The organism is Natrinema gelatinilyticum (genome assembly GCF_024266705.1).
GTDB lineage: Archaea > Halobacteriota > Halobacteria > Halobacteriales > Natrialbaceae > Natrinema > Natrinema gelatinilyticum.
The window spans coordinates 1,025,918-1,081,264 of sequence record NZ_CP100756.1; the positions used below are offsets into that span (position 1 = coordinate 1,025,918).

Below are 55,347 nucleotides of genomic sequence, written 5' to 3' on the forward strand. Positions count from 1 at the left end.
ACTGTGAGGATGTCCGCCCGCATATCGTAGTCGGGCTTGGGGAAGTTGATGATCTCGTCGAACCGCCGCCAGGCCGCGTCGTCGAGTTGGTCGGGATGGTTGGTCGCGCCGATGAGCAACACGTCGTCCTCGATGAGCGAGACGTTGTCGATGCTCTTGAGCAGGGTGTTGACCGCCCGCTTGAGCGCGGCGTGTTCGTCGCTGCGGCGAGTCTTGGCGACGAAGTCGAATTCGTCGATAAAGAGGATACACGGCGAGAGCCGTTTCGCGACCTCGAACGTCTTGTCGACGTTCTTCGCCGTCTCACCCAAGTACTGCGAGGTGATCATCGAGAGTTTGACCTCGACGAACGGGAGATCCATGTCCTGGGCCAGTGCCTGTGCGGTCGAGGTCTTGCCCGTCCCCGGTGGCCCGACGAACAGCAGCTTTCCAATCTCGCGCAGGCCGATGTCGGAGAGGTACTCGCGGTGTTCGATCGCTTTCGAAATCTTGTCCAGTTCGTTCTCCTGATCGAGCGTGAGGACGAGATCCTCGAGCGTGATCTCGACTTCCTCGGGCGCGCGCACTTCCACGAGGTCGAGCATTTCCTCGTCGTCTTCCTCGTCGAAGTACTCGTCGAGGAGGCTGTCGATCCAGACGCGGTCGGCCTGGATCGGGCGGTTCCGCTCGCGGGCCGTCTCGTGGGTGACGTCGACGTCGTATTCGTCGTGGCGCTCGAAGTGTTTCGCCAGCGTCGGATTCTCGAGCAATCGGTCGTCGTCGGCGCGTTCGGCGAACCACTCCTCGGCCATCTCCTGTTGGGCGAGCGTGATCGTGCCGGAGAACTCATCGCGTTCGGTGAACATCAGATCGGAGACGGCCTCCCACGGGCGGTCGACGCCGGTGGCCTCGCGTGCGGCACTGGTCGTGACCGACAGCGGGCGACTGATACCGGCGAGTTTCCGACCAGACCTGTCGCTTCCTCCGCCTCCGCCGTCGCTCTCGTCGTCGACGCCGCCGGTCCAGTAGACCCGGCGGTACGATGGCGGAAGATCGTTTTCGTCAAGCGTCCTGTCGTCTGAATACACGCTCGTCGTGAGCAGAAACTCCACGACATCGAGCGCCGCATCACTCATTCGATCAATGTACTCACTACACGCTCTTAACAGCGTCGTCCTGCACAACGTCTGCGACCCGGCACCGGTATAGCGACTGACGCGGTCTACGATACCTCGTGACACCGAATCGGCACAACCGTTTTCGTCCATCGGCTCACAATCAGAGGTATGAACGTGTTGCTGGGTCTCGGCGGCAGCGACGAGTCGGTGAAGACGCTCCGGCAGACCATCGAGCGCACTCGCGATGTCGGTGACGACCTCACCGTCGTCGTCGTCGACAAGCCCGAGGCGAAACGCTCGCAAGACGAAATGTATCGACAGACGGTCGACCAGCTCGAGTCGGTTGGCTTGGACGACGTCACCGTCGAGACGCTCGATGGTGATCCCGGGAGCGCGCTCGTCGATTACGCGGAACAGGGTGAATACGATCAGCTGGTCATTGGCGGCGGCACGCTGAGTCCAATGGGAAAGATTCAGCTCGGGCCGATAACCGAGTTCGTCCTGCTGAATGCCCCGACGACGGTCAAACTGGTGCGATAACGATGGCTGGTTCGCGTCAGTATCCCGAGAGACCGTCCGGTCCCTTCCCCTCGCCGCCGACGACGGTCGAGGACCGAAACGGCCGCTCGATCGAGATCCGGTCACCGACGGCGCTCGCCGATGAGGTACTCGAGGACGTTATCGAAATGTACGCCGAGTTCGATCCGACGGACCGGGCACAGGGGATTCCGCCGACCGGCGAAGCGCGCATTCGCAACTGGCTCGAGACGATTGGCGAGTACAGCATCAACGTCGTTGCCCGCCACGATGGCGACGTGATCGCACACGCCATGCTCGTCCCCGACACCGACGATCCGTCGGCGATCGAACACCGCGGAGACGTCGAGTGGGAACTCGCCATCTTCGTTCTGCAGGCGTACCAGCGGGCCGGCATCGGGACGGCCCTGCTCGAGAATCTACTGGGCCACGCGAGCGACATCAGTATCACTCACGTCTGGTTGACCGTCGAGCGGTGGAACAACCCGGCGATCGCCCTCTACAAGCGGGTCGGCTTCGAGTCGACTGGAACCGAGAGCTTCGAGCAGGAGATGGCGATCTTGCTCGATTCAGACGCCGAAGAGGCGTGACAGTCTCTCCGCGAAAAATCGGTCTCCCGCCCTGCGTCCGTCCCGTCTCGCATCTGTCCCGTGAGTGTGAGGTGTACTCGCAACTGATTCTCGCACGATGAACGCACCTCGCCACGTTCCGAGTCGAGCAGCGAGACGAGTTACACCGACAGGACCGGCTGGCTCGCGTACGACAGGACGTACTCGGCCGCTTGCTCGAGGACCTCCGCTTCGGTCCCGGCGACGGGTTCTCGAGGGAGGACGATGAAGTCGGCATCGACGGCGTCGGCGGTGTCGAGGACGACGTTGCCGGGGTGACGAGTCTTCCGCGTCCGCGAAAAGCCATCGTCGACCGAGGTGATGAGGGGGACGTCGGCGTCGTCGGCGACCGTGCTCACGCCGTCGAAAAAGCCCTGTGTGTTCTCGGCAACGTCGGCTTCGTCGATCGTGCCGGCGTCCAGTCCGTACACGACGCCGCGTCCGAGAATGAACAGCGCGTGAACGGTCGCGTCGTAGCGTTCGGCGACGGCGACGGCGTACTCGACCGCGGTTGCTGACTCGTCACTGCCGTCGACCGGTGCGAGAACAGTGTCGACGGTTAACGGCTCGCTGACGTCCATACGCGGCAGTGGGTGGCCCGTTACAAAAAAGGCCACCTTCCGACGGGCGGTCACGCCGGTCCCGCTGCTCGCGTCCACGTGTCGTGTGTCGATCGCGAGCGAACGGAGATATTTAAGCAATGACGGGCGTAATCCCCGACCATGTTCGATACGGTCGTGGTCGCCACCGACGGCTCCGACAGCGTGAAACGAGCCGTCGACGTCGCACTCGATTTCGCGGACCGCTTCGACGCTGACGTCCACGCGCTGTCGGTGATCGATGCCGGTGAGGTCGATGCCTCTCCCCAGCAACTCCGAGACGAGCTCGAGACCGCGCTCGAAACGACCGCGGACGCTGCGCTCGCCACCGTCGAGAACCGTACGGAACGAGACGTGGCGACGGCGATCCGCGAGGGACACCCCGCCGTCGAAATCTGTGAGTACGCCCGCGAAGTCGACGCCGACGTGGTCGCGACCGGGACACGCGGCCGCCACGGTGAGAACCGTCTCCTGCTCGGGAGCGTCGCCGAACGGGTCGTTCGCACCTCACCGGTTCCCGTTCTGACGGTGCGCCAACTCGATCCGACAGCCGACGAGGACGACGAACCCATCGTCGACGGCTGATTCCGTCCGTCGTGCGACGGGTTCGCCTCGAGCGTCTCAACACAGCGAACTCCGCCAGGGCGTCTTGAGACTCCGCCACCGAGCCACCCTCCGTACCTCCTCATCGTTGACTCGCTTCCCGACCGTCGTAGTGTGTGAAACCGGGACCGACTCGTCGTAAACGGAGAGGGGCCTCTTTCGAGACCGGCGGTTACTTCCCCACCGCTCACCCATCAGGAGACATGTACGACGAACTCATCGACAGCGACGACCTGCCGCTCTCCCGAAAGTCCGTGCTCCCGGGAACCGGCTTCTTCCTGCCCGATACGTTCGAAGAAGACCTCGAGGACCAGCAGACTGCGGCCGCACTCGAGGGTGCTGAGGTCGCCGTCGTCGCAGACCCCGATGCCGATGGGTTGGCCTGCGTCGCGCTCGTTCGGGAGGCCTACGGCGACGTTCGGGACGTCCCGGAACCCGACGAGTACGACAGCGGTGGGAGTGACGGTGACGGTGACGGTGATAACGGCCGACAGATGCCGGCTGCCGACGCGGGAATGGATCAACCGGCACAGAGTGTAGACCGGACGGACGACACCGACGAGGAGAACGTCGTCATCGGCGCGGACGATACCGAGCAAGCGCTCGAAGAGCCCGAACCCACGCCGTACTCCGTCGCGCTCGTCCCGGCAAGTCCTCACGACATCGAGGACGCGCTGGCTCGCGTCGCCGAGTACGGAGACGAGGGCATCGACGTCTTCGTCTGCGATCTCGCACCGGATAGGTACGAGTACGTCGAGGAGGAACTCGCGGCCGTACTCGAGACCACCGATCAAATCGCCTGGTACGATCACCACCAGTGGAGCGACGACGTCGCACAGTCGATTCGCGACGCCGGCGTCGACCTCGTCGTCGGCGATTCGGACGAAGAGTGCAGCGCCGACGTCGTCTACCGCTCGCTCAAGTACGAGTTCGGCCCGATGTACGAGGAACTGGTGGCGGTCACGCGGGATCACGACCTCTGGCTGCGAGAGGACCCGAGGAGTGATGATCTCGCGGACTACGCGTACTGGACCGATCCCGCGGAGTACGTCGAGATCGTCCGCGAGTACGGCGTCGACCTGCCGGCGTGGGTCCAAGAGTACATCGCCGAACGCCGCATCGAGAAGGAAGCGCTGATCGACCAGGCCGTCGGACGGGCGGAACTACGCGAAATCGGCGGCTACACCGTCGGTATCACGTACGGCCGCTGTTCGCAAAACGAAGTCGCAGAGGCCATGCGCGAGCGGGGCGCCGACGCGTCGGTGATCGTCAAACCCGCCGGCTCGGCCTCGATTCGGGGGACGGATGCGTTCGACCGCTGCCACGAGGTCGCTGGGAGGGTAAACGGCGGCGGCCACCCGAAGGCGGCGGGCTGTAAACCCGACATCTACGACGACATGCTCGACTACGCGAACCACTGGACCACCAGGGGTGCCGTGACGAAACAGGTCATTCTCGAGGCGTTCCGAGAAGTCGTCGATGGTGACTCGTCAGACGGGGATCGCGGAGACGACTCGACGGACGATCGATAGCGGTGATATCACAGTACCGTTGACTCGGCTGCATACGGCTGTATGTACCTGTTCAAACGTATTCGACTCAGCGACGAAGCATCCGACCGCCTCGTCGCGCACAAGCGGAGCGACGGACTGTTTTCGGAGACCCTCTTCCGCCTCGGCGGGGAACGGTCGGTATTCGACGACACTGCTGTCGTTCGAGAAGTCGGGCGAAATACGGGACCCCTCACAATACTTCCTGTTGATTCGACCACGATGGCGATCGGGTTGCGGACGGTGACGTCGTTACCGGGCTGACTACGACCATCGTCGACGAACCTGTACTGACGCGGACCGTGGACGATTTCGATCGCCTCAAGGGAGTCGAGATCGAAACTTACTGACGCGACGCGAAATACCGCAGCACGAGTTGAAGAACGTGGACGAAGACACCGGCGACGGCGATGTACACCCCGATCGTCTGCAGCGTCACCGACGCCTCCCGCCTATCTCGAACCTTCCAGATCTCCCAGCCGAGTCGGAGCAGAAAGCCGAGGAAGACGAGGACGAATCCCAGGAGCAGCACGGACGGGACGAACGTCCCGATCAGAATCGCGACGAGGCCGCCGATGAACGCGTAGTTGGCGTACGACCCCCAGTGCTCGAACGTCTTCGACCGCGCGTAGACGTAGGCCCCGATGATGGCCGTGATCACGGCGACGACGACCGCAGTCACGACGAGGATTGTCAGTTGCGCTTCTCGAGGCGCGAAGCGGAGGACTCCGGCGCCGAAGATCCCGAACGCCAGTTGCAAAATCACCATTCCGACGAACGCGATTCCTGTATCGCCGCCCCTGACGCCTCGTTCGGCGACAAGTTGGCCGCCGACGATGGCCGCCCCGTATACGAGGGCGCCGACGATGGGCAACGCAAACAGGTAGTCGTTGACCGCCGCGAGCGGCGTCACGACGAGGACGTACATCAACAGGACGTTGATCGCCATCAGGACGCTCGCGCCGCCGATCACGCGCGCATCCCGGCTCGAAAAACCGAACCCGCCGCCGGTCTCGTAGGGGGTCTCGGTCGAACTCATCTTCGTTTCCTTTTGCGATCGTCCGATAAAAGCAAACGGTCGGCAGTTGCCAGTGGGTATGGCAACGTAGTGGGGATCAATTAGTCACTGCTGATGTGAACTGCCCGTCACCGCGTGCCCCGTTGCGTCACAGGTCCGGCGCGTCGGCCGCATTCCAGCGGTCCGAGTACGCCGTCCCGCACGTACACTGGGCATAGGCGTGAATGACGTCGCCCTCGGCGTAGATGCCGCCGACCTCCTCGTTCCGTTCCTCGGCGAACGCGAAGACGAACTGAACTGCGTGACCGTCATCCGCCGACACGTCCGGACACTTCCCACTCGTCAGACCGTCGTCGATGGTCCCCTCGAGGTTCATCGCAGACTTTGCGAACTCCATCGCCCCGGTTCCGGTCGCCGCCCGGAAGGCGTTCCGCCCGCGCTCACCGTCGACGACGATCAGAACACCGTCGGCCACGCGGTCGCCGAACTGCTCGAGTCGTTCGTCGGAAACGTACGAATCAGCGAGATAAAGTGCGACGTCGTCGGGCCGCTCGCCGGCCAGAAACTCCTCACGTGGGTCACTCATGGCGCTGTATTCGCGTTCGAGGTGGAAAAAGGGCGGTATTCGTGTTCGGTCGTGTGGTGTCGAGGCCGTTCAGCAGAGACAGGCGCGATCCACCGTCAGTGGGTCCGGTTCAGTATCGCCGTCGCCCGCCATCCGTGACGATCACGTCTCGCAAAAAGGCGAATCGCGGTATTTCCTGTGGTTCGTACGGCGGTCGAGTCACGAGCTCGACGAACACCTCGCTCCGAGCGACGTTACCGCGATGCGTCCGCGTGCCGTCGCGTCCGGATCAGTCCTCGAGGTCCCTGGCGATTTCGCTCAAACTGTCAGTTGGCGGCTCCCGTGCGTCGTAATAGACCGTCTCGCCGGGTAACCGGAGGCCGTAGAGGAACTCGGGTTCAACGACGTCGATGAGTACTGACCCACCAGCGGAGACGCCGTGATCGTCGACCCACTCGGTCAGTCGATCGGTCGCACCGCCCGGATCCCGAGCCAGATCGGGCGTCTCGTAGACGCCCGGCACTGAAAGCTCCTCGCCCGTCAATGCCCGCTCGACGCGCGCGAACAGTTCCGTGCCGTCGAGGACGACGCGGACGATCTCGTCTGTCGGGAACGCATCGCGGTCGTCGGCCGGTACCTCGAGTTTGACGCCGGCCGCCGTTTCTGTACACGTCGAACGGATCGTTTGAACCGACGGATGATCGCTCGCAATTCTGTCAGCCATGGGAGAACGAATGGAAGCTCAGTAACGCGAGTTACTCGTCGCCGTCGCCGAGCAGTTCGTCGACGTCGGCGCTGCCGCGATCAGTGATCGAGGCGTTGATCTGTGCGACCGCATCAGAGACCTCACGGCCGCGTACCGTGATCCGGCGGCGTTCGCCGTCGCGCTCGGGTTTGTAACCAGTCTGGCGCTCGTTCATCAGCACTTCTTTCAGATTCGAGCCGGCGATCTCGCCGTTCAGTGGACGTCCGGCGTCGTCGGAACCGCCCGTGATCTCGAGCGTGTAGCCGTCGAGCCCGACCGAACTGCCGTCGACTTCCTCGCCGATCGACTTGCCGATGAACCGGTTTGCGTCCTGATCTTCCGCCTCGAGCTGGTAGGACGACCCGGACTCGGGGTCGCCGACAACGACAGTGAAACTTGCCATGTCCGACGGAAGACGGCCGTCGCTCAAAAGAACATCGATCCCGACCGTTTGCACTGCGTTCTGAGCCGCCGGAGGCGCTGACAGTGCCTCCGGCCGCTCATACGGTCTGTTGTAACGATGTACCGGTGCACCCGCAGGACGGTCGTGGTTGCACCGGCAATGACGTACAGTAGTCCGTATCAGTACTCGCAAACGGACGATCAAACGCACTCTTCCCTTCCCGCCGTTCGTTTCGCTCACTACGGGTCGGTCTTCGGCCCGCTCGTTCGCTCTGCTCACTCACGGTGGGTTTCGGGGACTGCCTTCCCTCCCCTGTTGAGCGGATTCACAGCGTCCGCAATGCTCGGAAGAGCGAACTCTTCCGGAAAGTTGGAGGGGCGACGGTGTCAACGCCCGTTCGGGTTCCGTTCGCTCGAACAGCCAAGTACATCGAACGCCAACAACCATCCGTGTTCATCGATCCTGGACGACTCGAGAAACGCCTGCGCGACGAATTCGGCGGGACGACGGGCCAGTCTCGCGTCGTCGTTCGGCAAGCCGTCGACCTGGCGGATTCCGGTCAGTACGAGGCAGACGTCGGGGCGACGCTGACGAATGACCTCGTCGTGAGCGAACTATCGGACGCCCCCGACGGACCTCCGCCGGAGCGATGGAACTGGTGGATCGGGTCGCTCGAGGCCGCCTACGGTGGCTACGGTCAATTCGGAATTCAGCGGTATCGGAAGTGATCAGTCGATATGGAGGACAACACCGATGAGCGTTCGTCACATAGAGGGGGGCGATGAGTGATCTGTCACGACCGGTCTGGCCGGCGTATCCACTGTCAGCGCTCATTGCCGGCCTCGGTCACTGGTATCTCGGTCGGTGGAAACGTGGCGTGATCTGGTTCGCCTGCTACAGCCTCGCTATTGCGTTTCTGAGCGCACGCTCGATAGGTGGCGCACTCACCCCCAACGAGCCGTTCGTCGTGACGGCACTACAATTCGACGCAGTGAGCTACACCGATGTGGCAATTCCCCTCGCAATCCTGTTGATCTGTCTACTCGACATCTATCTCATCGGGCTCACCGAGCGGACAGCCGCCAGAACGCCGAGCGCTGATGACGTCCAATCGAACAGTTCCTGATTCGCCGCCCGCATCGCCGCGAGCCGACCGTACGACTCTCGAGTCAACGGGTCACGACCGACCGCCGATCCAAACCAACGGAGGCAAACCGGCTGGAGACCAAGCGGATCGTAATGGAGGTCCAGTTGCTTGGTGGTGCTCGTGAAATCGGCCGGAGCGCGATCCTCGTGGACGACACACTGTTGCTCGATTTCGGCATGGATTCTGGGAATCCGCCCGCATTTCCGGTCGGCGACGTCGACCCTGCGGCCGTCGTCGTCAGTCACGGCCACCTCGACCACGTCGGTTCCGTTCCGGCGCTCCTGTCGGGCGACTCGCGCCCGTCGATCCACTGGACACCGCCGACGTACGACCTAACGATGGTCCTCGCCCGCGACACGTTGAAACTTCACGGTGGAAGTTACGACTGTCCGTTCACCGAAGCCGAACTCGCTCGCGTCGCCGAAGTCTCGGAGACCCACGGGTATCGCGACCCCTTCGAGGTGGCAGGCTACGAAATCACGTTCTTCGATGCCGGCCACGTTCCCGGCAGCGCGCACGTCCTCGTCGACGATCAGGGAGGTAGATCCCCGAACACCGCAACCGATCCCCCGTCGACGAGCGATCAGACGACGTCCGACACCGACGGCACGAAACTGCTTTACACGGGCGACTTCCACACCGAAGAGCAACGACTGTTGTCCGGCACCACCGCGCGGCCCGACGCGGACGTCGTCCTCTGTGAGAGCACCTACTCCGACGTGACGCGACCGCCGCGCCCGGACATCGAACGCGAGTTCGCCGAGAGTCTTCGAATCACGGTCTGGGAGGGCGGAACCGTCGTCGTTCCAGCGTTCGGAATCGGCCGCACACAGGAGGTGCTGTGCATCTGTGAGCACTACGACATCGAGTGTTACGTCGACGGAATGGGTAAACGCGTTACGGAGCTCTTCTTACGCGAAGGGAATCGAGCGTTCCTGCGCGATCCGGACCTGTTGCGCCGAGCGAGGGGGAACGCCCGCTTCGTCGACGGACGCGACGGCCAGCGTGAGCGCATCGCGGAGCAAAATACGGTCATCGTCACAACGAGTGGGATGCTCCACGGCGGCCCCGCGATGACCTACGTTCCCGCAGTCCGGTCTCACCCGACGAACAAAATCGCGCTGACCGGCTATCAGGTAGAGGGGACGCCCGGCCGCGATCTGCTCGAGACCGGTAGCGCCGAAATCGACGGCCGGATGATGCCGGTCAGCGCCCAGGTCGAGCAGTACGATTTTTCCGCGCACGCGGACCGGAACGGGCTTCGCTCGTTTCTCGAGTCCTACGCGGACGCGAAAGTACTCGTCAATCACGGTGATCGCTGTGAGGGGTTCGCGGCCGAACTGCGCGAGGACGGCTACGATGCGACTGCGCCCGAACTGGGCGAGCGCATCGTGGTCTGAATACGCACGCGGCCCTCGGAACCCCGTCGGTCTCGTCAGCGCACGTCGGCGACCCCACTGGCGCGCCGACGAGTTCGGCCGTGCACGACGGGGCGTCGAGGTGAGGTGGTCAGAAATTCCACGACGACCATCACCGCGTCAGGCAGTTTCAACGCGTACGGTTTTCCCGCGAGCCGTGGGTGGTAACAGTATGACAAACGTCGATTCCGGCACGGACGCGGAGTGGGACGGTCTCGACCTGAGCGATGCTGAACGGGCGGCCCTTCACGACCTCCAGTTGAGCGTCGAACACGTTCATCGGGCGTACGGCACACTGCTCGAGTTCCACCACCAACTCGGTCACGCGATGGACCACATGAGCGACGCCGAAGACCACCTCCGAACGGCGGACCACGAGGAGTGGGCAAACGAACTCCGAGACGACCACCTTCCCGCCGGTGCGATCAGCGATCAGTGGACGTTCGAACTAGTCGAGGAATTCCGCCGAGAATTCCTCGACGAAGTCGACGCCTTCGAGGAGAGCGTTAGGCAAGAACTGGCGGACGGGCTCGATCACGTGACCGAACGCCGGCAAAAACGAAAGTTGCGCGAGCGCGCCGAGCGCGACGGATGAGACGGAGTGCGAGTCGAGTCACTGTTCCGTCCCTTCGCGAGGGGTTCGAGCGCGACGGGGACCTCGAACCCTCTCTCGGGACCGCTCGCGTGGTCGGCGTCCCCGTCTGCAGAGCGCTCGCGTTTCTTCAGCTCTCGTTTCTGTCGACGGGAACGGCGAGCGGTGAGGATCGTGTATCCGTCCGAAGACAAACGCCAGTCGACCCGCGGTCTCGAGACGCGGGCTATCCGCCCGCCCTGGCGGCTCTGATTCGGCAGGCGACTGCACTGAGCCATCGCGGTCGGTTCGACGCAGCAGATTTGTACGACTCGATCGTCCCGATCCTCGACGCACCGGCCCGCCGTCTCACCTCGCAGAAATGATCTCGTCGGCGAACCTCGAGAGCGCCGCCTCGCGGTCGTCGTTTCGTATTCCAACGATCACGTGATCGACGCCGAGTCGCTCGAGGTCGGCGATGTACTCCCGTATCCACTCGAGGCCGGCGCGGTACCCCTGGTGGATCGGTTCTGGCTCTTCCGCGGGATCGTCCGCCAGTTCGAGTTGAACGGCCATCGCGAAGGGTGTCTCGCCCGCAGCATCACGCCAGTCGCTCACGTAGTCCTCGAGCGTGTGTTCGGGTAGGTGATAGAACAGCCAGCCGTCGCCGTGTTCAGCGATCCACTCCCGAGACTGACGGGCGTACCCGGTCGGCAGGAGAGGAATCGTCTCCGCGGTCGGCTTCGGGACCACGTTCAGGCTGCCGTCGAGGGAACCCCATCGCCCCTGGAGGTCGGGATAATCCTCGCGCCAGACGGCTCGGAGGGTTTCGACGCTCTCTCGGAATAGTTCGCTGCGCTCGTCGTGATTGACGCCGAAGGCGTCGTATTCGGGGTCGCGGTCGCCAGAGGCGACCCCGAGAACCAATCGACCGTCCGAGAGCCGGTCGACCGTCGCCGCGGACTTCGCGACGTGAAGCGGATGACGGAGCGTAAGGACGATGCTCGAGGTCCCGAGCGCGATGTCGTCGGTGTGGGCCGCGACGTGCGAGAGCCACGGCCAGGTGTCGAACGTCTGACCCGCGTCGCGAAATTTCGGCCAGTACGTCGGGACGTCCCGCGTCCAGAGACCGTGAAAGCCGATCGACTCGGCGTGTTTCGCCAGTCGAAGCTCGTCGTCGACATCCGGTGGCTCCCGATTGGTGCCGGTGAGTGGAAACCCAGTTCCGAACGTGAGGCCGTCGTCCCCGAACAGTCGCTGATAGCCCCGATTTTCGTGATCGGATTCGCGTTCGTACTCGTCGTCTTCGTGTCCGTGTACGGCCGATCGATCCATCTCGGTACCGGGTCGTTCACACCGCACCGGTTTGGTCCTGTTCCTCGTCGTCGCTCGACACGCGAGGCCGATCCGTTTCGAGACAGCAAAAAGAACGAGATACCGGACGAGAAACGGGTACCGATCAGTCGTCGGCGGGTGCGGCGCCGGCGCCTTCGGCCTGTTCTTTCGTCCAGGAGAGTTTACCGCCAGCCGCGAGGATGGCGCGTTCGCGTTCGGAGGCGTCGAGAACGGCCGTGTACTCGTCGCCGTTGACGCTGACGGTGAACTCCTCCTGGCCGCTGGTGACGGCGTCGTAGACGTCGTCGACGATTTCGATCTCGTCGCCCTGATCGATGTTCTCGTAGGTGTCTTCGTCGATCGTCAGCGGGACGATCCCGAAGTTGAAGAGGTTCGCGCGATGGATCCGTGCGAAGCTCTGTGCGAGGACGCCCTCGATACCGAGATACATCGGGCAGAGGGCGGCGTGTTCGCGTGAGGAGCCCTGCCCGTAGTTTTCGCCGGCGACGAGGAAGCCGCCGTCGGCCTCGAGCGCGCGTTCGGCGAAGGTCTTGTCGACGCGCGAGAGAGTAAACTCACTGAGTTTGGGGACGTTCGACCGGTACATCAGGATATCCTGCGTCGCCGGAATGATGTGGTCGGTCGTGATGTTGTCCTCCATCTTCAGCAGGGCTTCACCCTCGACGTCGGAGTCGAGCTGGCCTTTCAGCGGGACGTCGCCGATGTTTGGTCCCTTGATGAGTTCGTCGTCGACGGCCTCGTCGGGGCCGATGAGGTCCGTCTTGGAGCCGGTGTACTCGTCGGGGAGTTCGATGCCGGGTGCCTCGAGGTCGCCGAGTTCGTCGGCGAGGTCGCGCGGATCGATGATCTCGCCCTTGAGTGCGGCGGCGGCCGCGACCTCCGGCGAACAGAGGTAGACGTTGTCGTCTTCGATGCCCGAACGGCCCTCGAAGTTGCGGTTGAACGTCCGCAACGAGACGGAATCGGAGGACGGAACGTGGCCGATGCCGATACACGCACCACAAGTCGCCTCGGAGAAGTTGACGCCGGCGGCCATCATCTCGGCGACCCACCCCTCGCGGGCGAGCATCTCGGAGGCCTGCTTGGAGCCGGGCGCGACGATCGTATCGGTCTCCATCGAGGTTTCCCGCCCTTCGAGCATCTTGGCGACGGGGAGGATGTCCTCGTAGCCGCCGTTGGTACAGGAGCCGACGATGACCTGCTCGACGGACTGGCCTGCAACCTCGCGGACGGGGACGACCTTATCCGGCATCGAGGGCTGGGCGATGAGCGGCTCGAGGTCGGAGAGGTCGACGACGATTTCGTCGTCGTACTCGGCGTCGTCGTCGGGCTGGAGGTCGACGTACTCGTCGCCGCGACCGACGCGCTCGAGGTAGTCTTCGGTCTGCTCGTCGGTGGGGAAGATCGACGTCGTCGCGCCGAGTTCTGTGCCCATGTTGGTGATCGTCATCCGCTCAGGGGCGGTCAGGGATTCGACTCCCGGACCGGTGTATTCGAGAATCTTGCCGACGCCGCCTTTGACGGAGAGGCGCCGAAGCATCTCGAGGATGACGTCTTTCGCGGTGGCCCACTCGGGGATTTCGCCCTCGAGGCGGACGTTGACGACTTCGGGCATCTCGATGTAGTAGGGTGCACCACCCATGGCGACGGTGACGTCGATTCCGCCGGCGCCGATGGCGAGTTCGCCGAGGCCGCCAGGCGTGGGCGTATGGCTATCCGAACCCAGCAGGGTCTTGCCGGGTGCCGCGAAGTTCTCGCGGTGGACGTTGTGACAGATTCCGTTGCCGGGGCGAGAGAAGTGAGCGCCGTATTTACCGGCTGCGGAGCGAAGGAAACGGTGGTCGTCGGTGTTCTTAAAGTCGAATTGGTACGTCTGGTGGTCGCAATACTGGGCAGCGATTTCGGTCTGGACCTCGTCCAGCCCCATCGCTTCGAACTGGAGCCAGACCATCGTCCCAGTCGTATCCTGCGTGAGTACCTGGTCGATCTCGATCCCGATTTCCTCCCCGGTCTCGAGTTCGCCCTCGACGAGGTGATCGTCGAGAATCTTTTCGGTGAGAGTCTGTCCCATAGCACTCGAAACTCGGCCGTCCGCCCTGATAAAACCAGCGTGTTTCTGTGAGGAAGGACCGCCGTGAAGCCGCTCGAAACGGACTATTTCCCGAAAATATTGCCGCTCGACCCACCGACTGACGACGACTCCACGCCGGTCACTCGAGAGCAGGGAGGGCGATCGAGCCGAACGGTCGAGTCGTGTCAGGTGCTATCGAGTCGTCGAGCCGTCGCGAACGGATACGCTTTTCTCGTCGCCGCGGCCTTGGAACCACATGTTCCGTTCCGGTGCCTTCGTGGCCGATCACGTCTCACCGACGACCGACGCACAGATCCAGCCTAACGGGGTGGACCTCACGGCCGACGTCGTCTTCGAGCAACTGGAACCGGGCCGCATCGGCCGGGATGACAAGCAGATCGGCGATCGAATCGCCCGTCCGCTCGAGGAACTGCAGGAGGCAGATCCCGACAGCTACTACTTGCCGGCGGGGGCATACGTCGTCCGGTACGGTGAGCGTCTCGCGATCCCCGAGGGTCACGTCGGCTTCGTGTATCCGCGCTCGTCGCTCATACGCAACTCCTGTATGCTTAATACAGCAGTGTGGGACGCGGGCTACGAGGGCCGCGGCGAGGGGCTGTTGCAGGTCCACCACGATATCGAACTCGAGCGCGGAGCACGGATCGCACAATTCGTCCTCGCCGAGGCCGAGCACGAAGACGTCTACGACGGGAGTTATCAGGGCGAAAACATCGAGTGACCGGCCCGTTCGACCGCCGGTTCGGATACCGTTTTGCCGTTCCCGCCCCTACGCGGACGTGACAGGCCGATGATGGCGACAACCCACGTGTTCACCGGGCTCGCGGCCGTCGCGCCCATCGCATACGTCGTTCCGGAGTTCACGCTCGCGCTCGCGGTCGGCGCGATCATCGGCGGGTTCGTTCCGGATTTCGACCTCGTCCTCGCGCATCGACGGACGCTCCACTTCCCGGTCGCCGGACTCGCGACCGCCGCGCCAGCCGTCGTCTTCGCCGCGGTCACCCCCTCGAGTTCAACCCTCGGACTGGCTGCGTTCGCCGTCACCGCCTGGCTACACGCCGCGAGCGACGCGATCGGCGGCGGCCCGGAGATGGACCCGTGGAACGACCGCACCGACCGGGCCGTGTACGATCACGTCCGCGGCCGATGGATTCGGCCACGACGCTGGATCCGATACGACGGCGCACCAGAGGACGCCGCAATCGCGGTCGCGCTCGCGATTCCGGCACTGGTCGTCTTCGACGGCTGGCTCACCGCCGTCATCGTCGGCGGTGTCGTCGCCTCGCTGGTCTACGCACTCGTTCGACGACGGCTCGTGGCGTGGATGCCCGACTGGCTCGAGTAACGTGTCACTTTCAGACGTAGTATCGTGTATCGACACTCACCCGGCCGTGACTGTCACGTGCCCCGAAGTCGGAACGCTGATACGGCCAGTCACCGAGTATCACAGTATGGTCGACGTTCTCGCCGCCAGAACGACACACCTGATCTTTGCTGCCCTCTGGGCAGGGAGCGTCTGTTTCGTCGCCGCCGTCGTCCTGCCGTTGGCCCGCGACGGTGCGTTCAATACGATCCACCCGCTGGAGGTCGTCTCGAGCAAGCTCACGACGATTTCCCGAGCGAGTTCGCTCGTCCTGTTTCTCTCCGGAAGTCACCTGGCTGGCACCACCTACACGGCCGAGAGCCTCTTCGGGTCACTCAACGGCCGATTGGTACTGCTCATGGTCGCGCTCTGGCTGGCGCTGACCGCACTCGTCGAAATTGGTGCGAAACGATTCGAGACTGGACTCACCGGGAAGAAGATACGCGAACCGGCCCGGGAAGCCCTTCCGGTTTTCCGGGCGGCAGCGCTCGCGGCGATCGCGTTGCTCGTCGTTGCGGGCCTGCTGTCGGCCAACGTCGGACGCCTCCTCTGAGCAGCCGACCGACGACGTTTTTCGGACGCGAACGTATTAGAAATGAACATTCTTGCGAAAGATACTTAGTCAGTTGCTGTAAGGTAGTGGCTAATGATCAGGGGTAAAGATATGGCCATCTCGCTCCTCGCGGTAGGAACTGCTGCCGTGGCCGGCTACATCCTCCGTTCGGAGCGCTCACGGTCCCGAATATCGCGGTCGAAAGCCGACCTCGGGGCACGTCTGGTCGGACCGGAGGACGTGCCGGACGACGCGACGGTGGTCGACGCGACCGCCGAGCGTCTCGGCGAGATTCCCGGTGCGCGACGTGCCCTCGACCGGGCCGTTCGCAACGGCGCGCGCGATGAATGGGAACACATCATGCTCGAGCAGGACGGGGCGTGGTCGGTCGTCGACCGCGTCAGAGAGTCGCTGCCCTACTACGAGGACGACGGCGGTGCGTACAACGGGGTGTACGTCAGGTACAACAATCGAATCGTGGTACTCGATGCGATCGGCTGGGCGCGTCTCGAAGAACCAATTCGGTGAACGCACGCCACGGTAGCCACCCGTCCCGGGTGAAATAGCCAAAACAGTAACCCCTGATTGCTTCCTCCATCGCTCTTGCGTAGCACATTGTTGATTTCATAGAGTCGCTTGAATAGCGTGTTTGAGTGCGTCTCGTCCCGGTTTTCGATATAATTCTCGGCGGAGTTGGAACGCTCTGAGATATTGTGTTAGCTTATCTTTCGAGATACCTCGATGTGGCGAGAGCCACCGTCGTGTCAGCGACGCGTGGCTCTCGCAGGTATTGACGTGGATCTCGTCGTCGGCGTATTCACCGTCACCGTGGACGACGTATTCACGAGTGAATGCGTCGTCCTCTTCGAGTGGCTCGTACGCTCGAAAGCCGTCAGTAAAGACGGTCAGCGACTCCTCTTGGCCGACCGCCAAGAGGAGTCGAATCGTCGATTCGTCAGCGGCTTTCGCTGGGATCACGTACCGCTGCCCAGTCCCGCGATCAGCGAGGATGAACACGGGTGGCTTGTCGCCATCGGGTGGCTTGTCGCCATCATACGTTCCGCGCCCACGCGTGGAGAGGCCACGCGAGCGCGACTCTTGGTCGCGCTCGCGGCCTTTCTTCCCGGCAGATACGTACACTTCGTCGATTTCGACCGGCCCGACGAGATCGAGGGAAGGCGCATCGAGCGCTCTGGCGAAGCGCTCGATGCGCCGGTGGATCGTCTTGTGTGTCACCTCGATTTCGCACTGTAGCTGCCGGAGACTCGTGTTAAACCGGAGAAACGCGTAGATCGAGAACAACCACCGGCGGAGCGCAATCTTCGAGTGAGCGAAAATCGTGCCCGTTTTATCGTTGAATGTGCGGTCGCAATCCTTACAGAGATACCGCTGAAAGTGCCCATAGCTGCCGTTTCTGACCGTGAGGTCAGAACGGCAGCGAAGACAGGTAACACCGTTACGCCAGCGAACCTGTTGGAGCAGGTCCGCTGCGACCGATTCCGACCCAAACACATCTAGCGGAATCATCCGTGTCGGGCACCGCTAACGCGGTGCCCTTGTCCTCTTCGACTTTGCAGCGACAGTTCAGCAGTATCAACAATCACCTACGGAAGAGCGTCCTCCATTTGGCCGACAGTGACTGATCAGGTGAGTCCGTCGTCCTCGTCGGCGGTAAGCAAACACCATCGTGGGACCTCGACGTCGCGTTCGACGTCGTCCAACTTCGAGACCGGGTAGCGATCATAGACTGCGTCGAGACGACCGACGTCAGTTGCGTCGTCGTCGACGGAAAGGAGGCCGACCGACTCGAGACGGTCGCGTCCATCTTCGACAATCGGATCGGCGCCAGTCAGACGCGGGACGAACCGGAGGAGCGACCGACGGACGAACCGAAGGTCGAACCAAAAGAACCATCGAATCCGGACGATCGGGACGGCGAACTCGAACTGGTCGACGGCGCCGTGACCGCCGGAGCCAACATCGGCGAAGCCACCATCGGCGAAGCCACAGTCTCGACGGGAGACGCTCGTTGGGCCTGAGCGGACTCGGGCTGGGCTCATCGTCGACAAGCTCCTCGACAACGCGGTCACACACGCGATACCGGACCCGACCGTCGAAATTTCGGCCACGTGCGAGGACGACCGGGTCCGGATCGCGTTCGCCGACGACGGACCCGGCATTCCGCCCGGCGAAATCGACGTCGGAATCGGTGAAAGCGATATTATCGAGTTCACACAGCAGCGGACTCAGGCTCTGACTGGGCCGCTGGATGATCGACAGCTACGGCGGCCACGTTTCGTTTATCAGCGGACAAGGCGAATACCCCGAGGCTTGACCTCGAGGATGAAGCCGACAACTCGTGATACAAACCACTAAGTGAACACATTACTTATCAAGAGTCAGCGATGGAACATAGTCACCGCTACCACGCTTACCCGACACAGGAGGTAGCGGAGCAACTGGAACACCATCTCGACGTTCATCGCCAACTCTACAACCACGTCAAATGGGACTACGAGAACAGTCCTGAAGATGACAAGCCGAGTGAGTACGGCCAGAACAACAAACTCCCCGAATGGAAACGCAAGTGGCCGCTGTTCGGAGAAATGCACTCGAAAGCCGCCCAAGCCACCGTCGCTCGCTTCCATCGGAACCTCTCGAACCTTCGCAAGAAGAAAGAGAAGGGATACAAAGTCGGTCAGCTCACACGGCAAGCACCCAGCGATTACCGAAGTGTGACGTACAACCAGTCCGGCTTCGACCTTGATGAAAAGAGGGGCCGCGACAGGTTCGCTTACGTCCGCTTCAGCAAAATCGGCTGGGTCAAAATCCGCTACCATCGCCCGATTCCTGACCGTGCTTCCATCAAGGAAGTTACATTCAAGAAAGAGACGACCGGTGAGTGGTTCGTCTCCTTCGGATTGGAAACCGACGATACTGACCTTCCCGAGAAACCCGGCGTGAACTCGCTCGATGCGAGCAACAGCGTCGGAGTTGACCTTGGCATCCTCAACTACATCCACACGAGCGATGGGAAGACCGTGGAATGGCTCAACCTCGAAGACGAATACGACCGACTCCGCCGCGAACAACGCGAACTCTCGCGGAAGGAGAAGGGGTCAAACAACTACGAGAAACAACGGAAGAAGGTCGCCAAGGTCAAGCGTCACATTCGTCGGAAGGTGCTGGACTACCAGCGCAAGATAACGACGTGGCTCGTCACGGAGTACGATGCCGTGTTCGTGGAAGACCTCAACGTGGCTGGGATGCTTCAGGGCAATGGGAACGCTCGGAACAAGCAGGATGCGGCGTGGAGACAGTTCATCACACTCCTCGAATACAAGGCCGACCTGTACGGCTGTCACGTCAAGCAGGTTGAAGCGCGAGGCACTACTAAAGAGTGTGCATCGTGCGGTGTGGAAACAGCGAAACCCATCTGGGTCAGAGAACACTCCTGTCCCTCGTGCGGATTCGAGACGGACAGAGACGCGAATGCGGCGATGAACGTCCTACAACGCGGCTTTTCTGAACTAGGGCTGGGATGGCCCGAATCAACGCCCGTGGAGACTGTGACCGCTACGGACACCGCTGATTTCCAGCGCGTGTCTGCAAGTCACGTCGTAGAAACGGGAAGCCTCGGGGCGTGACCCCGAGGCGATTCACTCAGTCGGACATGGATGGCAACCGGGTCGAGGCGGCGCCCCTGGAGCCGGCGGACGAATCGTAGTCCGATCAGACCGGGTCTCGAAAATAGCTCTCCAAGGAGGACCCTGTTCGGTAATTCGCTGACTGATCCAACTCTTTGCTGGCTATCGATTATTCTGTCGATGTAAGTGTGAAAGTGGCCGGTGATGGCGGTTTAAGTGTGCAATCCCAAACGCCCTCACCAGCCGATGTACTAGACGACGTACCTGTCACAAACATCCTTCGGTCGGCAAAGCGCCGCGTCCTTGCGGCGCTTGACCTATCAGTTCTCGATGAGTGGATGGACGACGGGCCGGGTCGAAATCCATGTTATCCTCGCTCACAGATGATGCGTGGGCTACTGTTGTGCACCGCCGAGACGAAGTTCCAGTTCAGAGAACTCAAGGACTGTTTCGATTCGGTTCTCGGGTGTCTCATCTGCGGATTTGCAGATGAGACGCCTGTATTGAGTACGATTTGGGAGTTTTGGAACCGCGTGCAGCCGTTCATCCAACGGCTGTTCGACTATCTCGTTCGGCTTCTCGATGAGATCGGCTTCTACGGCTCCCGGTTCGTGTTCGATTCAACGCATCTGGAGTGCCTACGCACCGACCCCGACGGTGCGTGGGCGTGGGATTCTATCGATCAGCAGTGGGTCTACGGATATGGGTTGCTTGTCGCGGTCGACTGCGCCAGCGGGAAGATCGCTGGCGCAGTCGTTACCCAGCGCAAACAGCATCCAGAAACAGTGACACTCGAGTGTTTTGACCGGCTGAGTGAAAATACGACGGTAACGGAAGTTTTGGGCGATTCGGCGTACGATACGCTCGAATTCCATGAGGAGTGTCTCGATGACGGCACTCTTCCAATCTGTACGTATAACCCGCGGAACACGGCTGAACCGCTGGATATCGTATTCCGAGTAGAGGCGTTGGTAGAAGAATACGATGTCCAGCTCCATCGTGAAGCGCTCGAGGCAGCGTTCGCCGACCGTATCGTCGGCGAACGCTTCTTCAGCGGACTCAAAGAGGATGAGCGAAATCTGACATTCCGTGTTCGTGGCCGTCGCCGCGTCGAAACTCACGTTGGACTTGTCTTGATTGATCGACTTGTCACAGCGCTAGCCAACCGACTCGATGATCCAACTGCTAATCTCCGGAGAACGAAACTGTGGTGATTACCGAACAGGGTCCTCCGACGAGAGCTATCCGGCCAGCCGCCACGAATCGCAACCACTACCACATCAGCCGGCCGACCCCTACCCATGCAACTGGGGCTGATCGGACTCGGACGCATGGGACAGATCGTCGTCGAGCGAACGCTCGCGGCGGACCACGACGTCGTCGCCTTCGACCTAGACGAGGACGCGGTCTCGAGAGCCGCCGATGCCGGTGCCGAGCCGGCCAATTCGCTCGAGGATTTCGTCGGACGGCTCGATACGGAAAAACGCATCTGGGTGATGGTCCCCGCTGGCGACGCGGTCGACGTAATCCTCGAGGAACTCGAGCTCCACCTGAACGGCGACGACATCGTCGTCGACGGCGGTAATTCGTTCTTCGAGGACTCCGTGCGCCGCGCCGAGTCCTGCTCCGCAGCCTACCTCGACTGTGGCACCTCCGGCGGCCCGGCCGGCGCCGAACTGGGATTTTCGCTGATGGTCGGCGGCTCCCAGTGGGCCTACGACGAACTCGAGCCCGTTTTCGACGCCGTCGCGACCGGTCCCGACGGCCACGAGCGAATGGGTGCCGCCGGCGCCGGTCACTACGTCAAAATGATTCACAACGGCGTCGAGTACGCGCTGATGCAGGCCTACGGCGAGGGATTCGAGTTGCTTCACGAGGGACGGTACGACCTCGACCTCGAGAACGTGGCGTCGGTCTGGAACAACGGTGCGGTGATTCGATCCTGGCTACTCGAGCTCTGCGAGGAGGCCTTCCGCGAGGAAGGGACCGATCTCGGAACCGTCGCGGACCGCATCGAGGGCGGTTCGACCGGCACCTGGACCGTCCGTGAAGGCCTCGAACAGGAGGTTCCCCTGCCGCTGATCTACACGGCGCTGTCCGAACGCTTCGGGTCGCGGGCCGACGACGGTCGATTCGCACGACGGCTCGCGAACCGGCTCCGGTACGGCTTCGGTCGTCACGACGTCCCCCGACGAGAGTAAGCGAGACGAGGGCCTGTCCGTCGCTCGAGTACGGTCCCGTCCGTCCCGCAACGATCGGCCTCGAGGATAGCTGCGGGCCAGTATCGGCATCGAAGTCTCGAAACGGAATTCACCGTCGTGCTCGAAGTGCGGGTGCCCTCCCAACCAATCGCTCCTACACACGGCAATTGTTCACACAGTTCATTCTACGTGCCGGAATCGTTGCCAAACACGATATTATAATAGTAATTATAATTTTTATGGATAGTTGTTCGCACTGCGTTATGGATTTAGGTCACACACGACGCGACATTTTGAAAATATCTGCGGCCGGCACGGTCCTCGGTGCGGGACTCGTCGGGAACACCGCGAGCGCGATGGCAGCAGGAGCCCCGTTCGGTGACGGTGTCAACCTGCAGCCGTCGTACTTCTGCGGCGGCACCGGTCAGGACATCGGCTGGGACCTGATGGAGCAGTATCCAGCCGTTCAGACCGTCCGGATCGAAATCGAGCCGTTTTCGTTCGGCGACGTCGATACGACGGTCGAGGACGCCAGACGCTGGATCGACGAGGCCGCCGAAAACGGGTACGAGGTAATCGCCACGTACCACCACGACCCGGACAACGGGTCCGCGAACCCATCGGCATTGCAACGGGCGGCGGACTTCTGGGTCGATCACTATGGTACCCTCTCGCAGAACTCCTCGTTCGCGATCAACCTGATGAACGAGTGGGGCGATCACAGCGTCTCCGCGAGCGCGTACGCGTCGGCGTACACCGACGCCATCGGTACCGTTCGCACCGACACGAGCTACACCGGGCCGCTCGTCTGTGATGCCCCCGGGTGGGGCCAGGGAACACATCGACTCGCACGCGCCGTCGAACACATCGACGACGGCGATCTCATCCTCTCCGCGCACGTTTATCCGAGCGGATACAACGCGACGACCGGAGAATCGCTCCAGCCGATCCATCTGGACGTCATGGACGAGACCGACTACCCCTGCATGATCGGCGAGTTCGGCACCGACGCGGGGACTGCCGGTGCCGACTGGTCGGCTATCGTCGACCATGCCAAGGCGCTCGGCTGGCCGGTCATCGCCTGGGCATGGAACGGCGACGGCACGGCGGAGAGGATGAACATGGCCGATCCATACTGGGGCGACGCGTGTCACGGGCCCTACTCCGAGTCGTCGTACTTCGCCGTCGTCTACGACAAACTCGGCGACGGCAGTGGCAGCGGCGAGATCGGCGGGAGCGTCGAGCCGACGGCCACGATCACCCCTGGCGCGACCGACCCGTCGGTCGGCGAGACGATGTCCTTCGATGCCAGCGGCTCGAGCGACGGTGACGGCACGGTCGAGCGCTACGAGTGGACGTTCAGCGACGGGACGACGATGGGCGAACGCGTCGAGCACGCCTTCGACGAACCGGGCGAATACGAGGTCCTGCTGACGGTCACCGATGACGCGGAAGCGGCTGCTAGCGACGCGGTCGCGATCACGGTCTCGGCGGAGTCGGATCCCGGCGTCCCAGCGAATCTCGGGATCGTTGCGACGACAGCGACGGCGATCACGCTCGAGTGGGGCGACGTCGACGGTGTCGATCGCTACGTCGTCTCCGTCGACGGATCTGCGGATCACGAGACGTCCGAGACGTCGACGACGATCGACGGACTCGAGCCGGACACACGCTACGAGATCGCCGTCGTCGATGGGGACGCTAAATCCGTCACGAAGACGATATCCGTCGCGACCGAGAAAGCCGACGGCGTCGACGAGCGGGTGAACGCCGAGATACAACCGAGCACGACGTCGCCATCCGTCGGCGAGCGCGTCGGTTTCAACGCCGTGGAGACGGCTGGAAAGAGCTCCTGGATCACCGAACTCGCGTGGGCCCTCGGCGACGGCACGACGGCGTCGGGCTGGTGGAACGCCCACACGTACGACTCGCCGGGCACGTACACCGTCGCGCTGACCGCGACCGATAACGAGGGAATCGCCACGACCCACGAGATCGGTATCAGCGTCAGGGCCGACGGGACCGTCGGTGACGATAGAACGGACGGGAGGAGCCGAGACGATGGTGCCACCGATGACGATGGGTCCGACAGCGGCGATGCAGCCGACGAATACGGCAGGTCTACCGGAAACGGCGAATCAACTGACGGACTGAACGCCGAGGTTCGACCGAGTACGACGTCGCCATCCGTCGGCGAGCGCGTCGGTTTCAACGTCGTGGACACGACCGATCGCAACGCCTGGATAACCGCACTGCGGTGGGATCTCGGCGACGGCACGACGGCGTCAGGCTGGTACATCGCCTACGCCTACGACTCGCCGGGTACGTACACCGTCGCGCTGACCGCAACTGACAGTGAGGGGACCACCACGACCCACGAAATAAAGATCAGCGTGTTACGATACCGACGTCGTCGGCCCGCGTTCCCGTCCGACCGTCCGATAGAGCGAGAGAATCACCACGTATGACCCTCCCGTACTGAACGGTTCCAGTGACCACAAATGTTCGATACTATTCGAGGAGCCGACCGAAAATCACGGGGTTTCGGCCGACGGCTCGGGCGACGGGCTGAACGGAACCGGCTCAGAGACGGGACGAATCGCCGTCGGACAGGGTCGCCGGCCGATCGAGACCCGCCATCTCTGGTGGGGATACAATCGCAATGTGTGGGCCGTTGACTACAGTTTTCGCTTGCTTATAATTGGGACGCTCACGACTGTGAGAGGGTCTTTTTACGTGAGCATGTGACGTATTAGATAAGTGTCCGGGGTTGGAACCGGCCACAGTGTCGTCAGAGCCCGAGTTTCAGAAGGACTCTTGTGGGGTTGAGACGGTACGAAGGAACCGAATACGTCGAGCGACCTCGAGGTTCCAGAGAGCCCGCTGGAAGGGTAAAAGAATTAGAATGTAAGGGAGGGGACGGTCGTTGCCAGTATCGGGATTCATCCTCGCGTGATTTGCCAGTGCTCGTTGACCGCCCCGAAGTCCGTCGACGTGCACCCTCGAATCATATCGTCACTGGCGAGGTTGAGAGCAGCGCCGTACTTGTCGTACTCGGCGAACGGACCCCTCCAGGGATCGACGTCGATCACGACCGTCTCTCGAGCCACTCGGTAGAGAACCTCCAACCTGAATGCCTCTTTGTCTAGTTCAAAAAATGACGCTGGAGTTCCGCAGGCTGTCCTAGCGAGCGAACTGCCCCCTGCTTCGTTCTCTGAGGGGCCCTGCTGACCTGGAGCAGTCTGTGATCACATACAGCAGTAGTGTCAAAAGTATTATTCCCATCAGGGGTACGATCAAATCACGTCACTCCGCGGTGACGTAGGTGAGGAAGACCAGCGCAACGGTCTGGATCGCGCGGAGGACGGCTACGGACTGCTGGACGCCTAGGGAATCGGCATAGAGCATCCCGCTGCTGAAAAAGAAGTAAATGGCGAGGACATTTTCCAGGAGCATCGCAACGCCAAACACGGCCAGTCCTGCAGTCATCTTGGACCCGAACGTTCGGTAGTTGCGCGTCCAGATGACCGTTACTACCGTCAAGAGGAGAACGTTCACCCCCGAGAGGACGGTCGCTCCCAGCATCCAGGGGCCCATCGTACCCGCCATTCACATCGCCTCCAGAACGGTTTCGAACTCCTCGCGGTGGTATTCGAACTGATCGGTCAGGAAGTACAACCTCCCGTACTCGTCGCCGCCGGATTCGATAACATCATGTTTCTGTAGCATATCGAGGTGGTGTCGCACTGTATTGTAATCTACGTCGAGGCACTCCGCGAGCTGATTGGCGTTCCGGGGTCGGTCGTCGAGAGCGGCGATGATGCGCGCACGGTTCTCGCCACCACGTGTACCAACTAGGAGGTACCAGAGTGCCTTCTCCATCCATACGTGCTCTTGTTTCAGGGGATTATGAGTCCAGTGGTCATCCGCTTACTGTCTTCGTGACCCAACCAGTCGCCCCACTCGGGAATGCGTCCGATCGCTCTTCGGGCTGGCGGTTCCCCTCGCCGTCGATCGCTCGCACCACGACCTCGTGACTGCCGTCGGGTTGGAACTCGTAGCGCCACTGTCGCCACACGTCGATTCCAGGGAGTGGCTCCGAGAGTTCCGCATCTTGCCAGGTGCCACCCCCGTCCGTCGAGACTTCAACGCGCTCGATGCCACGCGTCCCGGCGTAGGCGTGGCCGGCCACCTCGAGGGCCCCGTTGTCAAGAACGGTGTCACTCCAGAGTTTGGCGACGGTGTTCACCGGCCCGGTGCCGTGCCAACCGCGCTGTTCCCAGTAACCATTCATTTCCTCGTCCAGGAGTTCGATTTCGGTGAGCCACTTGACGTTCGTCTCACCCCAGTGTCCGGGGATGAGCACGCGCACCGGATGGCCGTGGGACTGGGGGAGCGACCGACCGTTCATGCCCCACGCGAGAAAGCCGTCTTCGAGCGCCTCGATCGGGAACTGGACGAAGTATCCGTCCTCCGCACGGAGCATCGCACATCCACACTCCCCCTCGGGATCGACCGCCTTGAGGAGCGGCTCGATCGGCGTTCCGGTCCAGACAGCTGTGTCCAGTTTCTTCCCGTTCAGGTCCTCGCCGACACACCGGAGCGTCACGAACCGGTGCTCGGTCTGCATGTCCGTCAGTTCGTCGAACGTGACAGTTACGTCGTCACCGACTTCTCCGGTAATCGTCATCGACCAGTCCCCGGGCGAGAGCTCCGGGTCGAACACCGTGATATCGACGTTGTAGAACTCCTCGATCGTGCTCACGAGTCCCGGAACGTCGCCACGGATGTCGAGTGACTTCACTTCGGCCTCCTGCAGCAGCGTGGCTACCCCGTCGTCCGTTATCTCGCTTCCGCCGCCGGCGGTGTCATCAGCCGTCAATCGACGGAGGCCGATAGCCGTGCCGATGAAGGCCAACGCGCTCACGCTCGAGATGAGCGCACGCCGTCGCGATGGGTCGTGGTCGCGAGCGGCGACCGGCGTGGTGCCGACGGCGGTAAACGCCGCAACGGGCACGGCAGCACCGGCTGCGAGCAGTGGCTCCGCCGTAAGCGAGGCGGTCAGACCCCACGCTAAGAGGCCGGCCAGACCGCTCCCGATCACAGGTCTATCGAATCGCTGGGCGACGGAGAGCCCGACGATCGCAGTGCCCGACAGCAATCCGGCCGCGATGACGAACGATAGTGCGATGTGCAGCAGATGCCCCTGTTCGCCGACATTCTCGATCATCCAGGCGACGATCGGTCCCGGCGTGGCCCGAACGACGAGGTCGTCGATGGGCGCGACGAGAAACTCCGGAGAGTAGCCCGCCACCGCGTAGGACCCTGCGACGCCGGTGCTGCCCGCGAGCGTCGCGAACCCGACCGCGTCGCGGGAGGGAGAGCGGGAGTCAGCCATAGGTACGTCCCTCGCTCATCGTGTCACTCCATCCCCACGGAGACGACTGGGCAGTTGACGGTGGCGGTGTCGGTGGCGAGCACGGTCGCCGAGGTGGCCGACTCGAGGTCCGAGACGTCCTCGAAGTCGGCGTTGTCGTAGACGGTGACCGACCACAGCGGCGAGTAGCTTTCGTCGCCCGGCAGCGAGGCGACGACGTTGTGCGTCTGGTCGCTCATCTCCTCGGTCATGAACCCCGACTGCGGGCCACCGCCGTCTTCGTCGGGGTTCGTGTTGAAGGAGACGTAGATGGGCGAAACCGGCACCTCGTTGCTGTCGGTCGCCTCCAGTGGCGCCTCCTCGAAGAGGAAGTAACTGACGACCTCCCCCTCGTACCACCCCTCGACCAGTCCCTCGTCCTCGTCGCCTGCGCGTTTGGCGGCCGTGGAGCCCTCGGGGACGACCGGACAGTTCTTGATGCTGTCAGTGTCCGTGGTCTCGAGGTCGTGCTCCATCAGGTCGGCGCCGCTCGTCACCGTGTTGGCCTCGTAGTCGTCGGGGACCGTGACCTCGTGAACGTGCCAGAAGTCGTTGTATCCCTCGTCGCCGGGAATCACGTCGATGACGTTGAGCTGATCCTTGACCGGATCGCCGTTCTCCCGGAAGAACGCGTAGATGGGCGCGGGCGCGGTCGGCTGCACGTCGAAGTTGTAGTACTCGACGGCCGTGCCGTCGGGACCGAGTCCCTGCGTGACGAACGGCCCCTGATCGAAGTCAATAGGTTCGTTGGGGTCCGGCAGGTCGTTCATTTCGTTACGCACCATCAGCGTCCCCGCCTCCTCGCTGAACCGATCGATCTCCGCGCGTGGTGCCTCCGCTGGATCCGTTGTCCGAGTTTCCGTGATCGAATCGTCGTCCATGGATCCATCATCCATCGAGTCGTTGCCGGATGGTTCGTCGCTGTCATCCTCACTACCTGTACATCCAGCGAGTGTGACCACCATTGCGCCACCTGCGAGCTTCAGAACTCGGCGTCGCGTCGTATCGTTGTTGGACATAGCAGTTTATCGCTCGAGAAGAGCGAAAAAATAGATTTTTCAAGAATCGTATAAATTTTCCCCCACTTCAGTTCGAATTCGGTCTAGATTCTGTCTCAGGTTCGTGTGGCTGTGGTTGCTGTCGGCAACATCGTACTATTCTACGGACTCTCCCCACAACTTCGTGACCTCGAATGGCGTGCAAACAGAGTCGCTTGCCGTCCTCTCAAAAGGCGATCAGCGACTATCGTTGATACTTCGATGGCCGTCCTCGATCTCTGTTATTCCGCCTCTTCATCGAGTCGGAACGTCGCACGAACCGGCTCTGGGAGGGGCGGTCGTGGGGCCGTTTCATGCCGCTCAATCTTCTCGGGCTTTCGCGTTTTCTGGTGAACGGCTCTCGCCATTGGGACGCCCTTAAGATAGTTGAAGTCGCCGAGAATGTCGGCACCGTACTCGGTAAAGCCGTAGAATTTCCACGGCAAGCCGCGCTTTTCCTTATTTGGGGGATACTCGTAGATTGCGAGGATGTCCGCTTCTACGAGCACGTCCAGTTGCTCCCCAACGGTCTTTTTCGATTTGCTCGGGATGAAATGGTTTATTTCATCCGCCGATGCGAGGGTCTTCGGGTGCCCTATGAGCGCCTGAATGATGCTGTGTCGAGTTTCCTGTGACAGCAGCGCCATCAGCTCACGCTGCCGCTCCAGGGGGTTTTCCTCGTTATCGGCTTCGGAATGCGCGGAGATGTCAGCCATCGTCGACTGAACGTACGATGGCAGATCACATAAGCACAGGGGATTGACTTCTCTAAGTTAGACCAGTATGGTTATTAGGATATATTTCCATATTGGTTAGCATAGAAGACATACCGGAGAACACCGAGGAACTCACGGATTTCATTCTGAACGACGTTCTCTATGGCCTCGAACTCGACCCGATAGATAGTGAACAGCTCCTCTCGTATATGCGTGAGCGACACGAGCACCTCTTTGGCCCGCATTCGACGTATTTCGTGCTGGGCAGTTACGAATCACCGTTCAAGTATCGTCTCGAGGAGGCGCTTGACGTGTTGAACCACCGGCACGATGCCTATGCGTACCTACTCGTCACGCAACCCGACCTCGATGTGTCGGACGACATTCCGAATCTCAAAGTGAAGTTCTTTCTACACGCTCTCTATGCGGATTCAGTTCCGCTGATTCTTGAACACGACACTGGTGGGGCGGTCGCCGAATTTGGACGTGTTGAGCGCCCGATGCTGCTCGACCGTACGTACCTATTCCCTCGGGCACAGGAGGAACACTACGCTGATGACTCCCTGCTCACGACACAAGACGCGATACTTGCTCGAGCCGTCGAACTGGCATATCGTGCCGATAATCTCGACGAAGAACTCGATGCACTCGCCGAACGCGCTCGTGACCACGGACTGGACATCTCGACACAGGGCCTCGAATCGTATCTAGAGTCCGAACTTGGGGGTCGCACGCCGTCGTATAGCGGCGTGATAACTGATTCCCTCGTCCACCTCGAATCACTGAACCAGTGCTTTTCGTGGACGACGACGGAGGAACTCGACGAACGATTGTCAAACGTTCCGTGAACCGTCTGTACTGAGCGACAAATCGTGATCGCTGCACGCGGTACTGAACGGTGCTGCGGATTGTCCGAGCTGATACGGCCGAACACGCGGTTGACGTGGTCCGCAAAGGCCTGCGTTGTCCGTAGTCTGGTTGTCAGGCTATAGTGATTAGCAGAGATACTCATAGATTTGCGGTGAGTTGAGTGCTGGCAAAGCCATTGAGAGATATTCGTTGACGTCATCGAGTGTTCGAAAGAGGTGGTTGGCTCGGCCCTCACGGAGCTGTCGCCAACAGTTTTCGAGCGGGTTCATTTCCGGCGAATGCGCCGGCAAGAATTCCAGAAGCAGGCCGTCTGCGGCGGCCTGCTTCTTCAGCGTCTTCGCGATGAAGTAGCTCGCATTGTCCAAGACAATGGCGAGCTTCTTGCCGAACTCGTGCTGTATCGCCCGAAGAAAGTGCTTTGCGATTTCAGCGTTGAACCGATTCGACGTCAGAGCAACAAAGCGCTCACGGTCGTCGGTGACTGCTCCGAGCATGTTCACCTTCTCACGAGCGCCCGAGACCGGCAGTCTCGGGCGCGAATTCACCGGGAACCAATCGGGTTTTTGCTCGGTTGCGACTTTCTGCGTGTGTTGGTCGATGGCGACGATTCGATACCCTTCAGCCTTCAGCGTCGGCCACTTTTTTTGAACTCCGCACGCCAGCGTCGCTGTTCTTCTGGGTCAGCCTGGTAGTGAATCGGCCGGGCTGTCTGGACCGACAGCCCGGCCTTTTTCATCAGGCGGTACATGTGCGCGAGAGAATACTTAACGCCGAAGTTCTCGGCGATGTATTCACGGACGAGGGATGGTCTCCAGGCTGGTGCGTCGATGCCAGCTTCTGACGGCGGCGCCTGAAGCGTCGCCGTCAGTTCGTCCCACTGGTCGTCGGTAAGGCGAGGACGGCTCCCGCCACGAGGGAGGTCGCCGAGCGCGACGCCCTCGCGCTCGGCGACAGTGTCGATCCAGTCGTAAACGGTCTGTGCGGGGATCCCAAGGAGACGTTCGATCTCGTATGGAGAAGAGCCATCGGCGTAGAGCAGTGCAACGGTCAGACGTTTGACTGCCTTTGGATCAGTTTCCGTGCGCAGTTGCTGGCGCAACTGCTCCTCATCGACATCAGCCAGCTTCTTTCCCCATCCGGTCATACCCGTCTCTACGCACCGTGAAGATATGAACCAGAGTGCTGATCCCTATAGCGTTTCGGATCAGGTCGTGAACCGTCTCGGTTCATGCAGTGTCGGTCAGACGAAGCGTAATATAATATACGTGATGTGTTCACCCCTACAAGAGTTAATTTGCGTCTACGATAGAGTCTACCATGGAGATCACCGACGTCCGCGCGGTCCCGCTATCACACCCGATTCCGGAGTCGGAGCAGCATCGAACCGATCTCGGCACCAAGGTGAAAAACGACGCGCTGCTGGTGTCCGTCGAGACCGACGAAGAGATCACCGGTATCGGCGAGGCGCTCGCGATTCCGACCAGCGTCCCGACCGCGATAAAAGCGGTCATCGAAGACGACCTGAAGCCGATGTTGATCGGCGAGGACCCGACGTACACCGAACGGCTCTGGGAAAAAATGTACAACGGTCCCCGGTTCGCCCCGGCGATCGACCGGGGCTACTCCCAACCTCGAGCAGATCGGCGCGGAATCACAATGGAAGCGATTGCGGGCGTCGATATCGCGCTGTGGGACGTCAAGGGCAAGGCACTCGGCGAACCGGTTTACGAGCTACTCGGCCCGGTTCGGGACTCGATTCGGGCGTACGCAAGCGGCGGCTGGGCACCCGGTGAGGAGGCCGAAACGGAACTCGGCGAGTACGTCGACCAGGGCTTCGACGCCGTCAAGATGCGCGTCGTCGGCGAGGGAGGATTCTCGATCGAGAAGACGCGCATACGCGTGGAGGCGGCCCGGCGCGGAATCGGCTCCGAGACCGATCTCATGCTCGACGCCCACGGATCGCTCGATGCGCCGACAGCGATCAAACTCGCTCGTCGACTCGAACAGTACGATATCGCGTGGCTCGAGGAACCGGTCTCGCCGGACAATCACGACCGGCTCGCAGAGGTGCGACGCGCGACCGAGATTCCGATCGCCACGGGGGAAGTCGAACACACCCGGTTCGACTTCCACGACCTCTTCGCACACGATGCGGTGGACATCGTTCAACCGGATCTCTGTCGAGCCGGCGGATTCACCGAAGTGCGCCGGATCGCTGCACTGGCATCCGCCGAAGGTGCTCGGATAGCGCCCCACGCGTTCGGTTCCGCGGTCCTCTTCGCTGCGGGCATGCACGCCGCGTTGGCGTTGCCGAACTGCCATCTCCTCGAGGTTCCACAGGGCGATACGACGTTGCTGGACGAACTGTTCGAGGAATCGTTCGACGTTCGGAACGGGACGGTTCACGCGCCGGACCGTCCCGGACTTGGGTTCACGCTGTGCGACGACGTCTGCGACCGCTTCGAGTACATCGAGGGGCCCGAATACGTGTTCTGATACCGTCGGAGCTGACTCCCGTGTACGGACCGGAAGACTGACGCAGCGTGCGAAGATGTGGCCCATCGCTGCGTCGGCCAGTTCGAAATCGAAGCCATCGACGTACTCGCACAGGGAGGGGAACGCGTGCGGACCGCTCGAGGCCGTGTCGCTTCGCTCGGCAGTGACCGCGACGCTGTCGGTGTCGATCAAACGCGCGACGGCTGTCGAAAGTCGTCATCCGTCCGTTCTCCGGGCAGCGTCGCGTCTCGCTCAGACCTCAGCGATCACTTCCATCTCGACGTCGAGTTCTTCGAGGGCGAGCGCCTCGACGGCGAAGAGGCTCCGCGCGGGGTACGGTTCGGTGATGTACTCCTCGTAGACGCGATTGAAGGCCTCGAAGTCGTCCGCGTCGGTCAGAAATACCGTCGCCTTCACGACGTCGTCGAACGAGGCACCTGCCTCCTCGAGGATGGCAGCCACGTTCTCCAGTACCTGTCTCGACTGAGTCTCGATATCGCCCTGGAGTAACTCTCCCTCGAGGGCCCGGTGAACCTGCCCGGAGACGAAGAGGAGATCGTTCGTCTCGATTGCCTGGGAGAGTGGGGCTGTGCTGGGTGCGACTGCGTCGGTATGAATCTGCTCCATGGTACGTCCCTCTCGGAAGCCATCTTATAGCTTCGCGCCGAGGGAGGCTTCCGAAGATCTGTCCAGGGAGCACACCCGAGGGCTCCCGTGACGAACGGCATACTGCCCGCCTTTCGTTCCGCCGGAGGTAGCGGAACCCGTGTCTGCGCCCGTGAAGGTAGTTCGGTCTCGGAAAAACAGAACCCGATGTCGGCCGGGACTGCCCTTCACAACGTCTATGGTTGCAGCTTGAATTGTACCGAGTAGATGCCCCCACGCGAACCGTTCGGTCAGGTCGGCCGACTCCTCGCCGGTATCGTCCTCCTCGCGGCCTTGCTCGGTCTCGTGTACTGGACCGGCGCAACCGGCGTCGAACCACTCGAGAGGGGCTATCCGGACGAAGTCGACGTAACGCAGAACCGCGAGGCCTACGTCGGCGACCGTGTCGCGCTCGGCGGAATCGTCGTCGAGACGGACCCGGTCGTAATCGCGACACAGCGCAGCGGGTACGGCAGATTCACAGTAGTCGGTGCACACGAGACCCTCCAGCATTCGAGCGTCACCCTCGAGACGGGCGATCGCGTGACGGCTTTCGGGACACTCGAGGACGAATCCACGCTCGTCGCGGACCGCACTGTCACCGACAGGCTGCGAGACACCCTGTACATGGTGGTCGTCTCGTTCGTTGCCGGGTGCTGGGTTCTCGGCCGCCTGGTCCGCAGGTGGCGACTCGACGTCGATCGGTTCGCGCTCGTCCCCCGTTCCACGTCGCCGACGGACGGCGGCCGGCGCAATGCTGACCGCAGTGTGGCGCAAGGTGGGACGGCGATAACCGACGGCTCGAGCGAGAGACGCGGGGTGCGATCGAATACAGGCAGATCCCGAGACGGCGGTGATCGGTGATGCCGGATCTCCTCACGCACGTCCTGGTCGGCTACAGCATCGGGACGCTCCTTTCGTTCAGAGACGAGACGATACGACCGGCACAGGTCAGCCTGGTAATGGGTGGCGCGCTATCACCGGATCTGGTGAAAATTCAGCTCTTTTTTCCAGATGAGTTCGTCGAGTACCTCCTGGGCGTCCCATTTTCGTGGTCGCCGCTGCACACCGTCGGTGGCACCGTACTCGTCGTCCTCCTCGGATCGCTTCTGGTCGCTCCCGAATATCGGCGCCAGACGATCGTGCTGATCGCTATCGGCGCTGTCTCTCATCATGCACTCGACGTTATGTTGCTGACGGCGACTGGCGAGTCCTACGCCGTCTTCTTCCCGATCAGTGCCTACCGGCTCCCCTCTCTCGATCTCTACCTCAGTACAGACCGCTGGCCCGCGATCGTTTCGGGGTCGGTCGCCGCCGTTCTGTGGGGAGTGCGCCGGTACGCGCCCGCCGCGTGGTTGCGTCACGTAGAGTAACGGTACCAGTCGGTTTGGCGGCGGCGGTTCGCCGTGGCGTTCCGTCTGCAGTAGCTGTCCGCAGTTCTCTACCGGCTACGGACCGGTCTCTCCCGAAACGACCCCGGGTCGTGGCACTCGAGGGAGAGTATACTCGATCCACAGGTTGATTATACGGCCCTGTCGTAAACCGACCCGATGAGCGGGAGTTCGAACGACGAGGTCGATGCGACCGACCAGGAGCACCGAGAGGTCGGCCGCGGCCTTCTCGACGAGGAAATGGGGCCCAGCGGAGCGATGGCCCACCTGTATCGCGGCGAAATTCACCGGATGCGCTTCTGGCGCGAACGCCTCGATCGCACGACGAACTGGGCCGTCATCATCCTGGCGGCCATCCTCACCTGGGCGTTCTCGAGCGAAACGAACCCGCACTACGTACTGCTGGCCGGGACGGCGATCCTCTGTGTCTTTATGATTATCGAGGCGCGACGGTATCGTGGGTACGACATCTGGCGGTCGCGGATGCGGTCGTTACAGAAGAACGTATTCGCGTACGGTCTCGATCCGTCTCAGGGGCTGGAAGACCGGGACTGGCGGGTGAAACTCAGCAAGGATTATCGGGAGCCCCGGCTCAAGGTTTCGCGGATGGAGGCCATCGCTCACCGCCTTCGCCGCGTCTACCTTCCCTTGTTTTCGGTCTTGCTCGGCGCGTGGGTGCTTCGCATTTTAGCGTTCGCCAACCTGCCGTGGCCCGAAAGTGCAGCGATCGGACAGATTCCGGGGAGCGTCGTCACCGCCATCGTCGGGCTTGGCTACTTCGGACTGTTCGTCATCGCGCTCAACCGGAAGACGTGGCTCGCGGAAACGGAACTGATGACGGAAGATCTTCGAAAGAAGTAGCCTCCGATCGACGGAATCGATCGGTCGCACCGCCGACTGCGTCGCGGAACAGGGCCGATAGGCCTCGACTGCCACTATCGCAGCGGGACGCGTCTCGACCGCCGGTATCGGAGCGGTCCGTGGTGCGACCATCGACGTCACATCGAACGGTTAACTCGCGGCACAGTTGTTCGGACCCAACTCGAGGGACGCTGCCTCGTCGGTCAGCGGTTCTTTCCCCCAGTTAATCGCCTTGATCTGGTTGTAGTTCGCCGGTTCGTCGGAGAGGCCGTCGACGATAGTATCGACGAACGCATTTCGGTCGTTGACGGCGACGAGCTCGTTGTCCGCGACGAGGTCGCCGAGCGTCGTCGCGAGCGGTCGGATCTCCTCGTCGCTCATGTGACCTGGAAGGACGACCGTTTCGTCTGGAAGGTCGGTGAGCCGATCGAGGCTGTCGAAGAGTTCGGCCGCCGCCTCGCGGACGTCCGTCTCGTCGCTCCCCTCTAAGTCCGGCCGACCGACGCTCCGGATGAACAACGTGTCTCCCGAGAGCAGCGCGTCGCCCCAGGTAAGTGAGACGCTGCCGGGTGTGTGGCCGGGGGTGTGCATCACTTCGAGTTCACGGTCGCCGACGGCGATCGCGTCGCCGTCTTCGATCGCTTCGTATTCGTCGAGTTCGCCCGCATCAGTCGGGTGGAGATAGTACGGGACATCACGCTCGTCGGCGAACGGACGACCACCGCTGACGTGATCGGCGTGTGCGTGTGTATCGACTGCGGCAACAATCTCGACTCCGTGGTCGTCCGCAACGGACTGGTACTCCTCGAGGTACAGACTCGGATCGACGACCACGCCCTCGTTGTCGGCGTAAACGAGATACGAGAGACAGCCCGTCCCCGGGCGGACGATCTGCGTGACGCCGTCGACGGCCTCGAGTTCGTAGGTGACGTGAACGCGTCCCCAGCCGTTCATCCCGTCGTCCATCGATTTCGCGTCGTAGCCCCGCTCTCTGAGGAACTCCGCAGCGGATGCGGACGTGACGCCGGCGACACAGACGACGGCGATCTCCTTGTCCTCCGGAATCTCATCGAGAGAGTCCTCCAGACCGCCGAACTCGTCGTTGAGCAACTCGTCGTATATTGGAATGTTGACGCTGTTCTCGATATGCCACTCCTCGTAGTCGTCTTCGTTACGAACGTCGAGTACGAACAGGTCATCGTCCTCTCGTCGGGCCGCTACTTCATCGGGGCTTATCGTCGGGTCAGCCTGTCTAGTATTGCTCATGACACCCAATAATATACGATAGCGCAAGAAAAGTCTACCGCAAATCCGAATCTCATCGAGTGCTCGGAGCCCCGTTCGGTCCGAGAACCGATACATGTCACCCTGCGAATCCGATCGGCCCGTATGAACGCCAGGTGGAAGTACTTCTGCGGTCGTTTCGACAGGGCTTCGATCGATCTAGGCGGCGGTCTACAGCATGGCGTGTTCTCGAGGAGACGGCGCGAATCGCATACCACGGATCGCGTAGTGGGCCAGCGGATAACCGAGGTAATTCTTCGGGTGATGCAACCCGAACGATCTGTTCGCGACACCCTGCGCACTCGCCTGAAATCGGAGCGCCCGCGCCTCCGTCGTCGTCCGGTTGCCGACGACGCGAGGTACTTCGAGCACCGAGACGTCGCCCGCCGAACTGACACCGAGGACGCCGACGTTCAGCTCTCGCGCCAGTGTCCGGTCAGTCTCGGAGACCGAACGCACCGGCGCGGCGAGATATGCCGCATTCGCCTCGTGTAGTCTGTCGTAGGCCTGGACGATTCCGAGTCGCGTGTCGACGCCGCCACTCGTCTCGCCCTTCGCTTCGACCGCGATCAGCGGCGGTTCGTCGCCGAGACGCTCGACGGCGAGGAGGTCGGACTCGAGGGAGCGAACCCCGACGAGATCGGGATAGCCACCGCCGATCTCTTCTGGCGATCAGGGAAGCCGACGAGTCGAACTTGGCACAGCACTTATTCCGATTGACATGGTCGCTCCGACCATGCGTTGTCGTGACATTCCGTGGGAACGATGCCCTCGATCGACTGCACCGGCTATCGAGGTGGCGCGATGAGTTCGAAGACGCGGAGTCGCTGGGGGTGGGGATTCGAAGGCGAGATGATCGACGAGGACGAACTCCGCGAGCGAAAGGCGTATCTGGAGTCGGCGCTCGGCTTTCCGGAACGCCCCGTTCTCGAGCCCGTCCCGCTGGCCGAGGCGACGATTCCCGACCCGGCGATCGAGATACCGGATCACCTCGCGGATTGCTGTTCGTCGGATCGAGCGGTCCGGGCCAGACGGACGTACGGCATGGCCCGTCCGGAGACCATCCGGGCGTTCCACGGCGATTTCACCCCCGCCCCGGATATCGTCGCCCGTCCGACGACGGACTCCGAGGTCGAGGCGATACTCGCGTGGGCGTCCGAGCAGCACGTCGCCGTTTCGCCAGTGACCGGGGGAACCGGCGTCGCCGGAGGGACGGGACCACCGTCGGGTGACGTCCGTACTGGATACGCGGGAACGCTCGCGCTCGATCTCCGGGACCTGAATGAGGTCCTCGAGGTGGACGAGACGTCGCGGACGGCGCTGATCGAGGGCGGAACCCTGGGGCCGGATATCAACGACCAGCTCGACGAGTACGGACTGCACCTCCGCCACTACCCGCAGTCGTATCGTCTCTCGGGACTCGGCGGATGGATCGCGACGCGATCCGGCGGCCACTACGCCACCAGGTACACCCATATCGACGAGTTCGTCGAGAGCGTCCGAATGGTCTGTCCGGCGGGCACGTTCGAAACGCAGCGACTCCCTGCCCACGGTGCCGGCCCGGACGCGAACCGGCTCGTCTGTGGCTCTGAGGGGAGCCTCGGTGTCATCACGCGAGCGTGGATGCAGGTCGAACCGCGACCGGCGTACCGATCGGACGCAGCGGTGTACTTCGACGGGATTCTCGAGGCCGCGACGGCGATTCGTAGGATCGTCCAGTCGAAACTGACGCCGGCGAACTGCCGCCTCCACGACCGGGTCGAGACGAGCCTCTACGGGATGGACGACCTCGAACAGGACCTCGTCGTTCTGGGGTTCGAATCCATCGATCGGCCGACCGACGCGGCCCTCGATCGAGCCCTCGAAATCTGCGAGACGGAAGGCGGGGTCTGTCCGGACGGACCGGATCACTACGGTCCCGGCTACGGCCGCGACCGGCCGGACGACAGCGACGTCGCGCGATGGGGCACTGCGTTTCAACTCGGCGCCTCCGGGAGTACCGACGTTCCGCTTTGCGTCGTCGGCGGAACCGTCGAGACCGCGGTGACGTGGGATCGCTTCCCAAGGTTTCACGAGGCCATGCTCGCGGCCGTCACCGATGCCGTCGAGTCAGAGTGCGAAATGGGACACGTCTCGACCCGGTTTACACACGTCTATCCGGACGGCCCCGCCGTTTACTACACGTTCCGTGCGCCGGGAGACCCCGATCCCGACCGACGAATCGAACAGTGGCAGCGGATCAAACGGGCCGGACTCGACACCGTCATGGAATACGACCTGACGCCGACGCACCACCACGCCGTCGGTCGGGACCACAGGGAGTGGTACGCGGCGCAGATACCGGAGAACTACGGAACCGCTCTGCGCGCCGTAAAGGGCGTCCTCGACCCGGCGGGCGTAATGAATCCCGGCGTCCTCGTCGATCCTCCCGAACGCGGGTGAGACGGTGAGCCGACCGGTGGGCACCCGATCCGTTCATCGAGTCAGGGGTTTGTGTCTCGAGTCCGTACGAACACCGATGACAGAAGCGACACTCGTCTACGACGACGACTGTGGGTTCTGTACGTGGTGGGCGGAGTACGTCGACGAGCGAACGGACGTGCGTCTCGTCGGGTTCAGCGACCTCGACGGCACCGTTCGCGAGCGACTGCCTGCCGAGTACGAGGACTGTGCACATCTGGTGACCGGAGACGAGGTATACTCCTGTGGCGCGTCGATCGAACAGGCGCTGGTCCGCACCGACATCGTTGAGCCCGCCGGGGAAGTCGTCGACTTCCTCCGACAGTTCGACGACTACGAACGGTTCCGGAAGCGATTGTACCGCTGGGTCGCGAACAACCGCGACCAGTGGGGCAAACTTTTCTCGAGGAGGCCGCCGGCGCGCCGCGGCTCCGACGATACGTGACCGGCCCGTTCGCACGAGCCTGTTCGTCACGGATACGGGCCCATCGGGCTGTTCGCTGACGGGCCCATCGGGCTGTGAGAACGGTCCGATACTCGACCCTTGAAATAGCCGGGAGACCCCAAACACGTAGGAGTGATCGTTACGCGCCTGACGCGAGAACGAACAGTATGAGTGATACCACCCCCGAAGAACCGATAGATCTCCTGCTCGTCGAGGACAATCCCGGTGACGTTCGTCTCACCGAAGAGGCGTTCAAATCGACGGACAGCGAGATTGAATTCCACACCATTAGCGATGGAGCGGAGGCCGCGAAGTGCGTTCACCGGCTTCACTCGGAGGGATCGGAGAGCGATCTCGATCTCGTTCTCCTCGATTTGAACCTCCCGCAGACCAACGGGTTCGCGGTTCTCGATGCGCTCGACGAGGAGTTCGACTACCCGCCGCCACCCGTGCTTATTCTCTCCAGTTCGGAGACCGAAGAGGACATCATCAAGAGTTACGAAAAGAACGCGAACGCATACCTCACGAAGCCAGACGGCCCGATGGAATTCGATTCGATGGCGCAGGCGATCGAAGACTTCTGGATCGAGACGGCACGTCACCCGCCAGCACCCATGTAAGCGCCATCCGCAACCCGGAACCCGTGAGCGCAGCCGGTCGGAACCGAACTCGCTGTACGTCCGATCATGCGGGCAGCTGACGCCGCCCTGACTCCGACTTTCGGAAGTGACGGACTGTGGACTGCAGATTGAAAGCTGCGGACCGCGGACCGTGGGTATCACTCGCCCTCGAGCGAACGCGCCGCATCGTCGCGGCCGCCGCTGCGATCCGGACGGACGATTTGGGCGGCAGAGAGGGGGGACCGGGCATCGAGAGGCGACGCGTGCGAACGGCTACTCGCTATCGGACAGATACCGCAACGCACCCCCGGCGACCGTGACGACGACCCCTCCCGAGGCCAGGACGAGGAGTCCGGAACTGTACGACCCGGTGACGTCACGAAGCGTGCCGACGAGCACCGGGCCGAGGAAGCCCCCGATCTCGCCGACGGCAAAGATGAACCCGACGGCCGTCCCGGTCAGCCGCGCGCCGATTCCCTCAAGGTCTGGTGGGATGGCCCGGACGAGCGGAGAAAGCCCGCCGACGCCGAATCCGGTGACCAATACGCTACCGACGAGCAAGGGGCCGATGTCGCTGGCGAGAACACCAGAGACGCCGACAGTGGCGACGACTCCGCAGACCATCAGGGCCGTTTGACGCGCGCCGATCGGTCTGCGACTGCGGGAACGACGAGGACGCCGACGACGTTGGCTACGACGAGTAGGCTCGTCGTCCGACCGGCCTGATCCGCCGAGTATCCGCGGGCCTCGAGCAGGGTGGGGAGCCACCCCTGCATCCCGTGAGCGATCAACAGGTACATCGTCCCCACGACGACCACGAGCTGCAGCTCCCGATGGGTGAGAACCAGTTTGAGGTCCCGGCGAACGGCAGCGGGGGTAATCGACGAAGCGGCCGCCTCGGCGTCGTTGGCTGCGCGATTTCGGGCGTCGATGCGGAGCCGACGCGCGGCGACGAACCACAGGAGGCCATACCCGATGGCAACGATCCCGCTCCAGAAGAAGAGGGCGCGCCATCCTCCGAGCAGCGGACCCAGAATCGGCCGACCGACGGCGAAGGCGCTCGCCGTTCCCGCAGACGCCCCTACCAGATAGATCGAGGACGGAAGCCGGTTTCGGCGGGCGGGAACAGCACCGAGACGAGTTTCGGCAACCCGAACGTGATTGCCGTCGCGCCGACGCTGATCAGTAGCGTCGCTACTCGTAAGTAGCGACGGAAATCCGACCGCGAAGCTTCGGCCGATCTGGGCGACACCGTAAATCAGAACGCCAGCCGCGAGGCTCCGGCCGGGCCCGACTCGATCGACGACCATCCCTGAGGCCAGCGCGATCGGGATGTAGGTCAGCGAGACCGCTCCCGCGACCACCCCAGCCTGCGTGCCCGAGAGCCCGAGTTCGTCGATTATCGTGGAGAGATACGCCGGTAGCGAAAACCAGATGAACATCAAGCAGGTGTAACCGAGCGTCCCGACCACGACGGTCCCGTACGCCCGTCGCCGATCCATCCGTCCAGTCATCCGTCCGTGGATGGGCAGCGGTGGGCCGAGTATCTTCGCGTCGCGGTAGCCTCTCACGGAGAGAGCCGGGGTGGGGGAAACCTTTCTATCGTGGCGTAGTCGATCGTCCCGTGACACCGGCAGAACGGGCGTTTCTCGAACGCGGTCGTGTCGCCGCGTTAGCGACTGTCGACGGCAACGGACGACCGCACGCGGTGCCGATCTGTTACGCGCTCCTCGAGCGCGAGGACGTGATCGATTCAACGAACGCGACCGATCCGACGGACGGAACGGAACTCGTCTCAGCGATCGACGAGAAGCCGAAAACGACGAGCGCTCTACAGCGAGTGCGGAACGTGAGAGTGAACCCGCACGTGACGGTGCTGGTCGACCGATACCGCGCGGACTGGTCGCGCCTCGCGTGGGTCCAGGTCCGCGGTCGAGCACGGATCGTAGAGCCCGAGACCGCGGCGAATTCCGCCGCCGATGCTGTGATGCGAGAGCCGGCCGATTCGGCGCTGCACGACGCCGCCGTGGCCGCGCTCGAGACGAAGTACGATCAGTACGCGGCGCACGACCTCGGCGACCGGCCGATCGTCTCGATTCGTGCGGACCGGACTGTCTCGTGGGGCGCGCTCGAGTCGGACTGATGCCGAACGCGGTGACGGGCGACTCGACAGTCGGGAGTTCTCACTCCCCGACGAGTGACCGCTCCGCGTTTCCGACGATGAGCAGGGCTCCCGCCACGACGGCGACGGTCGTCACGAGCGGGTTTACGATTCCGAGAACGGCGGCGGGGATCGCGAGTGCGTTGTAGACGAACGCGAGCCCGACGTTCTGCCTGATGCGCGTTCGGGCCGCAGTCGCCAGCGCGAACGCCCGCTCGACTGCGGCGAGGTCGTCGTCGGCGATGGCGACGTCTGCCGCATCGGCGGCGAGCGCGGTACCGCTTCCCAACGAGATACCGAGATCCGCCGCAGCGAGCGCGGGCGCGTCGTTGGTCCCATCACCGACCATCGCAACCCGGTTGTCGGCCCGCATCCGCCTGACGGCCGCAGTCTTTCCCTCCGGCGAGACGCCGGCGAAGACGTGATCGACGCCCGGATGCCGATCGAAGACGTCGGCGGCCGTCCCATCGTCGCCGGTCAGCACCACGACGTCGATTCCGTCTTCGTCCAGCGCCGCAACGGTCTCGTCCCAGGCCTCGCGGGGGTCGTCGCCGACGATGACGACTCCCTCCGCCTTGCCGTCCCGGCCGACGACGACCGGCAATCGACCGGCCGCTCGAGCGGCGTCGATCCGCTCGCAGAGCGCGTCGCCGAGCGTCCAATTGCGGTCCCGGAAGAGGTCGGGGTGGCCGACGAGCACCGTCCGGCCGTCGACGGAACCCTCTACACCCGTCGCGTGAGTGTGAAAGTCTCGAACGTCCATCCCGCTGGACGCGGCCGAACCGCCGTCCGCGCGAGTCGTATCGTGCGGGCCGCCGTCACCGTCACGGTCACTCCCTCTCTTCCGATCGCGCTCCGCATCGGCCTCGAAGGCGGCTGCGATCGCAGCCGCCGCCGGATGGGCCGCACGCCGCTCGAGGGCCGCAGCGGCCTCGAGCAACTCGTCCGGCGCGTCGGCCTCATGGACGGTCATCTCGCCGCTGGTGAGCGTTCCGGTCTTGTCGAACACGACGACGTCGATGGCGCGCAGGCGCTCGAAGATCGTCTCGTCGAAGACGACGACCCCACGCTCTAAGGCTTCCTGCAGGCTCGTCGCGACGGTGTACGGCGTCGCGAAGCCGAGCGCCCACGGACTCGCAACCATGAACGTCATGAAGACGGCCATCACGACGCTCTGTACGCTCGGATCGGCCAGGATCGTGATCGCGCCGACGAGGACGGCGGCGGCGAGAACGATCGGGACGATAACCGCGGCGACTTCGTTCGCTCGGCGCGTGATACCGTGGTCCGCGCTCTGGACGTTCCAGACCACCTGCGTCAGTTGCTCGATGCTGCTGGTCGTCCGCTCTCCGACGTCGACGATCGCTGCGTCGGTCGTGACGACCGAGCCGCCGACGACCTCGTCACCCGCGCGTTTCGTAACCGGGAGCGACTCCCCCGTCACCACGGCCTCGTCGACCGCACACTCGCCTTCGGAAAGCGTCCCGTCGACGGGAATGCGCTCGCCCTCGCGGACGAGTACCTGATCGCCCGACTCGAGGTCCGAGACGGGAAGTTCGGTCGTCGACCCGTCCGAGGCGTACAGTCGGGCCGTGTCGACCTGTGAGACGGTGAGGTCGGTCAGTCGATCCGTCGCGCGTCGTTTGACCGTCGTCTCGTAGTACGTGGCGCCCATCACGATCGAGGCGACGACGACCGTCAGATCGAAGTAGAGATGTGTTCCGCCGAGACCGGTGGTGATGACGCTATAGAGGTACGCGCTGACGATGGTAAGCGCCGCGAGCAGATCCGTCGTCGGTCGCCGAAGTTCCAGGCTGACGAAGGCCCCCCGCAAGAGCGGGCCGCCGGTCAGGTAGAGGATCGCCCCTGTCAACACGACGAACAGGGGAAGGTACAACGTCCCGCTGAAGCCGGTGAACGCGTTCTCGAAGTGCGAGATCGCGCCCCAGTCGGTAAACGACGTCAAAAACATCGGATAGAGAATCGCGACAAACGGAAGCAGGAGGAACGATCCGAAGACGACTCCGACCACGTACCGCATCTCGAGCATGTCGTCGGCGCGGCGCTTTCGGAGGCCGGACATCTCGCGGGAGCGCCGCGTCCCGCCCGTCCCCTCGTCGGCGGTCGCGTCCTCCCGTAAGTAGGCCGTGTAGCCGAGCGTACTCAGCGCGTTCTGGAGCGCCCTCGCCGTGATCCGGTCGGGATCGTGATCGACGCGGATCGTCTCCGTGACGTAACTTGCTTCGGCCTCGACGACGCCGTCACGATCCTCGGCGACGGATTCGAGGAACGCCTCGCAGGTCGCCGAGTGCATGCCGTCGACCCGGACGAACGTGCGGACCGCTCCGTCGAGTTCGACCCGCCGCTCGTCGTCCGCACTCCCGGTCGAACCCGGATCGGCGGTGGAGGACACGAGTTCGGTTCCGTCGTCGCTCACGCCGTACTCTACAGCGACGTCCCGGCAGCCGGTCGAACAGAAGTCGTCCGACATCGACCCGCCGTCCTGCTGGGACAGCGTCGCCCCGCATAGCCGACAGCGGTCTGGCCGGTCGCTCCCTTTGCGTCGATCGCTCACAATCGCCACTGCGGGTTCGACGGCAATAACGGTGACCGATCCGACCGATCGCCGGCAGGAACGCGAGGGACGGCCGCCGTCACGTCGTATCTAGATCGAGTCGCGAGAACGTCCACGCATCGATCGGACTGGATTCGAGGCCGAGACCCTCCCCAAGATCGCGTGCGAGGAGGGTCCGTGACGTCGGTCGAACCAGCGCCGACAGCGGCAGTCGGGTATCCGGGTAGAACCGGAATCGAAGCGGTGACGGCATCGTCTCACCGAACGCGGTGAGATAGCGGCGGTCGGCGTAGTCGTCGACCGCCGCTACGAGGAGGCGGTTGAGCGCCGGCTGTTCGGGCTCGATCGTCCGTGGGAGCGTCTCGACGATTCGGGCGCGATCGGTGCCGGTCGAGACGACGAGCGCGGCGACCGGATCGCCGTCCCGTCGAGCAACGTAGGTCAGATACGTGCGAGCCGGATTGGCGAACCGCCAGCGGTAAAACTCTGCCGTCCTGTTCGTGTGAATCTCGTCGGGAATCGACCGCCGATAGATCGCCGCGAGCGTCTCAGCCGGTGGCGTCTCGTAGTATTCGATACCTAGCTCGTCATCGGAGTCCACGAACAACCGGTCACCGGCACGATGGGCACACGTAATCGTTCCCTCGAGCGTCTCCGTGAGCCCGTTGCTCGAGCGACCGGGTTCGGTCGGCCGCTGGTCGCTGATCGGCCCCGCTTTGATGGGGCGTCCGTCCGTGGCGGCTGCCGACGGGCCATCAACAGTCCGCTCCTCGAAGGCGTCGACGGGGTTCTGCGGCCGATAGTAGGCGGGGACGGTTCCGATTTTCTGCCAGCCGTATGCGAGGTTCCCAGGCAACGAGTTCTCGTTTGGGAAATTGAAGAAAAACGACGGTGGGCCGTCCGTGTAGCGCTCGATCGCTCGCTCGTTCATGCGACCGAACACACCGCGTTCGCGGTGGTCCGGGTGAACCATCGTATCGCAGGGCTGAAACGCGGTCCGGACGATTCCGCCGAGGGCCATCTCCTGGGCGAAGAACGACCGGAAGCCGATCGGATCGCCGTCGACGGTCGCGACGATAATCGGGACGTGATCGACGTACGGGTTCTCGCGGAACTTCCAGCGGAACCACCCGGGGCTTCTGACGTGACCGAACACCGTTTCGTACAGCGACAGGAACGCCGCTCGATCGTCGGACTCGAACGCCCGAACGGTGTACTGTGACGCCGTGCGTGGAGGTGCGTTCATGGTCAGGAACGACTCACGCCCGAGTTCGGGGCGAACTCGAGACGCCCCGCTGTGTGGTCGTGAGTAGTAGTAGTTCGTTCGAAGGCGGAATACTGGTTCGCCTTGAATACGCCCATTTCGACAGGTTGACAAACCCCTCGGCGTAGAAAACTGTCGAGCGAGCACATTTGCGTGTGGGTCTCCGCTGGTTCGCTTTTCTGACTCATCGAGAACGACACGAGACGCGGAACAGCGACCTCTCACGAAAAATCCGCTCGTGCTGACCGGCCTCCGCGTGCCGGGTTAGCGCCGTTCGACGACGGACCCGTTCTCGCCGACCGCTACGGTACGCCTGCCGGCCGAATCGGTGGAAACGGCCAACAGCGATTCCGGTGCGCGAACTTCGACCCGCTCCCAGTTGGCTGTCGAATCCCGCTCGTAGATCACCCCGTCCGCATCGCAGGCGATTGTCTCTCCTTCGCGGCGTACGATCCCGCAGACGGCCTCCTCGCCGACCCGCTCGGGAGTCCACGTCGACGTTCCGCGGCGGTGGACGACTCCGTCGTCGTCGCTCACCAGACAGTCGTCCTGCCCGAGCGTCGCGAGGCTCTCGAGCGTTCCGCCGGCGCCGACGGGGCCGATGCCGTCGAACGATCGACCGCCGTCGGTCGTCTCGAAGACGCCGTCGTTCGTGTCACAGCAATAGCCGACCGACGCGTCAGCGAGGACAATTCCGCTCAGGCTCGAGCCGTCCCCTGGCGTGACGGGATCGTCCCACGAGACGTCGCCGTCGCCATAGCGCCCGCGATAGACCTCCCCGGAACCGTTGATCAACAGGATCGTTTCGTCGCCGCTCACCCCGCCGACGGCGACCCCGGGCCAGTTGTCGGTGATCCCCGCGGGAGCGGAGAAGTCCTCGTGGCGGCCGGTATCGGTCTCGAGTCGACCAACGGCGCCGCTGTCGCCCGCGACCCAGACCGTCTCGCCATCGGACGTGGCGTCGACCCCGGAGAGGTCTTCGCCTGCAGCGGCCGGTCCGTCCGCAAGGGCGATCGACCACTCGCTTTCGGCGCCATCCTCGATGGGCGCAGCGGCGAGAACGAGTCCGTCGTCGCCGACCGCGTAAACCGAACCGGTTTCGGTGACGCTGACGTCATTGAGCGTCGTTTCCGTGGGAACGTCGACGAGGGTCCAGTCGCGAGTACGCTCGAGCTCCTCCACTCGATCGGGCGCTGTTTCGTCAGCTTCGGCTGGTGGGGTCCCGGAGTCCGTCACTGAGCGGTCCGTCGTCGATCCTCGATCGAGACGCTCCGGTCCCGGTTCCGTCACTCGAGTGTCCTCCTCGGTCGTCACGACCGCCGTCCGTTCCCCCGAAACCCGATCGGCATCTTCGGGCGTTCGTTCCGTTCGCTCCGCAGGCCCGGTCCGTTCCTTCCGTTCCTCCCGCTCCGTCTCCTCCTGCTCTGTCTCCGCCGCCGACGGTTGTCGCAGGTACAGCACGATCGGCGGCAGGACGTACGAGGCGATCGCAGGGACGACGAACCAGCGGTGGACGATCGTCAGCGTTCCAAAGGCGGTCATACCGGCCGTTGCGACCGCGTGGATCCACGTCTTCGTGTAGCTGCGAAAGAACGAAAGGAATCCGTCGACAGAGCGCGAATCGTGTGTCGCCATTGGTGGACCCTCGCGGCTTGCGTCCATCTATCGGACTCGCGAGCAAAAGCGCACTGCTGGCACCGCGACCAGCGGCGGCGACTCGCGAGGGTCATCGATTACCGCACTCGGATCACCCGCGGCGTGCCTGCGTCTCGAGGATGATCGTGAGTACACCGTTGTTGTAGGTCGCGTGCCGATCGTCACCGAATGCGAGGTCACTCGGGAGCGGCGTGAGCGTACAATCGGCGATATCGGGGCCGTCATTCACCGCGATACGGAGGCGACTCGAGCCGACTTCGACCGTTAGATCGTCGGCTGTGGCGGGGGCGACGTCGACGGTGACGCGGAGACGGTCGGCCGATTCCTCGAAGACGAGTTGCACCGGGAACGGGAACGACGCCGTTTCGAAAGGCAGAGCGGGGGTCACGGAACCGCGTTTCGACAGCTGTTGCAAACACTTCCGCGTGTACGATTGTACGTTTGATACCGTCGTCGGGGACGTTCGTTATAATTCACGTTCGGTGGCGAGTCCCGAACGTGGAACAGCGATGGACGCGTTTAGCGTTGAATATCCAGTCTGCAATCGTCACCGGTTGTGTCGTCGAGTGATGCAATTCACGCCCGTCCTCAAGGACGCGGTTCTCTCGCTGTTTAAAGATAGCCGAGGTCCGCCAACCGCTCTTGCGTCCCCTCGCGCATCGCTACCTCACCCGATTTCTCGGCTTCCGAGAGCGGTTCGAATTGTTCCTCGAGTCGCCGGCTGAATTCCCGCACGCGCTGTGGGTTATCGTCGCTGGTGTCCGTCTCCTCGAGCGGATCGGACGGAACGTGATGGAGGCGCTCGAAGCCGTCGTCGCCGCGGACGTACTTGTACTCGGCCGTTCGGATCGCCCGCAACCGCCGGTCGAACTCGCGAACGCGATTCGGAATCTCGCCGAAGCGCTCCTCGAGGCGGTCGATCGAGGGCTGGGGGGAGACGTACTCGGCGAAGACGGCGTGGCGCGGCTCCGTGTCGGAGTTGGGGTGGACGGACCGACTCGACCACTGCTCGCGGAGTTCGGGGTCGTCGATGCCGACCGTCTCTAGCATCGTAGCCGGGAGATCGAGTAGCTGAACGAGGTCGTCCCGTCGCCCGCCGCCGGTGAAGGGGCCGCCGTGACAGACGAGCGGGACGTGCAGGAGCGTGTCGTAGAGATTATACTGGTGTCCGAAAAACCCGTGTTCGCCGATGTGCTCACCGTGATCGCCACAGACGACGAATAGCGTGTCGTCCCACTCGCCCGCCGCCTCGAGTGCGGCTCTGAGCCGGCCGACGTGGTGATCGACGTAGGCGAGTTCGGCCCGGTAGAGTCCGCGGAGCATGGCAAACTCGCGATCGGAAATATCGTAGTCCTCGCAGTCGTATGCGCGGGGATCCTGGCGGATCGCTGTCGCGTCTTCGAAACTGACGTCGTCTTGGAGAAAGCGTTTCGCATACTCTTTCGGCGGATCGTATTGAACGTGAGGTTCGATTAGGTTACAAAAGAGAAAGAACGGCCGGTCGTCCTCGCGGTCGGTGAGCCAGTCGGCGATCCAGTCCGTCGACCGGGCAGCCCCGTCGTCGCCCGTCGGTTGGAGCAACTCGCTGTAGAGGATATTAGCCGCATTGACGAACGGATTGCCGTCGAAGAGTCGATTTCGAGCCGCCGCAATCTTCTCGCGAAGATCTTCACCGCGAACGACCGCCCCCATATCGGCGTCGGATTGAATGAATTGCCAGCCCTTTCGAAGGTCGTCGAACCCGCGGTCGAAGCCGAATTCCTCGGTGATCCAGGTATTGTTCGAGACACCAATCGTCCGAATCCCTGCGTCTGCGAACGCTTCGGGGAGCGTTCGAAGGTCGTCGTCGAGACAAGTGTGGCCGCCGTGCGTGCCGTGCTCGGAGGGGAACATCCCAGTGAAAAACGATGCGTGGGAGGGCAACGTCCAGGGTGCCGTCGCGAACGCGTTCGTGAACGCAGTTCCCTCATCGGCAAGTTGGGACAGGGTCGGCGTCGGATTTGCGTTCGCTCGGTCCACACTCGAGACGTCTCGGTCGACGAGAGTGGGACTCGTCTCAGTTCGACCGGCCCCCACCGCAGTCCGTTCGTCCGCGATCGACTGGATCCCGACGCTCCTGGCGCGGGCCGTATCGAGAACGACGAAAACAACGTTCCGCACAGTACTATGTGACTCGCCGTCACGTCCGTTGGATTCCGACATATACCTTTCCTCAACGTCACATGGGGAAGGTCACAGCCCCGGAGTATGCAGGGTGACAAACAGGGATATCGGCGATTCGCCGAAAACGCGCCACCAATTCGACCGGAGCGAGCTACGATCGCGGGGGAGTCGCCCCCGCAAGTCCCTCTCGAACGCACTCCCGAAGACGGTCGGTCGCGAGCGATCCAGTGACGTGCCCCTTCTCGATCACGGCAAGCGGGAGTCCATCGTAACAGTGCCGTTGCGTTTCGAATTTGATGATTCGGTCGTACCGTGCGAGCAGTGGCGTGCAGTCCGCGGCCCTATTCTCGAGGAACATGCGATCGAAATCCAGCACCGCCCGAAGTCGATCGGGATTTTCCCGTGCCCTCGGCCCGGTCATCTTCCGATACACCGAGGAAACGAACATCTCACCGAGTGACGCATCGGCGAAAAGAGGGACGTATCCGTCTGCCGTCCCGAAGGACGCACGATGGAGGTTCGTTATCCAGCCGCCGAGACTGAGACCGGAATCGACCACCGCAGGGTGTCCGCGATCACGTAGTCTCCTGGCCAGCACATCGACGAGGACCGTCGAGGTCGCGCACATCCCGACGAAATTCGCGAGGTCTCCCATCGAACGAGCGTAGTCCAGGCTAGATCGGTCGTGAAACGGTGCACGGATGGCGATCACGTTCGCGGGAACGTCCCAGGCCGCCGCCGCGAACAACCGCTTAAACGAGTTCGAGTTGAACTGACCGAAATCGAACGGATCCTCGCCGCTCCCGTGGTGGTAGATCAGCGTCGGGTCATCGTCGCCGTGCCACTGCCAAGCGAGATACGCACTTCGAAACCGACCTACGGGCGTCTCGGCGACGACGGCCCGCTTCCCGGAAATTTTCACCGAATCGAGCGTGACCGACGTGTCCGAAACTGCATCACCGGTATGCGGGCTCGTGAGGCTCCGTGAGAAGAACGTGTTTCCTCGAAGCGCCAGTGCGCTGACGGTGACGGTGGCGCTGTCGACGAGCTCGTGACGGTTCATCTAGCATATCGGTGGTGGACGCACGTATCGTCTCCGAAGACGTCACCTCACCGTAAGCCGGTCGGCGACCGTCGCCCTCGGTTTCGGACCTGCTCGCTCCTGTAGACGACGGGAACTGCGACGAAGGTCGCGGCGACGGCACCGAGCGCGATGCTCTGAGCCGCCAGTGAAACGGGGCCGAAGAACGTCGTCACGGCGACGAGGACGACGATCGAGAGGACCACGCCGATCGCTCTGGCGGTGAGCGGACGGCTGGTTCGGATCGGGCCGTGACCCGCCTCCCGCGCTCGAGCGAGGACTGCGAACTGCCAGCCAGCGAACGCCCCGAGCGATGCGCCGAACAAGAGGACGGCGTCCGGAGTCATCTCGGAGACGACGAGGGCGACGGTAGCAGTCCCGACCGCGATAGCGAAAGCGAGCGTGCCGCGGTGGGTCGGATACCGGTCTAGCAGCGGACGGATCAGGAGCAGAAACGCGAGCCCGGCGCCCGCTCCGGCGACGACATCGACGAAATAGTGAACGCCGAGACCGATGCGAGAGAAGCAGACGGCGATCACGACCGAGGTCGCGACGAGATACCGGCGACGACGCGTGCCGACGGACCAGTATTCGGCCAGGGTCAGGTACACGACCGTCGACATGAGCGCGTGGCCGCTCGGAAATCCGTAGCCGGTCGCCGTGGTGGTCGCCTCGTATAGCGGCCGCACCAGCTCCGGCAGGGTTCCGACCTCCACGAGCACGCGTTCCGGCCTCGGGAGCGCGAAGGCCGCTTTCAGCGCCGTGATGAGCGATAACCCGGAGAGCATGATCCCGACGATAGCGGCGGCTTCGTCGCGGTCCGTTCTGTCGGTCCAGTAGACGGTCCCGACGAGCAATCCGAGAAACCAGACATCGCCGAGCTGGGTGACGAGCCCGAGCAGGACGACGCTCCAGTCCGGCGCAATCTCTCGAAACGCGTCGAACCAGTCTAACCCGCGAGTCATAGTCCACGTTACGTGCGACTGGATACATAAACGGTTCCGGTGAGAGAGAGCACCATACACGTTCCGGAGGACGAGTCGAACCCATCGTTCCGGCGGTCGAACGGACGCATCGTTTCGGCTCGAGGGAGAGTCATCCAGAGACGGGAAAACCCTCATTTTCACGCCACCTGTAGGGTATCGAGACGGGCGTCACCGGCATCTCGAGGGGAGTCCAATGAGCGAGACACCAGTGCCCGAACGCGAGATCGACCCGGAGTACGACCATAGACGCGAGGAGGGCGTCGAAGAGTCCGTCCTCGAGTCCTTGCTCGACGAGTACATGATCGGGCGGGACGAACACGAGAACGCGCCCGCCTTCGTTATCCGGCCGGACGACGTTCAGGAGGTGATCCGGCTGCTGCGTGACGAGGCGGGATTCGATCACCTCTCGTGTCTCACGGCCCAACAGTACCAAGACCGCTACGAGTCGATCGTTCACGTGACGAAGTACGACCAGCGCACGCACGAGGTCACGCTGGTCGTCCCACTCCCGACCGACGATCCGACCTGCGAGTCCGCAGAACCCGTGTTCCGAACGGCCGACTGGCACGAGCGCGAGGCCTTCGACCTCGTCGGCATCGACTACGACGGCCACCCAGACCTCCGGCGGATTCTCCTCCCGGAATCCTGGCAGGGCCATCCACTCGCGCTCGAGTACGATCAGAACAAACCGCAGATCGTCCGGTACGCCGAACACGTGAATCCGCTCCAGGCGGCCCATCGCGACCGCGAATCGGAGACGATGCTGCTCAACATCGGACCCCACCACCCGGCGACTCACGGCGTGCTCCACCTCGAGACGGTGCTCGACGGCGAGACGGTTGCGGACGTGCGACCCGATATCGGCTATCTCCACCGCTGCGAGGAGCAGATGTGCCAGAACGGAACCTATCGCCACCAGATCATTCCCTACTCGAATCGGTGGGACTATACGGCCAATCTCCCCAACGAGTGGGCGGTGGCCCGCGCGATCGAGGACATCGCCGACATCGAGGTGCCCGCCTACGCGCAAGTCCTGCGGACGATGGCCACCGAATTCGGACGGCTGCTCGGGCACTTCCTCGCGTTGGCTACGTTCGCACTGGACGTCTACGGCGACTTCACCGCCATTTTCCAGTACGCCATGCGCGACCGCGAGGTCGTCCAGGACATCCTCGAGGACCTGACTGGACAGCGGATGATGTTCTATTTCTTCCGACTTGGCGGCGTCTGCTGGGACCTGCCAGAGCCCCGTGAGGAGTTCGTCGAGCATTGCCGAGATTTCCTCGACGAGTTGCCTGCGAAGGTCGACGAGTATCACGACCTCCTCACCGGCAACGAAATCTTCCAGGTGCGAACGGTCGATACTGGCATCTTAGAGCCCGAGGTTGCGAAACAGTACGGCTGTACCGGCCCGGTCGCCCGGGGCTCGGGCATCGAGTACGACCTCCGTCGGGACGATCCCTACGGCTATTACGAGAACCTCGAGTGGGACGTCGTCACGGAAGTCGGCTGTGACAACTACAGCCGCGTTCTCGTCCGGATGCGCGAAGTCGAGGAATCGGCGAAGATCATCGAACAGTGTCTCGACCTCATCGAAGACTGGCCCGAAGACGAACGGACGGTCCAGAGCAACGTGCCGCGGACGCTGAAGCCGGACGCGGATACGGAGACCTACCGCGCCGTCGAGAGCGCGAAGGGCGAACTCGGGATCTACATCCGCTCGGACGGCTCGAACTCGCCCGCCCGGTTCAAGATCCGCAGTCCGTGTTTCCACAACCTCTCTGCGCTGCCGGAAATGGCAGAAGACGAGTACGTCCCGGATTTGATCGCGTCACTGGGAAGCCTCGACATCGTTCTCGGGAGCGTCGATCGGTAAACGGGACGTCGTGCTGAGACGGGAGCGATTCGTCCGTTCGCCGCGCCAGCACAGAACATATTTGACGGTGAGCGCGCAATCCACCGGCATATGTCCGACGGAGAGTTCGAAGGATATGGTGGGAGACACGTTCCAGAGCCGCTTCGGGAGCCGCTCGAAGAACTGGCGACAGCCTACGACGAAGTCGCCGAGACAGATGCGTTTCAGTCCGAACTGCGCGGCCTCCTCGAGGAATTCGCGGGCCGACCGAGCCCGCTGTACTACGCGCGCAACCTGAGCGAACGCTACGGCGCGGAGATTTACCTCAAACGCGAGGATCTGCTCCACGGCGGCGCACACAAGATCAACAACTGTCTCGGGCAGGCGCTGCTCGCCAAACGGGCCGGCCGGGACCGACTGATCGCGGAAACCGGCGCGGGACAGCACGGCACCGCGACGGCGATGGTCGGCGCCCTGCTCGACCTCGACACGGAGATTTACATGGGGAAGAAGGATATCGAGCGCCAGGAGATGAACGTCTTCCGGATGCGACTGATGGGCGCCGAGGTCACCGAGGTAACCCGCGGCAACGAGGGGTTGGCCGACGCCGTCGACGCGGCGCTCGAGGACTTCGCCCAGAACGTCGACAATACGCACTATCTGGTCGGCAGCGTGGTCGGGCCGGACCCGTTCCCGCGGATGGTTCGAGACTTCCAGAGCGTCATCGGTCGGGAAGCGCGCGAACAGATCCAGGAACGGACGGACGAGCTGCCCGACGCCGCGGTCGCCTGCGTCGGCGGCGGTTCGAACGCGATCGGTCTCTTCCACGCCTTCCGGGACGACGACGTCGAATTCTACGGCGCAGAGGGCGGTGGCGAAGGAGCCGACTCGAGTCGACACGCCGCACCCCTCGCGAAAGGACGGGACGACGTCATCCACGGGATGAAAACGCGGGTCATCGAGGACGACATCGAGGTCCACTCCGTCTCTGCGGGGCTCGATTACCCCGGTGTCGGCCCCGAACACGCGATGTACCGTGCTGTCGGCCGCTGTGAGTACCAGGGCGTCACCGACGACGAGGCGCTCGCCGCCTTCCGCGAACTCAGCGAGACCGAAGGGATCATTCCCGCACTCGAGTCCAGTCACGCGATCGCTCGCGCGATCGAACTGGCCGAGGCGGGCGACCACGACACGATCCTCGTGAACCTCTCAGGGCGCGGTGACAAAGACATGGCGACAGCAGCCGCGAAGTTCGACCTCTGACCGTCGTCCAAGTCAACAGCCTTCGACGGGTC

General features: G+C 62.8%; 59 protein-coding genes and 1 pseudogene (1 of these 60 running past the window's edge). 30 read left to right on the forward strand and 30 right to left on the reverse strand.

Annotated elements, in window-relative coordinates; translation table 11 throughout:
* On the reverse strand, nt 1-1,115 hold the 5' portion of the coding sequence (locus tag NJU76_RS05000) for an ATP-binding protein (protein WP_254531698.1). The gene continues 319 nt to the left of window position 1, outside the view; only the first 1,115 of its 1,434 coding nucleotides appear in the window; the start codon lies at nt 1,113-1,115; its stop codon lies beyond the left edge, outside the window.
* 150 nt (nt 1,116-1,265) lie between these two features.
* Between NJU76_RS05000 and NJU76_RS05005 the strand changes: the two genes are divergently transcribed.
* The gene (locus tag NJU76_RS05005) at nt 1,266-1,637 is read left to right on the forward strand and encodes a universal stress protein (RefSeq protein WP_254531699.1); all 372 of its coding nucleotides are present in this window, start codon (nt 1,266-1,268) and stop codon (nt 1,635-1,637) included.
* Nucleotides 1,638-1,639: 2 nt separating this feature from the next.
* On the forward strand, nt 1,640-2,224 hold the full coding sequence (locus tag NJU76_RS05010; RefSeq protein ID WP_254531700.1) for a GNAT family N-acetyltransferase: 585 nt from the start codon (nt 1,640-1,642) through the stop codon (nt 2,222-2,224).
* Between the two features lie 140 nt (nt 2,225-2,364).
* Here the strand turns inward: NJU76_RS05010 and NJU76_RS05015 are convergent, their stop codons facing one another.
* Nucleotides 2,365-2,823, reverse strand: coding sequence for a universal stress protein (locus NJU76_RS05015; protein ID WP_254531701.1), 459 nt, complete (start codon nt 2,821-2,823; stop codon nt 2,365-2,367).
* 141 nt (nt 2,824-2,964) lie between these two features.
* Between NJU76_RS05015 and NJU76_RS05020 the strand changes: the two genes are divergently transcribed.
* From NJU76_RS05020 to NJU76_RS05030, 3 genes are all read left to right on the forward strand, one after another.
* Nucleotides 2,965-3,426 carry a universal stress protein gene (locus tag NJU76_RS05020; RefSeq protein WP_254531702.1) on the forward strand — a complete coding sequence of 154 codons (462 nt, stop codon included), beginning with the start codon at nt 2,965-2,967 and terminating at the stop codon, nt 3,424-3,426.
* 221 nt (nt 3,427-3,647) lie between these two features.
* Nucleotides 3,648-4,976: a DHH family phosphoesterase gene (locus tag NJU76_RS05025; RefSeq protein WP_254531703.1), complete on the forward strand. Its 1,329-nt coding sequence runs from the start codon at nt 3,648-3,650 to the stop codon at nt 4,974-4,976.
* Nucleotides 4,977-5,018: 42 nt separating this feature from the next.
* A complete protein-coding gene (locus NJU76_RS05030; protein ID WP_254531704.1) occupies nt 5,019-5,258 on the forward strand; it encodes an antitoxin VapB family protein in 240 nt (79 codons plus the stop codon).
* A 79-nt stretch (nt 5,259-5,337) separates the two neighbouring features.
* Here the strand turns inward: NJU76_RS05030 and NJU76_RS05035 are convergent, their stop codons facing one another.
* The 4 genes from NJU76_RS05035 to NJU76_RS05050 form a co-directional block, all read right to left on the reverse strand.
* Nucleotides 5,338-6,033, reverse strand: a complete 696-nt coding sequence (locus tag NJU76_RS05035) for a hypothetical protein (protein WP_254531705.1) — start codon at nt 6,031-6,033, stop codon at nt 5,338-5,340.
* 127 nt (nt 6,034-6,160) lie between these two features.
* The gene (locus tag NJU76_RS05040) at nt 6,161-6,598 is read right to left on the reverse strand and encodes a DUF5807 family protein (protein ID WP_254531706.1); all 438 of its coding nucleotides are present in this window, start codon (nt 6,596-6,598) and stop codon (nt 6,161-6,163) included.
* Between the two features lie 268 nt (nt 6,599-6,866).
* Nucleotides 6,867-7,301 carry a DUF7112 family protein gene (locus NJU76_RS05045; RefSeq protein WP_254531707.1) on the reverse strand — a complete coding sequence of 145 codons (435 nt, stop codon included), beginning with the start codon at nt 7,299-7,301 and terminating at the stop codon, nt 6,867-6,869.
* Nucleotides 7,302-7,332: 31 nt separating this feature from the next.
* Nucleotides 7,333-7,725 (reverse strand): 30S ribosomal protein S6e, encoded by a 393-nt coding sequence (locus NJU76_RS05050; RefSeq protein WP_254531708.1) that lies wholly within the window; start codon nt 7,723-7,725, stop codon nt 7,333-7,335.
* 449 nt (nt 7,726-8,174) lie between these two features.
* On the opposite strand from NJU76_RS05050, the gene NJU76_RS05055 reads away from it, so the two are divergent.
* The 5 genes from NJU76_RS05055 to NJU76_RS05075 all read left to right on the forward strand — a co-directional run bounded on the left by NJU76_RS05055 (nt 8,175) and on the right by NJU76_RS05075 (nt 11,247).
* Entirely contained in the window at nt 8,175-8,453 is a 279-nt protein-coding gene (locus NJU76_RS05055; RefSeq protein WP_254532578.1) for a WNWW family protein, read from the forward strand.
* Between the two features lie 53 nt (nt 8,454-8,506).
* Nucleotides 8,507-8,851: a hypothetical protein gene (locus tag NJU76_RS05060; RefSeq protein WP_254531709.1), complete on the forward strand. Its 345-nt coding sequence runs from the start codon at nt 8,507-8,509 to the stop codon at nt 8,849-8,851.
* A 113-nt stretch (nt 8,852-8,964) separates the two neighbouring features.
* Nucleotides 8,965-10,272: an MBL fold metallo-hydrolase gene (locus NJU76_RS05065; RefSeq protein WP_254531710.1), complete on the forward strand. Its 1,308-nt coding sequence runs from the start codon at nt 8,965-8,967 to the stop codon at nt 10,270-10,272.
* 190 nt (nt 10,273-10,462) lie between these two features.
* Complete coding sequence (locus NJU76_RS05070) at nt 10,463-10,885, forward strand: hypothetical protein (RefSeq protein ID WP_254531711.1); 423 nt, start codon at nt 10,463-10,465, stop codon at nt 10,883-10,885.
* Nucleotides 10,882-11,247, forward strand: coding sequence for a hypothetical protein (locus NJU76_RS05075; RefSeq protein ID WP_254531712.1), 366 nt, complete (start codon nt 10,882-10,884; stop codon nt 11,245-11,247). The genes NJU76_RS05070 and NJU76_RS05075 overlap by 4 nt, the downstream gene beginning before the upstream one ends.
* Here NJU76_RS05075 and NJU76_RS05080 read toward each other — a convergent pair.
* Together NJU76_RS05080 and NJU76_RS05085 are read right to left on the reverse strand one after the other, a co-directional pair.
* On the reverse strand, nt 11,231-12,196 hold the full coding sequence (locus tag NJU76_RS05080) for an LLM class oxidoreductase (RefSeq protein WP_254531713.1): 966 nt from the start codon (nt 12,194-12,196) through the stop codon (nt 11,231-11,233). The genes NJU76_RS05075 and NJU76_RS05080 overlap by 17 nt on opposite strands.
* A 124-nt stretch (nt 12,197-12,320) precedes the next feature.
* Nucleotides 12,321-14,288: an aconitate hydratase gene (locus NJU76_RS05085; protein WP_254531714.1), complete on the reverse strand. Its 1,968-nt coding sequence runs from the start codon at nt 14,286-14,288 to the stop codon at nt 12,321-12,323.
* A gap of 256 nt (nt 14,289-14,544) precedes the next feature.
* On the opposite strand from NJU76_RS05085, the gene NJU76_RS05090 reads away from it, so the two are divergent.
* The 4 genes from NJU76_RS05090 to NJU76_RS05105 all read left to right on the forward strand — a co-directional run bounded on the left by NJU76_RS05090 (nt 14,545) and on the right by NJU76_RS05105 (nt 16,750).
* The gene (locus NJU76_RS05090) at nt 14,545-15,027 is read left to right on the forward strand and encodes a deoxyuridine 5'-triphosphate nucleotidohydrolase (protein ID WP_254531715.1); all 483 of its coding nucleotides are present in this window, start codon (nt 14,545-14,547) and stop codon (nt 15,025-15,027) included.
* Nucleotides 15,028-15,096: 69 nt separating this feature from the next.
* Nucleotides 15,097-15,651 (forward strand): metal-dependent hydrolase, encoded by a 555-nt coding sequence (locus tag NJU76_RS05095; protein WP_254531716.1) that lies wholly within the window; start codon nt 15,097-15,099, stop codon nt 15,649-15,651.
* Nucleotides 15,652-15,757: 106 nt separating this feature from the next.
* Entirely contained in the window at nt 15,758-16,222 is a 465-nt protein-coding gene (locus NJU76_RS05100) for a copper resistance protein CopD (protein ID WP_254531717.1), read from the forward strand.
* Nucleotides 16,223-16,315: 93 nt separating this feature from the next.
* Nucleotides 16,316-16,750, forward strand: coding sequence for a hypothetical protein (locus NJU76_RS05105; protein WP_254531718.1), 435 nt, complete (start codon nt 16,316-16,318; stop codon nt 16,748-16,750).
* Nucleotides 16,751-16,846: 96 nt separating this feature from the next.
* Here the strand turns inward: NJU76_RS05105 and NJU76_RS05110 are convergent, their stop codons facing one another.
* Entirely contained in the window at nt 16,847-17,749 is a 903-nt protein-coding gene (locus tag NJU76_RS05110) for an IS1595 family transposase (RefSeq protein WP_254531719.1), read from the reverse strand.
* Nucleotides 17,750-17,865: 116 nt separating this feature from the next.
* Entirely contained in the window at nt 17,866-18,282 is a 417-nt protein-coding gene (locus tag NJU76_RS05115; RefSeq protein ID WP_254531720.1) for a hypothetical protein, read from the reverse strand.
* Nucleotides 18,283-18,319: 37 nt separating this feature from the next.
* Between NJU76_RS05115 and NJU76_RS26975 the strand changes: the two genes are divergently transcribed.
* From NJU76_RS26975 to NJU76_RS05135, 5 genes are all read left to right on the forward strand, one after another.
* Nucleotides 18,320-18,598, forward strand: coding sequence for a hypothetical protein (locus tag NJU76_RS26975; protein WP_425604310.1), 279 nt, complete (start codon nt 18,320-18,322; stop codon nt 18,596-18,598).
* 29 nt (nt 18,599-18,627) lie between these two features.
* The gene (locus NJU76_RS05120; RefSeq protein WP_254531721.1) at nt 18,628-19,869 is read left to right on the forward strand and encodes an RNA-guided endonuclease InsQ/TnpB family protein; all 1,242 of its coding nucleotides are present in this window, start codon (nt 18,628-18,630) and stop codon (nt 19,867-19,869) included.
* Nucleotides 19,870-20,087: 218 nt separating this feature from the next.
* Nucleotides 20,088-21,083 carry a transposase gene (locus NJU76_RS05125; protein WP_254531722.1) on the forward strand — a complete coding sequence of 332 codons (996 nt, stop codon included), beginning with the start codon at nt 20,088-20,090 and terminating at the stop codon, nt 21,081-21,083.
* An 87-nt stretch (nt 21,084-21,170) separates the two neighbouring features.
* Nucleotides 21,171-22,070: a phosphogluconate dehydrogenase (NAD(+)-dependent, decarboxylating) gene (gene gnd / locus NJU76_RS05130; RefSeq protein WP_254531723.1), complete on the forward strand. Its 900-nt coding sequence runs from the start codon at nt 21,171-21,173 to the stop codon at nt 22,068-22,070.
* 263 nt (nt 22,071-22,333) lie between these two features.
* Nucleotides 22,334-24,538 (forward strand): PKD domain-containing protein, encoded by a 2,205-nt coding sequence (locus NJU76_RS05135; RefSeq protein WP_254531724.1) that lies wholly within the window; start codon nt 22,334-22,336, stop codon nt 24,536-24,538.
* A 474-nt stretch (nt 24,539-25,012) separates the two neighbouring features.
* Here NJU76_RS05135 and NJU76_RS05140 read toward each other — a convergent pair whose 3' ends face one another.
* The 6 genes from NJU76_RS05140 to NJU76_RS05165 all read right to left on the reverse strand — a co-directional run bounded on the left by NJU76_RS05140 (nt 25,013) and on the right by NJU76_RS05165 (nt 29,239).
* Nucleotides 25,013-25,198 carry a hypothetical protein gene (locus tag NJU76_RS05140; protein WP_254531725.1) on the reverse strand — a complete coding sequence of 62 codons (186 nt, stop codon included), beginning with the start codon at nt 25,196-25,198 and terminating at the stop codon, nt 25,013-25,015.
* Nucleotides 25,199-25,376: 178 nt separating this feature from the next.
* On the reverse strand, nt 25,377-25,679 hold the full coding sequence (locus NJU76_RS05145) for a DUF8036 family membrane protein (RefSeq protein WP_254531726.1): 303 nt from the start codon (nt 25,677-25,679) through the stop codon (nt 25,377-25,379).
* Nucleotides 25,680-25,952, reverse strand: a complete 273-nt coding sequence (locus NJU76_RS05150; protein WP_254531727.1) for an ArsR/SmtB family transcription factor — start codon at nt 25,950-25,952, stop codon at nt 25,680-25,682. It abuts the gene before it with no gap.
* Between the two features lie 40 nt (nt 25,953-25,992).
* On the reverse strand, nt 25,993-27,468 hold the full coding sequence (locus NJU76_RS05155; RefSeq protein WP_254531728.1) for a molybdopterin-dependent oxidoreductase: 1,476 nt from the start codon (nt 27,466-27,468) through the stop codon (nt 25,993-25,995).
* A 23-nt stretch (nt 27,469-27,491) separates the two neighbouring features.
* Nucleotides 27,492-28,505: a hypothetical protein gene (locus NJU76_RS05160; RefSeq protein WP_254531729.1), complete on the reverse strand. Its 1,014-nt coding sequence runs from the start codon at nt 28,503-28,505 to the stop codon at nt 27,492-27,494.
* A gap of 260 nt (nt 28,506-28,765) precedes the next feature.
* Entirely contained in the window at nt 28,766-29,239 is a 474-nt protein-coding gene (locus tag NJU76_RS05165; protein ID WP_254531730.1) for an ArsR family transcriptional regulator, read from the reverse strand.
* A 92-nt stretch (nt 29,240-29,331) separates the two neighbouring features.
* On the opposite strand from NJU76_RS05165, the gene NJU76_RS05170 reads away from it, so the two are divergent.
* Nucleotides 29,332-30,087, forward strand: coding sequence for a DUF8170 family protein (locus NJU76_RS05170; RefSeq protein ID WP_254531731.1), 756 nt, complete (start codon nt 29,332-29,334; stop codon nt 30,085-30,087).
* A gap of 147 nt (nt 30,088-30,234) precedes the next feature.
* Here the strand turns inward: NJU76_RS05170 and NJU76_RS05175 are convergent, their stop codons facing one another.
* The gene (locus NJU76_RS05175; protein WP_340681236.1) at nt 30,235-30,771 is read right to left on the reverse strand and encodes an IS630 family transposase; all 537 of its coding nucleotides are present in this window, start codon (nt 30,769-30,771) and stop codon (nt 30,235-30,237) included.
* Nucleotides 30,735-31,253, reverse strand: a complete 519-nt coding sequence (locus NJU76_RS05180) for an IS630 family transposase (protein WP_254530415.1) — start codon at nt 31,251-31,253, stop codon at nt 30,735-30,737. The genes NJU76_RS05175 and NJU76_RS05180 overlap by 37 nt, the downstream gene beginning before the upstream one ends.
* A gap of 173 nt (nt 31,254-31,426) precedes the next feature.
* Here NJU76_RS05180 and NJU76_RS05185 point away from each other — a divergent pair, with 173 nt between their 5' ends.
* Nucleotides 31,427-32,605 (forward strand): mandelate racemase/muconate lactonizing enzyme family protein, encoded by a 1,179-nt coding sequence (locus NJU76_RS05185; RefSeq protein WP_254531732.1) that lies wholly within the window; start codon nt 31,427-31,429, stop codon nt 32,603-32,605.
* 252 nt (nt 32,606-32,857) lie between these two features.
* Here the strand turns inward: NJU76_RS05185 and NJU76_RS05190 are convergent, their stop codons facing one another.
* On the reverse strand, nt 32,858-33,232 hold the full coding sequence (locus NJU76_RS05190) for a RidA family protein (protein ID WP_254531733.1): 375 nt from the start codon (nt 33,230-33,232) through the stop codon (nt 32,858-32,860).
* Nucleotides 33,233-33,478: 246 nt separating this feature from the next.
* Here NJU76_RS05190 and NJU76_RS05195 point away from each other — a divergent pair, with 246 nt between their 5' ends.
* The 3 genes from NJU76_RS05195 (at nt 33,479) to NJU76_RS05205 (ending at nt 35,502) form a co-directional block, all read left to right on the forward strand.
* Nucleotides 33,479-34,114 carry an OB-like fold-containing membrane protein gene (locus NJU76_RS05195; RefSeq protein WP_254531734.1) on the forward strand — a complete coding sequence of 212 codons (636 nt, stop codon included), beginning with the start codon at nt 33,479-33,481 and terminating at the stop codon, nt 34,112-34,114.
* Nucleotides 34,114-34,623 carry a metal-dependent hydrolase gene (locus NJU76_RS05200; protein WP_254531735.1) on the forward strand — a complete coding sequence of 170 codons (510 nt, stop codon included), beginning with the start codon at nt 34,114-34,116 and terminating at the stop codon, nt 34,621-34,623. The genes NJU76_RS05195 and NJU76_RS05200 overlap by 1 nt, the downstream gene beginning before the upstream one ends.
* Nucleotides 34,624-34,800: 177 nt before the next feature.
* Nucleotides 34,801-35,502 carry a DUF2270 domain-containing protein gene (locus tag NJU76_RS05205; protein ID WP_254531736.1) on the forward strand — a complete coding sequence of 234 codons (702 nt, stop codon included), beginning with the start codon at nt 34,801-34,803 and terminating at the stop codon, nt 35,500-35,502.
* 150 nt (nt 35,503-35,652) lie between these two features.
* Here the strand turns inward: NJU76_RS05205 and NJU76_RS05210 are convergent, their stop codons facing one another.
* Together NJU76_RS05210 and NJU76_RS05215 are read right to left on the reverse strand one after the other, a co-directional pair.
* Complete coding sequence (locus tag NJU76_RS05210) at nt 35,653-36,768, reverse strand: MBL fold metallo-hydrolase (RefSeq protein WP_254531737.1); 1,116 nt, start codon at nt 36,766-36,768, stop codon at nt 35,653-35,655.
* A gap of 240 nt (nt 36,769-37,008) precedes the next feature.
* Nucleotides 37,009-37,446: pseudogene (locus tag NJU76_RS05215) on the reverse strand (hypothetical protein); the annotation flags it as partial.
* 144 nt (nt 37,447-37,590) lie between these two features.
* Between NJU76_RS05215 and NJU76_RS05220 the strand changes: the two are divergent.
* The 3 genes from NJU76_RS05220 (at nt 37,591) to NJU76_RS05230 (ending at nt 40,311) form a co-directional block, all read left to right on the forward strand.
* Nucleotides 37,591-39,228: an FAD-binding oxidoreductase gene (locus NJU76_RS05220; protein WP_254531738.1), complete on the forward strand. Its 1,638-nt coding sequence runs from the start codon at nt 37,591-37,593 to the stop codon at nt 39,226-39,228.
* A 76-nt stretch (nt 39,229-39,304) separates the two neighbouring features.
* Nucleotides 39,305-39,691 (forward strand): DCC1-like thiol-disulfide oxidoreductase family protein, encoded by a 387-nt coding sequence (locus NJU76_RS05225; RefSeq protein WP_254531739.1) that lies wholly within the window; start codon nt 39,305-39,307, stop codon nt 39,689-39,691.
* Nucleotides 39,692-39,858: 167 nt separating this feature from the next.
* Nucleotides 39,859-40,311, forward strand: a complete 453-nt coding sequence (locus tag NJU76_RS05230) for a response regulator (RefSeq protein WP_254531740.1) — start codon at nt 39,859-39,861, stop codon at nt 40,309-40,311.
* Nucleotides 40,312-40,584: 273 nt separating this feature from the next.
* Here the strand turns inward: NJU76_RS05230 and NJU76_RS26705 are convergent, their stop codons facing one another.
* Together NJU76_RS26705 and NJU76_RS05235 are read right to left on the reverse strand one after the other, a co-directional pair.
* A complete protein-coding gene (locus NJU76_RS26705) occupies nt 40,585-40,935 on the reverse strand; it encodes an MFS transporter (protein WP_340681227.1) in 351 nt (116 codons plus the stop codon).
* A complete protein-coding gene (locus NJU76_RS05235; protein ID WP_340681228.1) occupies nt 40,935-41,882 on the reverse strand; it encodes an MFS transporter in 948 nt (315 codons plus the stop codon). The genes NJU76_RS26705 and NJU76_RS05235 overlap by 1 nt, the downstream gene beginning before the upstream one ends.
* A 53-nt stretch (nt 41,883-41,935) precedes the next feature.
* Between NJU76_RS05235 and NJU76_RS05240 the strand changes: the two genes are divergently transcribed.
* Nucleotides 41,936-42,454, forward strand: a complete 519-nt coding sequence (locus NJU76_RS05240; RefSeq protein ID WP_254531741.1) for a TIGR03668 family PPOX class F420-dependent oxidoreductase — start codon at nt 41,936-41,938, stop codon at nt 42,452-42,454.
* A 40-nt stretch (nt 42,455-42,494) separates the two neighbouring features.
* Here NJU76_RS05240 and NJU76_RS05245 read toward each other — a convergent pair whose 3' ends face one another.
* The 7 genes from NJU76_RS05245 to NJU76_RS05275 form a co-directional block, all read right to left on the reverse strand.
* Complete coding sequence (locus tag NJU76_RS05245) at nt 42,495-45,047, reverse strand: heavy metal translocating P-type ATPase (protein ID WP_254531742.1); 2,553 nt, start codon at nt 45,045-45,047, stop codon at nt 42,495-42,497.
* A gap of 79 nt (nt 45,048-45,126) precedes the next feature.
* The gene (locus NJU76_RS05250; protein ID WP_254531743.1) at nt 45,127-46,293 is read right to left on the reverse strand and encodes a GNAT family N-acetyltransferase; all 1,167 of its coding nucleotides are present in this window, start codon (nt 46,291-46,293) and stop codon (nt 45,127-45,129) included.
* 282 nt (nt 46,294-46,575) lie between these two features.
* Nucleotides 46,576-47,946, reverse strand: a complete 1,371-nt coding sequence (locus tag NJU76_RS05255; protein ID WP_254531744.1) for a WD40/YVTN/BNR-like repeat-containing protein — start codon at nt 47,944-47,946, stop codon at nt 46,576-46,578.
* Nucleotides 47,947-48,058: 112 nt separating this feature from the next.
* Nucleotides 48,059-48,355, reverse strand: a complete 297-nt coding sequence (locus tag NJU76_RS05260) for an Hsp20/alpha crystallin family protein (protein ID WP_254531745.1) — start codon at nt 48,353-48,355, stop codon at nt 48,059-48,061.
* Nucleotides 48,356-48,579: 224 nt separating this feature from the next.
* Complete coding sequence (locus NJU76_RS05265; RefSeq protein ID WP_254531746.1) at nt 48,580-50,169, reverse strand: sulfatase; 1,590 nt, start codon at nt 50,167-50,169, stop codon at nt 48,580-48,582.
* A gap of 112 nt (nt 50,170-50,281) precedes the next feature.
* Nucleotides 50,282-51,193: a hypothetical protein gene (locus NJU76_RS05270; RefSeq protein WP_254531747.1), complete on the reverse strand. Its 912-nt coding sequence runs from the start codon at nt 51,191-51,193 to the stop codon at nt 50,282-50,284.
* Nucleotides 51,194-51,240: 47 nt separating this feature from the next.
* Complete coding sequence (locus NJU76_RS05275; protein ID WP_254531748.1) at nt 51,241-52,176, reverse strand: phosphatase PAP2 family protein; 936 nt, start codon at nt 52,174-52,176, stop codon at nt 51,241-51,243.
* A gap of 214 nt (nt 52,177-52,390) precedes the next feature.
* On the opposite strand from NJU76_RS05275, the gene NJU76_RS05280 reads away from it, so the two are divergent.
* On the forward strand, nt 52,391-54,073 hold the full coding sequence (locus NJU76_RS05280; RefSeq protein ID WP_254531749.1) for an NADH-quinone oxidoreductase subunit D: 1,683 nt from the start codon (nt 52,391-52,393) through the stop codon (nt 54,071-54,073).
* Nucleotides 54,074-54,163: 90 nt separating this feature from the next.
* Nucleotides 54,164-55,315, forward strand: a complete 1,152-nt coding sequence (trpB, locus tag NJU76_RS05285) for a tryptophan synthase subunit beta (protein ID WP_254531750.1) — start codon at nt 54,164-54,166, stop codon at nt 55,313-55,315.
* Nucleotides 55,316-55,347 lie beyond the last annotated feature (32 nt).

Excerpts from the sequence above, each read along its gene's own strand:
- NJU76_RS05015 (WP_254531701.1), bottom strand. The coding sequence starts at position 2,823 with ATGGACGTCAGCGAGCCGTTAACCGTCGACACTGTTCTCGCACCGGTC.
- NJU76_RS05005 (WP_254531699.1), top strand. The coding sequence starts at position 1,266 with ATGAACGTGTTGCTGGGTCTCGGCGGCAGCGACGAGTCGGTGAAGACG.
- NJU76_RS05165 (WP_254531730.1), bottom strand. The coding sequence starts at position 29,239 with ATGGCTGACATCTCCGCGCATTCCGAAGCCGATAACGAGGAAAACCCC.
- trpB (WP_254531750.1), top strand. The coding sequence starts at position 54,164 with ATGTCCGACGGAGAGTTCGAAGGATATGGTGGGAGACACGTTCCAGAG.
- NJU76_RS05040 (WP_254531706.1), bottom strand. The coding sequence starts at position 6,598 with ATGAGTGACCCACGTGAGGAGTTTCTGGCCGGCGAGCGGCCCGACGAC.
- NJU76_RS05095 (WP_254531716.1), top strand. The coding sequence starts at position 15,097 with ATGATGGCGACAACCCACGTGTTCACCGGGCTCGCGGCCGTCGCGCCC.
- NJU76_RS05080 (WP_254531713.1), bottom strand. The coding sequence starts at position 12,196 with ATGGATCGATCGGCCGTACACGGACACGAAGACGACGAGTACGAACGC.
- NJU76_RS05035 (WP_254531705.1), bottom strand. The coding sequence starts at position 6,033 with ATGAGTTCGACCGAGACCCCCTACGAGACCGGCGGCGGGTTCGGTTTT.
- NJU76_RS05155 (WP_254531728.1), bottom strand. The coding sequence starts at position 27,468 with ATGGCTGACTCCCGCTCTCCCTCCCGCGACGCGGTCGGGTTCGCGACG.
- NJU76_RS05090 (WP_254531715.1), top strand. The coding sequence starts at position 14,545 with ATGTTCCGTTCCGGTGCCTTCGTGGCCGATCACGTCTCACCGACGACC.
- NJU76_RS05045 (WP_254531707.1), bottom strand. The coding sequence starts at position 7,301 with ATGGCTGACAGAATTGCGAGCGATCATCCGTCGGTTCAAACGATCCGT.
- NJU76_RS05265 (WP_254531746.1), bottom strand. The coding sequence starts at position 50,169 with ATGTCGGAATCCAACGGACGTGACGGCGAGTCACATAGTACTGTGCGG.
- NJU76_RS05230 (WP_254531740.1), top strand. The coding sequence starts at position 39,859 with ATGAGTGATACCACCCCCGAAGAACCGATAGATCTCCTGCTCGTCGAG.
- NJU76_RS05145 (WP_254531726.1), bottom strand. The coding sequence starts at position 25,679 with ATGGCGGGTACGATGGGCCCCTGGATGCTGGGAGCGACCGTCCTCTCG.
- NJU76_RS05195 (WP_254531734.1), top strand. The coding sequence starts at position 33,479 with ATGCCCCCACGCGAACCGTTCGGTCAGGTCGGCCGACTCCTCGCCGGT.
- NJU76_RS05250 (WP_254531743.1), bottom strand. The coding sequence starts at position 46,293 with ATGAACGCACCTCCACGCACGGCGTCACAGTACACCGTTCGGGCGTTC.
- NJU76_RS05150 (WP_254531727.1), bottom strand. The coding sequence starts at position 25,952 with ATGGAGAAGGCACTCTGGTACCTCCTAGTTGGTACACGTGGTGGCGAG.
- NJU76_RS05120 (WP_254531721.1), top strand. The coding sequence starts at position 18,628 with ATGGAACATAGTCACCGCTACCACGCTTACCCGACACAGGAGGTAGCG.
- NJU76_RS05180 (WP_254530415.1), bottom strand. The coding sequence starts at position 31,253 with ATGACCGGATGGGGAAAGAAGCTGGCTGATGTCGATGAGGAGCAGTTG.
- NJU76_RS05270 (WP_254531747.1), bottom strand. The coding sequence starts at position 51,193 with ATGAACCGTCACGAGCTCGTCGACAGCGCCACCGTCACCGTCAGCGCA.
- NJU76_RS05135 (WP_254531724.1), top strand. The coding sequence starts at position 22,334 with ATGGATTTAGGTCACACACGACGCGACATTTTGAAAATATCTGCGGCC.
- NJU76_RS05210 (WP_254531737.1), bottom strand. The coding sequence starts at position 36,768 with ATGAGCAATACTAGACAGGCTGACCCGACGATAAGCCCCGATGAAGTA.
- NJU76_RS05025 (WP_254531703.1), top strand. The coding sequence starts at position 3,648 with ATGTACGACGAACTCATCGACAGCGACGACCTGCCGCTCTCCCGAAAG.
- NJU76_RS26705 (WP_340681227.1), bottom strand. The coding sequence starts at position 40,935 with ATGGTCTGCGGAGTCGTCGCCACTGTCGGCGTCTCTGGTGTTCTCGCC.
- NJU76_RS05205 (WP_254531736.1), top strand. The coding sequence starts at position 34,801 with ATGAGCGGGAGTTCGAACGACGAGGTCGATGCGACCGACCAGGAGCAC.
- NJU76_RS05280 (WP_254531749.1), top strand. The coding sequence starts at position 52,391 with ATGAGCGAGACACCAGTGCCCGAACGCGAGATCGACCCGGAGTACGAC.
- NJU76_RS05060 (WP_254531709.1), top strand. The coding sequence starts at position 8,507 with ATGAGTGATCTGTCACGACCGGTCTGGCCGGCGTATCCACTGTCAGCG.
- NJU76_RS05200 (WP_254531735.1), top strand. The coding sequence starts at position 34,114 with ATGCCGGATCTCCTCACGCACGTCCTGGTCGGCTACAGCATCGGGACG.
- NJU76_RS05030 (WP_254531704.1), top strand. The coding sequence starts at position 5,019 with ATGTACCTGTTCAAACGTATTCGACTCAGCGACGAAGCATCCGACCGC.
- NJU76_RS05115 (WP_254531720.1), bottom strand. The coding sequence starts at position 18,282 with ATGAGCCCAGCCCGAGTCCGCTCAGGCCCAACGAGCGTCTCCCGTCGA.
- NJU76_RS05190 (WP_254531733.1), bottom strand. The coding sequence starts at position 33,232 with ATGGAGCAGATTCATACCGACGCAGTCGCACCCAGCACAGCCCCACTC.
- NJU76_RS05225 (WP_254531739.1), top strand. The coding sequence starts at position 39,305 with ATGACAGAAGCGACACTCGTCTACGACGACGACTGTGGGTTCTGTACG.
- NJU76_RS05010 (WP_254531700.1), top strand. The coding sequence starts at position 1,640 with ATGGCTGGTTCGCGTCAGTATCCCGAGAGACCGTCCGGTCCCTTCCCC.
- NJU76_RS05100 (WP_254531717.1), top strand. The coding sequence starts at position 15,758 with ATGGTCGACGTTCTCGCCGCCAGAACGACACACCTGATCTTTGCTGCC.
- NJU76_RS05105 (WP_254531718.1), top strand. The coding sequence starts at position 16,316 with ATGATCAGGGGTAAAGATATGGCCATCTCGCTCCTCGCGGTAGGAACT.
- NJU76_RS05050 (WP_254531708.1), bottom strand. The coding sequence starts at position 7,725 with ATGGCAAGTTTCACTGTCGTTGTCGGCGACCCCGAGTCCGGGTCGTCC.
- NJU76_RS05220 (WP_254531738.1), top strand. The coding sequence starts at position 37,591 with ATGAGTTCGAAGACGCGGAGTCGCTGGGGGTGGGGATTCGAAGGCGAG.
- NJU76_RS05185 (WP_254531732.1), top strand. The coding sequence starts at position 31,427 with ATGGAGATCACCGACGTCCGCGCGGTCCCGCTATCACACCCGATTCCG.
- NJU76_RS05160 (WP_254531729.1), bottom strand. The coding sequence starts at position 28,505 with ATGTCCAACAACGATACGACGCGACGCCGAGTTCTGAAGCTCGCAGGT.
- NJU76_RS05075 (WP_254531712.1), top strand. The coding sequence starts at position 10,882 with ATGAGACGGAGTGCGAGTCGAGTCACTGTTCCGTCCCTTCGCGAGGGG.
- NJU76_RS05085 (WP_254531714.1), bottom strand. The coding sequence starts at position 14,288 with ATGGGACAGACTCTCACCGAAAAGATTCTCGACGATCACCTCGTCGAG.
- NJU76_RS05065 (WP_254531710.1), top strand. The coding sequence starts at position 8,965 with ATGGAGGTCCAGTTGCTTGGTGGTGCTCGTGAAATCGGCCGGAGCGCG.
- NJU76_RS05110 (WP_254531719.1), bottom strand. The coding sequence starts at position 17,749 with ATGATTCCGCTAGATGTGTTTGGGTCGGAATCGGTCGCAGCGGACCTG.
- NJU76_RS05255 (WP_254531744.1), bottom strand. The coding sequence starts at position 47,946 with ATGGCGACACACGATTCGCGCTCTGTCGACGGATTCCTTTCGTTCTTT.
- NJU76_RS05275 (WP_254531748.1), bottom strand. The coding sequence starts at position 52,176 with ATGACTCGCGGGTTAGACTGGTTCGACGCGTTTCGAGAGATTGCGCCG.
- NJU76_RS05070 (WP_254531711.1), top strand. The coding sequence starts at position 10,463 with ATGACAAACGTCGATTCCGGCACGGACGCGGAGTGGGACGGTCTCGAC.
- NJU76_RS05020 (WP_254531702.1), top strand. The coding sequence starts at position 2,965 with ATGTTCGATACGGTCGTGGTCGCCACCGACGGCTCCGACAGCGTGAAA.
- gnd (WP_254531723.1), top strand. The coding sequence starts at position 21,171 with ATGCAACTGGGGCTGATCGGACTCGGACGCATGGGACAGATCGTCGTC.